Below are 57215 nucleotides of genomic sequence, written 5' to 3'. Positions count from 1 at the left end.
CGAGTACAGGAAGCTTGGCAGATACGCGATCCCCAAACCTGACACGCAGGCATTCAGCAAGGATTGCCCATCATTCACGGTCAACCAGCCTTGTGTACGAACCTGGCGTTTCTCACCAGAAGGGGCAGTCAACTTCCAGACGTTGCCAGCGGACTGGTTAGAGTAATGCAAAAGTTTGTGGTCATTCAGGTCGTCGATCTTTTCCGGTCGACCAAACTGTTCAAAGTATTTGGGAGACGCAATAAGGCGCTTCGTTGTATCAGTCAGTTTGCGCGCACGCAAAGAGCTGTCTTCCATTTCACCAATACGGATGGCTAAGTCAAAACCTTCGCTGATCAATTCGACATAACGATTGTTCAAAACCATATTCACAGTGATCTCAGGGTAATCAGCCAGAAAATCCCCCAGAATAGGTGACATATGGTTCACACCAAAATCCGTCGCAACAGAAATACGCAGAAGACCTGATGGGGCAGATTGCATGGAAGAGACCAGCGCATCCGCTTCGCCCGCATCGTTCAAAACGCGGCGTGCGCGGTCGTAATAAGCCAGCCCAATTTCAGTTGGGCTAACCCGACGCGTTGTACGGTTCAGCAACCGCGCCCCAAGCCGGGTTTCCAGCGATGACACATGTTTAGATACGGCGGATTTTGAAATCCCCATTTTCCGGGCAGCATCGGTAAACCCACCTTGATCTACAACGGTGGCGAATGCTTCCATTTCAGTCAGACGATCCATACAAGGACACCTCAATTAACCTTCCCCCGGAGACGCTTATTCAAATGAATTGGGGCAAGAATGCGAATTCTATGGGTCGATTCGAGGGTTTCTGCCCATATCGTCTATATTTCGGAAACAAAATGACCGCTGATTTGTTCAAAATCGGCCCAAAAGCAGCTACTTACCGACTTGCGCACAAGCTCCACGCCCGCTTGACTGCGTGTTTATCAATCAGAAAATGAAGTCCGAAGGGTCAAAGTCACTAACATTCAACGCCCCATCTTCGGCATACACGAAAATATCCTCATCGAAATACCGAATACGCACTCCGTTTCCGCGTGCTGTGATGGTCAGCCGGTCCATATCATAAAGAAAAGCAAAGTCCGATAGGTCAATCTTATCGATGCCGTTTTCAAAATCCCGGATGATATCTCGGGCACCATCGCTCATAAATACGAATGTATCTGATCCTTCGCCGCCGATCAGGGTATCTGCTTGCGCACCATCAATCAGCCTGTCATCCCCATTGCCACCTTCCAGGCGGTCATTGCCACCACGGCCAAGTATTATGTCATCGCCTTCGGTTCCAATGAGTGTATCATCCTGAAAATCCCCTGTAATTTGACGCCCAAAGGTCGAAAGATCGATATCCACTTGTGTGATACCTGCTTGCGTTCCGTTCGTAAGATAGATGTGTAGAGTGTCACCCATAATACTGGACTGTATTGCGCTGACATTTTCCAGCGTCTGCCCAAAGCTGTTTGACACAGATGTCAAGAAATGCAGATGCCCGTCGGCATCCAACTCAAACAAAGTTAGACCATCATCCGTACCAGCAGCGACAACAAAAGCACGGTTGCCTACCTGAACAACCTCCATTGCTGTAAGGTCGTCGAAATACGTGTTTCCATTATCCCAGATATGATCACGTATCTGCAAATGCCCCCCTAGGCCAACCTCAAGAACCGAGATAGAGCTGGAACCCTGCGATCCCATAACCGCGAAAATATGTCCGCCCACTTTGACAGTGGCCAGCTGGGTCGGAGTATGTACGCCAAGTTCACCACCTGGCCCCACACTGCTGCGTTCCTGAAGCGAGCCATCCGGGTTGATGCGGTAGCTTGTCACACCCGCATCATCCGCAGAAATTGCCAAAAGATAAGTGAAACCACCGATCTCGGTAGAAGCAAGCGCTGTGACGTCGCCAAGATGGCCCGTGCTGGTGTCTGAAGTTTGTGTGGCTTCACTCAGCCCGAGAGAGCTATCGATCTCAAGTGTACGTAGACCAGATTGACCCCATTGGCTGGCAAAAAGGAAATCCCGTCCGCTGACATTCACCACATGGGAATACTGCATCACCCCATCTGGACCGTCACCAGTGACACCGACATTGGTTCCACCCGGTGCAAATGACTGAAAAAGCGATGTGCTCAGATCACCATTGCTTCTAACCATATGCGTCGCTGCTGTATCGCGTGTGGTAGTGCCATGCAGAATGACCTGCTGGCCATCAATATTGGCGTAACTTAAATCCGGGGTGGCCAGGCTGCCGCTTGGCAATGCCCCGGAAACCGATGCGATCAGGTAAGGGTCATTGCCATCATCCAGTTGCAAAATTGAAATCGACTTATCCCGAATGGAAGCCGCGTAAAGATAGAGAGAACCGCCAATTTCGACGAGTTCCATATCGACAATACCTGCCAGACCTGACAAGCCCTCAGTCAGGCTGCGCACCCCAGTTATTTGCATTAAATGCACCCCTGCATTTTGTATTTTACCCTGCTGGTCAGCATCACTCAGCAAGGTTAAAAAGGGCTGAGTAAATTATGGCAAAAACATGGCGCTTGCGCTTAATGCAATATAAATTTGAGGTATAGGCAGGGTTAGGCGTGCAATACGGGTTTAAGGGAAACATGCGATGAATTGGTTGAAAAACCTTGCCGGAAAGAGTCTTCCCGGCGGGACATATTCCGGCATTGCTGAGTGGCCTGAAGACGCATTATTGCAACCAGATGGCCCGCTGGCTGTTGTTGGTGATATACATGGATGCTCTGATCTGCTTGAAGCAGTCCTTTTCAGATTGTCCAAAGAACCGCCTGGCCACTGCATTTTTGTCGGCGACTATATTGATCGCGGCCCGGATAGCGCAGGCGTTCTAAACCGTTTGTACGCGCTTGATCAGGAATTTGAGAATGTGGTCTGCCTGAAAGGAAACCACGAAAAGATGCTGCTGGATTTTCTGGATCGCCCGGCAGAGCGTGGTGCCCGTTGGCTACGCAATGGTGGTTTGCAGACCTTGGCCAGCTTTGGAATGGACGGGCTTAGCGATACGATGCCCAAAGAAGATGTTATCGAAACAGCATCGGAATTCCGCGCGACCCTGCCTGCCGGGTTGGAGGCGTGGCTCAGGAAACTGCCGCTCTCATGGCGCAGTGGAAATATATGGGTCGTGCATGCCGCGGCAGACCCGCAAGTTGCCATGACAGCGCAAACCGAAAGCGTTCTTCTTTGGGGGCATAAGGCGTTTTTCGAACAAACCCGTCAGGACAAGCAATGGGTCGTTCATGGCCATACCATTGTCGATAAGGCCTGTATCGAAAACGGTCGTATTTCGGTTGATACAGGAGCATATGCAACAGGTAGGCTCAGCGCTGCGCTAATATATACGGATGCGCCACTGAGGTTTGTGCATACGTAGGGCATCAGACCTGAACGAGTGTTCCGAAGATTTTCTCGGCGTGGTCAGTCAGGTAAATTTGAAGCCAAGGTGTGAATTTTGACGGATGTTTTGTGATCTCGGTCGTCAGATCATAAACGCTGATCCATTTGACCTCCATCACTTCATCAGGATTTGGCGCAAGGGGCAGGTCCGGGCTGGCTTCGGCTAAGAAGATATCCACCAGCTCATGTTCTATGAGCCCGCCACCCACATCGGCGCGATATTCAACCTGATCACGAAAGAATGGGGAAAGACCTGTAATCCCCAACTCCTCGTTCAGTCGTCTGATGGCGCATGCCTCTGGGGTTTCATCCCACAGAGGATGCGTGCAGCAGGTGTTCGCCCAAAGGCCCGGCGTGTGGTATTTGCCCAAAGCGCGACGTTGGATCAGAACCTTGTCGTTATACATCACAAAGACAGACACTGCCTTGTGGCGCAGACCTTTTTGGTGCGCTTCCAATTTGTCCACTGGCACCAATTTACCAGCGACCCAAGCGGGGATCATGTTATGATCATCCGTCATGTCGAAATTGCAGGGATTAGCCGCATCAAATGCGCGACATTCTTTATGCCGATCTTCAAATGCGCCATGGGGCGTGCCTTTACCAGTTTCTTGTTCATATAGGCCTCGAATGTCAGGCGTTGCACATCCACGTCATGGCAAAGAGATACAAACCGTTCACGGCGTTCGTCGGATTTATAATATGCTGCTTGCATCGCCCCCAGCATTTTGAACACTGTGCCATGCTCTTTCATGAAGACCTTACGCGCCAGTTTCAAGTCCTTCGCGTTGCCTGACGCAAGGCAAGCCATTGTTGCATTCGCAGCTTCACGCCCACAGGCCATTGCATAGTAGATGCCCTCACCAGAGGCCGGTGCCACAACGCCGGCCGCGTCCCCCGCCAACAACACGTCATGACCGTTATCCCAACGGTCGAGCGGCTTGAGCGGAATCGGCGCGCCTTCTTTTCGGATTGTTTTGCATTCGGTTAGGCCCGCAGTTTCGCGCAGCAAGCGAGTGGCGTCTTTCAAATCGGTTCCGGTGATTTCGGTTCCCATGCCAACACTGATTGAGGAGCCATGGGGAAAAACCCACCCGTAAAAGTCAGGCGAGATAACACCATCATAAATCACATCGCAGCGCATTGGATCGTAGTTTGGCAAATTCTGGGGGGTCTCGATGATTTCGTGGTAGGCGATGACGTAGGGGATCATATCACCGCCCGGCACCTCTGCCCGGCCAACATTAGACCGCGCTCCATCTGCACCAATGATCAGCTTGGTCTTTATCCGCCGTTCTTGCTTGGTTGCCTTATCACGGTAGATCACAACAGGTTGGCCACCTGTCCGGTCAATCTGCAGGAATGTGCCGATGAAAGACTGCGTGCCCGATCTGACGGCTCTTAACCGCAGAAATTCGTCAAAATGCTCGCGGTCGACCATGCCGATAAAGCCATTCTCAATTGGCATGTTGACCGATCTGCCCGTAGGGGAAATCATTCGCGCTGTATTGATCCGTGCGACCAGTTGACTGTCCGGAATATCGAAATCCTGTATCGCCCGCGGGGGTATTGCACCACCGCAAGGCTTAATACGACCGGCACGATCCAACATGGCCACTTTATACCCTTTGCAGGCCAGATCATCAGCCGCAGTTGCCCCAGCGGGACCGCCACCCACGACAACAACATCATAGAGCATGGCTATTCTCCCGGTATGAGGTTTGTAGTGCGGGCGATATCGCGCCCTTCGATAATCTGAAAGGCAAGATAAGCTGCGATCAGGAACAGTGCGCCTTCGGCCAGAAACACAGACCCGAATGCATCGGCATCCGTCATGGTGCGACGCAGCACGTCCACTGCCCCCGCCCCCAGCAATCCGCCAAAGCCTGCAGCAACAGCCTGTGCCGCACCCCATAAACCCATCCGGGTGCCAGTTCGACGGTCCCGGCCCTGTCCGGCCAGCTGCATCATTGATCCGATGGCAGCAACAGCAAATGCTCCATTGGCAAACCCAAGGAATACAGTGGCAGGCATAACGAGCGTCGCAGCACCCGTCTGGCCAATGGCATATAGCCCGATCAGGGCGACCGCAGACAAAAGACATCCACCTGTAACCCAGTGCTTGAGGGATCCCAGTTTAAGCCCCGTCGCGCAGATGCCGACCGTGACCATGCCGACAAAGACCCCACCGTTCTGCGCGCCTGACAGGGCGGTAGACGCGCCAGGGGTGAAGCCAAAAACGAGCCCTGCGTAAGGCTCAAGAATAAGCTCCTGCATGAAATAGGCTGTCATGGACAGAAAAACGAAGATGGTGAAATTGCGGGCCTTGCGTTCGGACCAGACTTCTTTGAGGCCGGTCAGGAAAGGTGTATCATCCGGCTGATCATATTGGACGGTCACGCGCGCTTCGATCCCCCACACGGCAAGGGCGGTGAGCAAGACGGCACCGAGGGTGACAATAGCTACAATCTTCAAAAGCAAAGTAGCAGAATATGGGTCAAGGAAACTGCCAACGGTGCCCGCGGTGATGGCGATGCCCGCGATCATCATAAGCCACGTGATCGTCGCAGCCGCTGCCCGGCGGTTGGGGGCGGTCGCAGTGGCAAGCAATGCCAAAAGAGATGTGCCGGAGGCCCCTACACCCAGCCCGATCAGGGCATAGGCGAGTATCGACAGGATAAGGCCAAGCATAAAGTCGGTTTCCATGACGACAACACTTGCTGCTGCCCCGAAACCACCCATGGCCAGCGCCACCATACCCCCAATGATCCAGCGGGTACGGCTGCCACCCGCATCAGACATAAACCCCCAGTTGGGTCGGGTGATTTGGATGCCGTAATGCAATGCGACAAGCAGACCCGGCAGAACTGCAGGTAAGGCAAGCTCGACCACCATCAGGCGATTTAGGGTCGAGGTCGTCAATACAACAACCGCGCCAAGCGCCATTTGCACCAGACCAAGGCGGATGATGGAAAGCCAGCTCAGCGACATCAGATGATCCCCCTTAACGCAAAGGCCGCGATCATCATGCCGCTGACATAGAGCGCAACACCTGTTCCGTTATACCACGGGGCTTTTGCCTTCGGATCTTTGAATAGAACTGTCATCGCCAAAAGTTGAAGGGTTAGAACGCAAACAACAGACGCCGAATGCAGAGGTTTATCCCATAGAAACAGCAGCGCGATAACCGCAACCTGAGGCAGGGCCATGACCCAACAGGCCACTTGTGCGGCGCGGCGTGGGCCAAGCGTGACGGGCAGAGAGTTGACGCCGGTTTGGCGGTCGCCCTCCAACGCCTTGAAATCGTTTAGCGTCATGATCCCATGCGCGCCAATCGCATAGAGCGCCGCGATAATGATGATAGGCCATCCCGGCGCACCCGCACTTAATACTGCGGCGCCGGTGAACCACGGCAATCCCTCGTAACAGAGGCCGACAAGGCCCGGCCCCCACCATCCGGATTTCTTTAGGCGGATGGGTTCGGCTGAATAGGCCCATGCGCTAACCACGCCAACACAGGTTGCTGCAAAGCCCCAAGGCCCAAGCATATAGCCCACAGCCAGCGACAGGACAGACATGGCAAGCGCGATCCACAAGCCCCAACGACCGGGGATGCGTCCGGATGGAATAGGGCGATCAGGTTCATTAATGGCATCGACATGCCGGTCACACCAGTCATTGGCGGCCTGACTCATACCACACACAATGGGGCCAGCCAGCACGACGCCCAGAACGACCAGCCCCCATTGCCCTGCAGGCGAAACACCCGACGAGACAACGCCGCACAGATAAGCCCACATTGGTGGAAACCAAGTAATTGGTTTCAGAAGCCGGAGGGTTGCAATTGGATCCGGGTATAAACGTGACTGTAAATTTATAGTTACATTCATATGTAAACTAAACTATACAATCTGAGTCTCATCAAGGAGTTTTTGACAACCCTTGAAATTCAAACATCACAAAACTTTGCCCGGAAGCATGGTTTCAGGATCAAAGAGAGGCGGTAATGCCACCATCCACATAAAGGATGTGCCCGTTCACAAAACTTGATGCTGGCGCACTTAGGAAAACGCAAGCGCCAACCAGTTCTTCAACATTACCCCAACGCCCCGCAGGCGTGCGCTTTTCCAACCATGCGCTGAAGTCCGGGTCTGCAACCAGCGCAGCATTCAAGGGCGTGTCGAAATATCCGGGCGCTATTGCATTGCATTGTAACCCGTATTTCGCCCAATCCGTCGCCATACCCTTGGTCAAATTACCGACCGCCCCTTTCGTTGCCGTATAAGGGGCAATACCCGGTCGCGCCAAGGCGGTCTGGACAGAGGCGATGTTGATGATTTTTCCGGCTTTGCGTTTGATCATATGCAGCGCGACGGCCTGACCCACATGGAACACGCTGGCAATGTTGGTTTGCAATAACCGCTCAAACGCCTCTGGGGGGAAATTCTCCAACTCGGTTCGATGTTGCATCCCTGCGTTATTCACAAGAATATCAATGGGTCCGGTGTCTTGCTCAAACCTGTCCACCGCCGTCTGCACAGCGTCATGGTCTGTTGCATCAAAAGGCAACTTATCAACCTGCGCACCTGTTTCATGCAAGGACTGTGCGGCTATTTCCAATTTAGAAACATCCCGCCCATTCAGGATGACAGAAGCGCCAGCATCAGTCAGCCCTTTTGCCAGCGCAAACCCGATCCCTTGGGAGGATCCAGTGATCAAGGCGCGTTTGCCGGTCAAATCGAACAACTCTTTTCCCGCTGCCATCCGTCCGTCTTCCTTTTGATCATCCCGACACGTACAAGAGGATATGTATACAGTGACACTTACAAACGCCATCGCTTCGTAAATACATTCAAAGGTCGAACATGAAATCCATTGTTATTCACGCGGCCAAAGATTTGCGCATTGAAGATCGGGTTGTCGAAGACCCCGGCCCCGGTGAAGTTCAAATTAAGCTCGCAGTCGGGGGAATATGCGGATCAGACCTGCATTATTATAATGAAGGCGGGTTCGGAGCAGTTCGCCTGAAAGAGCCGATGGTGCTGGGGCATGAGGTCTCTGGTCATATCACGAAACTTGGGGATGGCGTTCAGGGCTTGAAGGTTGGCCAATTGGTTGCAGTCTCGCCATCCCGCCCATGTCAGACATGCCGCTATTGCGCGCAAGGTAAGCAAAACAACTGCCTGAATATGCGGTTTTATGGCTCGGCCATGCCGTTTCCGCATGTGCAGGGGGCTTTTCGGGAAATACTTGTTGCGGATGCAAACCAATGCGCACCTGCTGACGGGTTAAGCGCAAATGAGGCTGCTGTAGCCGAACCACTGGCAGTTTGTTTGCATGCAACGCGGCAGGCCGGTGAATTGTTGGGCAAATCGGTTTTGGTAACCGGGTGCGGCCCGATCGGGATTCTGTCCATCCTGTCCGCCCGTTTTGCCGGAGCAGATACGGTCGTGGCGACAGATCTGTCAGAATTTACATTATCCAAAGCAAAAACAGCCGGGGCAGATCAGGTCATCAATATGAACAAGACGCCTGATGGCCTTTCCCGGTTTATGGTAGAGAAAGGTACATTTGATGTGCTGTATGAATGCTCGGGCGCAGTATCCGCACTGACCGCTGGCATACATGCCCTTAGACCGGGTGGGGTAATCATACAACTTGGTTTGAGTGGCGATATGACGTTACCTCTGATGGCGATTACGACCAAAGAGCTACAACTGCGTGGGTCATTCCGCTTTCATGAAGAGTTTTTCACCGGTGTGTCGCTGATGCAAAAGGGACTTATCGACGTGAAACCCCTGATCACCCAGACGATGCCATTGGCTGAGGCCAAGCAGGCCTTCGTAATTGCAAATGATCGGACACAAGCCGTAAAAACGCAGATCGTTTTTTCCTGAAGATACACCCTTCAGGCTGTTTCTTGCCGGTTGGCACAAACACTTCCATTTGATTGGTCATCATACCCTGCATTCGATATCCAATACAGAAAAGCAACCGGAAGCCGTTACGATGGCCAGATACAATTCATTTTCGCTGTCATGTGCCTGCAATAAAGGCATAATACCTTTGGCAGACATTCGGTTTTACCCCTGAACCTGCAATCCAAGTATTGCCGCGCGTACCGGATCGCAAACTCCCCGAGGATTTCCATATGACTCAGATTGCCCAGACTGCTCCGCTTGCCCCGAATGAGGCTGCATCGCTGTTTGAAACTGTGAGAGCGTGCACCCGTGATCTGGTCAAACCTCTTGGGCCTGAGGATATGGTTTTGCAATCCATGGAAGACGCAAGCCCGGCAAAATGGCATCTGGCACATACAACATGGTTCTTCGAGGAATTCATTCTAAAGCCTCGCGACGCAGGTTACGTATCCCCCGATGACCGCTTTGCATTTCTCTTCAACTCTTACTATGTGCAAGCTGGCCCGCGTCACGCACGCGACAAACGCGGCCTGGTGTCCCGTCCGACGGTAGATGATGTCATGGCCTATCGCAGCTATGTGGAGGATGCTTTGGCAAGCCTGTTGAATGCAGGCCGCGATGATACACCCGAGATCGCCGGTCTGGTCGAACTGGGATGTCACCATGAAATGCAGCATCAGGAATTGCTTGTAACAGACCTTTTGCACGGGCTGTCTTATAACCCTTTGCTACCCGCTTATCGCGACCCGCAGCCTATGCCTGTGACACGGGAAGTCCTGCTTCAGTTTACAACATATGATGGTGGGCTGACCGAGATCGGCCATGACGGCGAAGGCTTTGCTTATGATTGCGAAGGGCCGCGCCACAAGACCTACATTGCCCCTTTTCAGATGGCGAACCGGCCTGTCACTAATCGTGACTGGATCGCGTTCATGGAGGACGATGGCTATCAGAAAACACCTCTGTGGTTGATGGACGGATGGGCAACCTGTCAGCGGGAAGGTTGGACTGCACCCCTTTACTGGTGGCAACAAGATGGCGCTTGGTGGACTTTCACGCTACGCGGACCACAGCCTGTCAATCTGGACGCACCGGTGGTGCATGTCAGCTATTATGAAGCTGATGCATTCGCCCGATGGACTGGCGCACGCCTTCCGACCGAGGCCGAGTGGGAACTATCAGCCCGTGATCATCCGATCAGTGGTAATTTTTTAGATAATAAAGCGCTGCGCCCCCTTCCTGGTGGTGATTTCTGGGGCGACGTCTGGGAATGGACGCAAAGCCCGTTCACTCCCTATCCCGGTTTCCGACCCCCTGAAGGGGCTATTGGCGAATACAATGGGAAATTCATGGTCAATCAGTTTGTGCTGCGCGGCGGGTCTTGTGCCACACCGCTGGCGCAGATGCGCCCGACCTACCGGACATTTTTCTACCCTCATCAGCGCTGGCAGATGCTTGGCCTGCGTCTTGCAAAGGACGTGTGATATGGACAAACAAGTTATCGAGAACAGAGCATTGCTGACTTCCGCCATTACCGGCCTGATGAGTGAGCCGAAATATCTGGAAAGCAAATGGTTTTATGACAGAAACGGATCGGCTCTGTTCGAACAGATCACAGAATTGCCGGAATACTATCCAACCCGAACCGAGCTGGAAATTCTCGAAGGCAATGCCAATGATCTGGCGAAATATGTTCCTGCCAATGCGGCCCTCGTTGAGCTTGGAAGCGGTGCCAGCACAAAGACCCGGATTCTGTTGGATCGATTTAATACGCTGACTGCATACCTGCCGGTTGATATTTCCGAGCAATTCCTGAAAGCAACGGCAAAAAAGCTGTCCTCAGACTATCCCCTTTTGAGTGTCGAACCTGTTGTCGCCGATTTCATGGGCCCCGTACATTTGCCGGCAGCCCACTCAGCTTTGCCAAAAGTTGCTTTTTTCCCAGGGTCTACGATTGGGAACCTATCCAAAGAGGACGCAATCGCATTGCTAAGCCGGGTACGTCAGTGGCAAGGTGTCTCGGCGTTCATTCTTGGCGTTGATCTTGTAAAAGATCCCCAAACCCTGATCCGCGCTTATGACGATGCAGCAGGCGTGACTGCGGCATTCAACCTCAATCTGCTAGCCCGCCTGAATCGTGAGGCGGACGCGGTCTTTAATCTTGACGCGTTTGCCCATGAAGCCCGCTGGAATGAAACGGATGAGCGGATCGAAATGCATCTGGTCAGCCGTAAGGCGCAAACCGTCCGTGTCGGGCCTGAGAGTATTTCCTTTAAAGCCGGAGAAAGTATTCACACCGAAAACAGTCATAAGTATAACGAGAAAAGCCTGAATTACATCGCACAGAAGGCCGGATGGTCCGTCAATACAATCATGAAAGACAATAAAAATCTGTTTGCCGTTGCTGTTTTGACCCCACAATAGACGCGCCTTCGCAAAATCTGCGAGCTATGTCAGAGTATATCTTCCTCTGCACCAGATGCAGAGATTCCAAGCGCTTCGAGCCCGTTTTCCAGATGATCCGCAAAATGCGGGGTGCCGATCACGTAGTCGGCAGTCGGGGTTGAGGCCTCTGCCCGCGCAGTTTCCAAGGCTTCTTTAAACTCATCCGCCGAAAAACTGTCGCGTCCAACCCACATCACGGCAACGAGGCTGGCCTGTTCATCCTCGTTCAAATTCTCAATAAATGCACGCAATTCTGGTTCTGCTCTTTCGACCTCATGGCCAAACAGTATGACCTGAGCAATTTTTGATGTGGCAATTTCAAGCATAACAGCCTCCGGCGCGTTAAATCATACGGGAACTTTGCTGCATATGCCATACAGACGACATGACATGGATCAAAGGGAGCAATTGCATTTCTGATCCGTTAAAAGTCATCCAATAGCGCTGACGCTTCGTATAGACATATGAACACGTATATGGAGTGGTAATATGGGCAATATGCGTCTTATTTTTTCGTGCATGATAATGGCAGCAATCACGACCACGTCAGCGGTGGCGGAACCGAATATGGCCGCGATCAAATCCAAATCGGAATTCATTAATGCGATATCCGGTAAACATCTGACAATGTTCGCAATAAAACTGAAAGTCACACCTGACGGTGATATTGCAGGCAATGCTTATGGCCGCAAAGTCAGCGGAAATTGGCAATGGAATGATGGCTATTTCTGCCGCAGCCTTTATTGGGGTAAGCGGGATCTTGGCCCAAATTGTCAGGAAGTTAAGTTAGGTGACGGCAAGATCAGGTTCACGTCAGACAAAGGCGCAGGACAGTTTGCTGACCTAAGCCTTAAGTAAGACCTAAAAATCTACCGCAATCCCTTTTTTCTCCCAATCTCCATAGCGGATGGGTTCTGGCCCGTCTCTTCCGCCCAGCTCAGGTGGCATGTCCAGTTCTTGCTGGGCATCCCTACGGTCTTGCGCCTCTTTCAAGGCGCGTTTGGCCGCCGGTGTTAGCTCTGGGCTTTCAGAACGCTCAGTCATCGGACGCCTATCCTTGTTCATTGCTACAACGTGATATACGGCCTGCATCAAAGGAGACAAGGTATGGCCGAAAATCAATCTCATAATAAACCCGGCCTGGCTGCACGGCGCGCAGCGGTTCACTTGCTGAATACTGTTCTGGAAGACAAGCGGCAGATGTCTGATTTGCTAGGACAAAACGGCCCGTTAGGGTCTTTGCAAGGCGCAGATCGCGCCCGTGCGCAAAGGTTAGCGGTTGAAACTCTGCGCAACTTGTCGCGTGCGGATCACATTCTGGATCAGTTCCTGGATCGTCGCCCGCCCGCATCTGCACATAATATCCTACGTCTAGCAACGATTGAGCTTTGCCTGGACAAAGCCGCACCCCATGGTGTGGTCGATACGACCGTGACACTGATGCGCAAGAACAAGAAAACCGGCAAGCTTGCAGCGCTTGCAAATGCAGTTTTGCGCAAAGTCGCCGCCAAGGGGCCGGCGCTTTGGGATAGTTTGCCCCCGCAACCCTGCCCAAATGGCTGCGTAGACGCATTGTGCATATCTATGACGAAACCATTGTGAAGGCGATTGAAGTTGCTCATTCAAAGGGGGTGCCGCTCGATCTGACGCTACAGTCAGGCGAAGATCTTGAAAGTTGGGCAAAGAAACTTGACGCGAAACTGCTGCCAACAAGGTCTTTGCGCCTTGAACGATCCGTTCAGCTTACTGACCTGACAGGTTATTCTGACGGAAAATGGTGGGTGCAGGATGCGGCCGCAGCACTTCCTGCGCGGTTGCTCGCTCCGCAAAAGGGCGAGGCCATCCTTGATTTATGCGCAGCGCCAGGGGGCAAAACAATGCAACTGGCCTCTGCCGGGGCTGACGTCACCGCATTGGATCTGTCCAAGGATCGGATGACCCGACTGCAAGATAACTTGGCCCGTGTCGGACTTGCTGCTGATTGCGTGACAGCCGACGCCCTAAACTGGACGCCAAAGAAACCGTTTGATGCTATTCTTCTGGATGCGCCATGCTCTGCCACAGGTACAATACGTCGGCATCCCGATTTGCCCTTCGTCAAAACCGGCAAAGGTCTTGATGAGCTGTTTCAGCTACAATCTGATTTGATCGACCGTGCCGTTGCAATGCTGAGGCCCGGTGGGCGTTTTGTTTATTGCACCTGTTCTTTACTGACCGAAGAAGGGGAACGGCAAGCCAAACTGGCAATGGAACGCCATAGTTTGACAGAACTTGAACCCAACCCACAAGACTTAGGCATTGACCCTGGATGGCTTGCAAATTCGGGGGGTATTCGTCTGCGGCCTGACTATTGGGGTGAGTGTGGCGGAATGGACGGCTTTTACATGATTATGCTGAAAAAACCGCAATAGGCGGTGACAGCCACATGCCTTGGCAGTAATTTTGTCCTCATAAAAACAGACAACAAGTCGGTGAAACATGAGCAGTGAGGCAGTATTCGCCCCGTCATTTGCGGGCGGTCTAGGTGAGGCGTTTGTCGAGAAATTCAAGGCACAGTTCAGAGCTGTTCCAATTCAATCGCGTGTCTTTATCTCTCAACCTGAACTTCCCAGTTTTGGCTCTGCCGCACGGGGGCGGCAGCTTGCGGCAGGCAACTTCCGCTTTGGGGGCCATCTGATTGAAACGCCCAACGCATCAATCTGGTCGATCACGCCGCCCGATGATAATTTTGCATCAGAGCTGCATCAATTCAAATGGCTCGATGATTTGGTTGCCTTGGGTACGTGCGAAGCCCGCTATCTGGCACAGGACTGGATATCTCAGTGGGTTGACCTGTACGGGCACGGTAAAGGGTTTGCCTGGTCGCCGGATTTAACAGGATGCCGGTTGATCCACTGGATCAACCACGCGTTATTTATCATGCAAGGGCAACAAGCTTTAAACAGCGATGCTTATTTTAGATCGCTGAGCGAACAGGCGCTGTATTTGGGTCAAAAATGGCCGACGGCTTCACGCGGATTGCCACGGTTTGAGGCATTGACAGGTATGCTTTACGCAGGCCTCAGCCTTGAAGGCATGGGGCGTTTTGTAAGACCGGCAATGAATGCCTTATCACGCGAATGCGCAGATCAAATCAGTGCGAGCGGCGGATTGCCTTCGCGCAACCCAGAAGAGCTGTTGGAGGTCTTCACGCTTTTAAGCTGGGCTGCGACAGCGCTACGCGACACAGGTCGAACGCCGCTGCCAGAGCATTTGGCTGCGATTGACCGTATAGCGCCAACTTTGAAGATGCTGCGTCACGTGGATGGGGGGCTGACGCGATTTCATGGCGGCGGGCGCGGTATTGAAGAACAGTTGGAACACGTATTCGCATCAGGCGAAATTACCCCAAATGCACAGCTAACTATGGGATTTACGCGGCTAGAAGGTGGTCAGACATCTATCATTACCGACACAGCCGCACCATCGACACGTAAGTCATCCGCTTCAGCGCATGCCAGTACTCTGGCGTTTGAGATGACTTCGGGCAAACATCCTTTGATCGTAAATTGCGGTTCAGGCCGACCTTTCGGCCCGGATTGGACCCGCTCAGGACGTATGACACAGGCGCATTCAACTTTGGCTGTCGAAGGTATTCCGTCGGCCAGATTGAGCACAGAAACCGGTCAGGACCTTCTGACAGCCGCAGCAAGAACTGTTACGTCTCAGACGACCACAGACGACGATAACGTGCATATGATTGCGAGCCATAATGGATATACGCCAGATTTTGGGCTGACGCATGTTCGGCGTCTGGCGCTAGCTGTTGATGGTCATAGATTAACCGGCGAAGATACATTTGCGGCATTGTCGAACAAGGATCACATCCGGTTCGAGAAATATATGGACAGCAATGCCCTGACCGGTGTGCGATATGCAATCAGGTTTCATCTGCATCCTGACGTGGATGCGTCGCTTGATCTTGGGGGGAACGCGATCTCTCTGGCGGCAGGTGGCAGCGTTTGGATATTCAAGGCGACTGCCCCGGCTAAAATAACGCTGGAACCCAGTATATATCTGGAAAAAAGCCGTCCGAAACCGCGTATGACACAGCAGATCGTTTTGTCTGTGCATATGATGACATATGCAAGCCAAGTAAGCTGGTCTTTGGCACGGATTTAGGGCAAATGCTTGTCCTGCGTCAAACTACTTGCGCCGAGAAGCAAACGATCTTGCCCGAAAGGACCACACCTATGACCGACGTTGTGCCAATAACCAGAGCGCTGCTCTCTGTTTCTGACAAAACAGGATTGCTGGATCTGGCCAAAGCATTAACCGTCCGCGGGGTTACACTTCTGTCAACCGGCGGCACTGCCAAGGCAATGCGCGAGGCAGGGCTTGAGGTCGTTGATGTGTCAGATGTCACAGGCTTTCCTGAAATGATGGATGGGCGTGTTAAAACACTACATCCGAAGGTTCACGGCGGCCTTTTAGCGCTTCGTGATAATGCAGATCACAAGGCAGCAATGGATGAGCACGGAATTGGACCGATTGATCTGCTTGTGGTCAACCTTTACCCATTTGAAGAAACAGTCGCAAAAGGTGCCGATTACGAGACCTGTATCGAGAATATTGATATCGGCGGTCCGGCAATGATCCGCGCTGCAGCAAAGAACCATCGTTTTGTGAATGTCATAACAGATACCCAGGATTATGACGCGCTGATCTCTGAGTTGGATGCGAATGATGGTTCAACCTCTTACGCCTTCCGGCAAAAACTGGCTTTGACTGCTTATTCGCGGACCGCAGCTTATGATGCCGCCGTATCGGGGTGGCTTGCTGACGCTTTGAATGAAACGCCCCGTCGCCGGGTTTTTGCAGGCGCTTTGGCGCAGACCCTTCGCTACGGCGAAAACCCCCATCAGCAGGCGGCGTTCTACACCGATGGGTCAGCCAGATCCGGTGTTGCTACTGCAAAGCAGTGGCAGGGAAAAGAGCTTAGCTACAACAATATCAACGATACTGATGCAGCGTTTGAGCTGGTGGCGGAGTTTGATCCGAAAGATGGACCTGCTTGCGCTATTATCAAACATGCCAACCCCTGCGGCGTTGCGCGCGGCGAAACCTTGATCGATGCATACAAGGCCGCGCTTCAATGCGACCAGACTTCGGCCTTTGGCGGGATCATTGCATTGAACACGCCTTTGGATGGCCCGACAGCAGAACAGATCAGCGAGATTTTTACCGAGGTGATTATTGCGCCGGGGGCGGATGATGCCGCCAAAGCTGTGCTTGCCAAAAAGAAAAACCTTCGGCTTTTGACCACGGACAACTTGCCTGACACGCGCAGCACAGCTTTGGCGTATCGGCAAGTTTCGGGCGGTTTGCTGGTGCAGGATAAGGACAACGGATTTATTACTGCCGACGACCTGAAGGTTGCAACAAAACGTGCGCCAACAGATCAGGAAATAGCTGATCTCATGTTCGCTTGGACCGTCGCCAAACACGTCAAATCCAACGCCATCGTCTATGTGAAGAACGGGGCAACTGTCGGCATTGGAGCTGGCCAGATGAGCCGCGTGGATTCGACCAGAATTGCAGCACGCAAAGCACAGGATATGGCAGATGTGCTTGGTCTGGATGAGGCGCCGACGAAAGGCTCCGCTGTGGCCTCGGACGCGTTTTTCCCTTTGCAGATGGTCTGATCACCGCTGCAGAGGCCGGGGCAACTGCCCTGATACAACCGGGCGGATCAATGCGGGATGATGAGGTGATCCAGGCAGCAGATAAGCTGGGGTTGGCTATGGTCTTTACTGGCATGCGTCACTTCAGGCATTGAGGCGGATATGCGCTGGCTTTTGATCTCTGCCCTGTTTGTATTTGCGATTGATCAGGTATCAAAGCTGATCATCGTGCATTGGATGGACCTTAAAACGATCCTGTCCAAAGAGATTCTGCCACCATTTCTGAATTTCGAGATGGGATGGAATACCGGTATCAATTTTGGGCTTTTGAGTGACCACCCGGACTTCATGCGATTTATCCTGATTGGTTTGGCCGTCGCAGCCTCAGTGTTTATCGTGTGGTGGGCACCGCGTAACTTAAGCAAAACGCTCACACTGGCCGGGGCCGGGGCTATCGTTGGTGGCGCTCTGGCGAATGCGCTGGATCGGGTAATTTATGGCGCAGTAGCGGATTTCCTGAATATGTCCTGTTGTGGCATTAACAACCCCTATACATTCAATATTGCGGATATCGGCATTTTTGCAGGCGCTTTTGCAATCATACTGATCCATGATGAGAAGACCACGTGACGCCCACAGAACTATGCGCTAAACCATGACGCGACGCATCGGGGAGACAGCTATGCAAAGCAAAGTTTTGTTGATTGTAGGGGGTCTGGCCGCTGCAGTAGCGCTTTCGGCATGTTCCAAGAAAGATCCAACGCTTCTCAACATCAAGTCCAATACTGACGGGCCGGATGAATTTGCTATCCTGCCCAACAAACCCCTGACCTTGCCTGAAACCTACACTGAGCTGCCGGAACCAACACTGGGCGGACGCAACCGAACCGATGTGACACCGATAGAAGACGCAACCATTGCGCTGGGCGGAAATCCTGCGGGCGGCATAACCGACCCGGGACTTATTTCCTATGCCACACGCTACGGTGTTGCGCCATCCATCCGATCCCAGCTGGCAACGGAAGATCTTGAATTTCGCCGTCAGAATGATGGGCGCGTGTTGGAGCGCCTGTTTAACGTGAATGTTTATTTCAAAGCCTATTCCAGCCAGTCTCTTGATCAATACCGAGAGTTGGAGCGCTTACGCCGTCGCGGTATCAGAACAGTTTCCGCACCACCCAAGCCATCTGAATAACACTATCAGGTCACATACCCGTGGGCATTATTGACAGGACCCATATCGGAACCATCTGTAACAAACAGAATTCGCCGAAAGGATATTCATGCGCCGTCTGATTTTTGCTCTTGGCTTGACGCTTATTGCGGCACAGCCTGGACATACAGCTGAAAATGTAACGACCTTCACACTTGAGAACGGTCTTGAAGCCGTTGTGTTGGAGGATCATCGCGCCCCCGTTGTGGTTCATATGCTCTGGTACAAAGCAGGGTCTGCTGATGAAGAACCTGGCATGTCAGGTATTGCGCATTTTCTGGAACACTTGCTGTTCAAGGCGACGGATACTCTGGAATCAGGTGAGTTCTCGGATATCGTCAGCGCCAATGGCGGAAGCGACAACGCATTTACGTCATGGGACTACACTGGGTATTTTCAACGTGTTGCGGCAGATCGCCTGGAACTGATGATGAAAATGGAAGCAGACCGGATGCGCAACATTCGTCTGACCGAAGAAGACATCGTGACAGAACGGGATGTAATTCTGGAAGAACGCAACCAGCGTACCGATAGTGAGCCGGGGGCCTTATTCAGCGAACAACGCAGTGCCGCCCAGTATTTGCACCACCCTTACGGCACACCGATCATCGGTTGGCGCCATGAAATGGAACAGCTCAGCATAGAAGACGCGCTGGATTTCTACAAGAAATACTACGCACCCAACGCCGCGGTTTTGGTTGTGGCCGGTGATGTTGACCCCACCGAAGTGGAAGCACTGGCCAAGAAACATTACGGGCCGCTTGAACCTACACCCGATCTTCCAGAACGCGTGCGCCTGTCAGAGCCGCCACAATTGGCCGAACGGCGGATAATGTATGAAGATGCACGCGTATCTCAGCCTTATGTGATCCGAACCTATATGGCCCCGGAACGGGATGCGGGTGATCAGAAAACGGCAGCAGCCCTGACGATGTTGGCAGAAATCCTTGGCGGCAGCGCGGCGACTTCGGTGTTTGGAAAAGCCCTTCAGCAAGATACCCAGAAAGCGGTCTATACCTCGGCTTTTTACAGTGGCCTATCCTATGATGATACAAATTTCGGCGTCGTTATTGTTCCGGGCCCACGCCTGAGCTTGCAGGAGGCAGAGGATGAAATGGACGCTGTGATTGCGAAATTCATGGAAGATGGCGTCGATCCAGTACAGTTGGAACGTGTGAAAACGCAAGTCCGTGCCTCTGAAATCTATGGCAACGACGATGTCGGTGCGCGCGCGCGTGAATATGGCGCGTCCCTTACCTCAGGTCTGACCGTTCAGGATGTGCAGGAATGGCCAGAACTTCTGGAGGAAGTAACTGAACAAGACATTCTGGACGCAGCCAAGATGGTGTTTGACCGCAAGAAGGCTGTCACAGGCTGGTACCAGAAACCTTCTACGCAGGAGGTCACGCAATGATCCGTTTCATATTAGCCGCCATTACCGCAGTTTTTCTGTTAACCCCTGCCCACGCTGTCGAGATCAAGGAAGTGACCTCACCCGGCGGGATCAAGGCGTGGTTGGTCGAAGAACCCTCTATCCCGTTTACCGCGCTTGAAATCAGCTTCAAAGGTGGTGCGTCTTTGGATAGGGAGGGAAAGCGCGGGGCTATCAACCTGATGACTGCCCTGCTTGAAGAGGGCGCAGGCGATATGAACGCAACCGCCTTTGCCGCCGCTCGCGAGGAACTGGCCGCAAGCTATAGCTTTGATACAGGCGATGACAGCATTTCGATCTCGGCCCAGTTTCTGACCGAAAACAGAGATAAAGCGGTCGACCTATTGCGGCTCGCCCTTATGGAGCCGCTTTTTGATCAAGACGCGATAGAGCGGGTTCGATCACAACTTCTGTCGATTATCGGATCTGACATGAAGGATCCGAACAAGATTGCTGTTAAAACCTTTGATAAGCTTGCGTTTGGGGATCATCCCTATGGATCCAATCTCAATGGTACTCTGGACAGTGTCAAAGGGCTGACCCGCGAAGATATTCAGGCCGCTTACAAAGATACACTGGCAAGGGACCGGATTTATGTCGGTGCCGTTGGTGACATAAATGAGCAGGAACTGGGCCAGTTGCTGGACCACCTGTTGGGTGATTTATCGGCAGAGGGCGCACCCTTGCCGGACAGGGCAGATTATCTTTTGTCGGGTGGTGAAACGGTCGTACCTTACGATACCCCGCAATCTGTTGCGATCTTCGGCCATGAGGGTATGACACGCGACGATCCGGATTTCTTTGCGGCCTACGTTTTAAACGAGGTGCTGGGGGCAAGCGGTCTTGGCTCACGTCTGATGGAAGAAGTCCGCGAAAAACGCGGCCTGACTTATGGTGTGTATTCCTACCTTTTGCCTCTGGACAATGCCGAGTTGGTGATGGGGCAAGTTGCGTCATCCAATGATCGGATAGCACAGGCTATCGAGGTCATCCGGGCAGAGTGGTCTAAAATGGCAACCGAAGGTGTTACCGAAGATGAGCTTCGTGATGCCAAAACCTATCTGACCGGGGCTTACCCGCTACGATTTGACGGCAATTCAACGATTGCTGGAATTCTTGTCGGGATGCAAATGGATGATCTTCCTACATCCTACATAGAAACACGTAACGCTAAGGTTGAGGCTGTAACGCAGGACGATATCAAGCGCGTTGCGGCCCGTTTGTTGCAGCCTGACAATCTTCATTTTGTAGTGGTTGGACAACCCGAAGGACTTCAAACGTCAAACTGAAACCTTGATGGTCGAGATCGCGAATGTTCAGCTACAATTGGTAGCATGAATACTCATGACCCCAATATAAGCTCTGTTCCGTCGGAAATTCGGCAACTTGACGATCTAACGGTCAATCGTATCGCTGCCGGGGAAGTTATCGAACGGCCAGCTTCTGCTGTGAAAGAACTGGTCGAGAACGCGCTTGATGCAGGCGCTACCCGGATTGACCTGTGCATCGCTGATGGGGGCAAAACCCTGATCCGCGTGACGGATGACGGACATGGCATTCCCGCAGATGCTTTGGCCTTGGCGCTGGCAAGGCATGCAACTTCCAAAATTGACGGCTCTGATCTGTTGAATATTAATAGTTTTGGATTTCGCGGGGAAGCCTTGCCATCTATGGGTGCGGTTGGGCGGATGACGATCACCTCGCGCGCCGATGGGTCAACTGCGTCCGCGATTTCTGTTGCCGGTGGGCAGATCGGGCCAGTCAAACCCGCTGCATTGAATACCGGAACGGTCGTCGAACTGAGCGATCTGTTCTATGCGACCCCCGCACGGCTCAAGTTCCTGCGATCTGATCGGGCCGAGACGCAGGCAATCAATCATGTCATTAAACGCCTTGCCATGGCAGAACCCTATGTCGGGTTCACGATCCAAGATGTTTCCGGTGGGGGCGAAGGGCGTATTACCTTTCGTGCTGATCCTCAGACGGGTGACATGTTTGACGCATTAGGCAGGCGTCTGCGTCAAATTTTGGGGACTGAGTTTATAGAAAACGCTTTACCAATTGATGCAGAGCGGGATGATTTGACGCTGACCGGATATACTGCTCTGCCCACCTATTCCCGAGGGTCGGCTGTTGCGCAATACCTGTTCGTAAATGGCCGCCCGGTCCGGGATAAATTATTGATCGGGGCCTTGCGCGGAGCCTATTCAGACTTCCTGTCGCGGGATCGTCACCCGGCTTGCGCGCTGTTTCTGGAATGTGACCCGCACCGGGTTGATGTGAATGTTCACCCGGCAAAAGCTGAAGTCCGCTTCCGCGACCCCGGCATTGCGCGAGGTTTGATCGTCTCGGCGTTGAAGCACGCTTTGGCCGAAGCCGGACACCGCGCATCCAGCACTGTTGCTCAAGCGACGCTTGGAGCTTTCCAACCAGAGCCCGCCACACCCAGAAACTATCAGATGGACCGGCCATCTCAGAAAGCGCTGCAAAGCGCCTATTCTGCGCAAGCCCCTGGGTTTTCCGAAACCGCAGCTGTGTTTGCCCGTGTCGAAGAGCCGCCGTCAGCGCAGGGTACGAGCGATATGCCCTTAGGGGCCGCACGGGCGCATCTGCATGAAAACTACATTATTGCCCAGACGGCAGATGGCATGGTGATTGTCGATCAACATGCCGCCCATGAACGGCTGGTTTATGAAAAGCTCAAACATCAAATGGCTGAGAACGGTGTTGCTGCACAAGCGCTGCTGATACCAGAAATCATCGAGCTTTCAGAGGGGGATATTTCCCGGCTACTGGAACAGGCAGAGGCTTTGTCCAAGCTTGGTTTGACGCTGGAACCCTTTGGCCCCGGTGCTATTGCCGCGCGTGAGACACCAGCCATTCTGGGCGAGGTGAATGCGGAAGCCATGGTGCGCGATATACTGGACGAATTAGACGATCTGGGCAGCACGCAAACAGTTCTGGACAGGATAGAAGCCATCCTTAGCCGTATGGCGTGTCACGGTTCAATCCGTTCGGGGCGCTGGATGCGGGCAGAAGAAATGAACGCGCTTTTGCGCGAAATGGAGACGACACCCCATTCTGGGCAATGCAATCACGGCAGACCAACATATGTTGAGTTGAAGCTGGCTGATATTGAACGACTGTTTGGGCGGACCTGATACTTTCTTACCAGCTCAAAATGTCATCCGGCACTGTCATTGCCAAGGCATCAAGATTACGGCGCAAGGAAGAAACCTTGCCGGTGCCAAGCAAGACTGATGTTGTCGCTGGATGTTTGATAGCAAAGTGCAATGCGGCTGTTGCCAAGGGAATATCAGATGCATCCGCGCGATCTTGCAGTTTGGTGACTTGGTTCAGAATATCCTGCGATGCAGGCGCGTAGTCGTAAGTCGCACCTTCGACCGGACCAACTGCCAAAATACCTGAGTTAAAAACGCCACCCAGCACCAGACTGGTGCCAGCGTCGGTACACCTCCCGACCAGCTCTTGCTCGGCCGAGCGGTCAAGCAGTGTCAGGCGGCCAGCCAACAGGATAGTATCCAGTTTGGTATGATCCATAATATCAAGACAGATTTCGTTTTCATTTACTCCAAGGCCAAAAGCCCTGATGCGCCCATCGGCTTTCATTTGCTCCAGCTTGGCAAGGCCGGTGCTGAGAAATGCCTGCATATGTTTGGCATTTTCTGACGTACCATGGGTATAAGCGCCAATATCATGGACATAAAGAATATCGATATTATCGGTCCCAAGAAGTTCACAACTATGCTGGAAACTCTCTTCAATACCGGGTCCCGAATAGTCGTAACGCACGTCATTTGGCAAAGGTTTGATGAAACCGTCCGCAACGTCTTGCGCAGCGCCGGGGCTAAGCACGCGACCGACTTTCGTTGAGATCACATAGCTATCGCGTGATTTGCCTTTCAAGAAATTCCCAAGCCGCTTTTCAGACAGCCCGCACCCGTAATGCGGTGCTGTGTCAAAATAGCGGATACCGGCATCCCATGCGCAGGTTAGGACATCCATGGCATCCGCATCCGTAATTTCGCGGTAAAGATTTCCAAGACTTGCGCAGCCAAAAGAGATTTCCGTCACAGACAGGTCGGTTTGGCCAATACGGTTGAGTTTCATGATACTACACCTCGTTCAGCGGCCAGGGTTGTAAGGATAGGTTTCGGTGCCAGATCACCGTATCGCTTTGCCCAGCCCATATAGGCGATGGCGCGCCGTTCAACCTTGTATGTATGGTTTTGCGCGATATCAGCCATAAGGTGGTTGAGATATGGGTTGGCAAACCGCTCAAGCGTCGTTGCAATATAAGCCTCGACCTCAGCGCTTAGCCCCGCTGCTTTAAAGCCTGGCACAATCTCATTTTCATACAACACTTCAAGAGCGGTTCTCGTACCTTTATTTGCCATGGCCTGAGCCACAGTCGCCTCCGGCGCGCGGCCCTGCTGCATCCACAGACTGGCCAGATAGGTATGGCCAAGGTTCAACACAAACAGTTTCAGCGCTTCAGCCTGTTCAAGATTGTCAACCACTTGAATGGCCGGATGCGTACAAGGCAGTTCCAGACCTGCCTGATTTTCTATGGCCCACAGTGCGTAAGGTTCAGCGATCGCGCCGGCAGGTTCAATCGGTTCTGATACGATACGATCAACTAATGAGTTGACCCAAAGCACCTTGGTTTGCAGATAGTGAATAAAATCCTGCCCTTTCGCCAATTCCAGCACCCGGTCCCGCAAGCAGACCCCGTTATCCTGAATCAGCTCCATCGGCATGATCTGAATTGGGTTGGCATTCGCCTTGAAGCGCGCGTGCAACAAATGGGTCAGCTTTGCAGGGTAGGACATGGCCTGATCAAAGGTGCCTTGGGTATCTGCGACACAGGGGGCAAAACCACTGTCGCCAGTATTGGACAGCACAAACTGTGCCTCTGATACAAAAACGCGTTTGACATCATCCCAGTCGGTTGCTGTGGACAACGCCTTGGTTATGCTTGTCACGCGGATCTCATAATCGACCTGATTGCCATCTTGCAGACCCTGTATTCGAACCGGATAGCCTGCTTCTTGCGCAAGCGCTGCTACCCTATGCGCCCGCGCTGCATCGCCTGAGCTTTGGACAACTGTGATCGACCCAACTGCTTCAGATCGCGCTAAGGCTTCCGAGACGAACAAATCCGCATGTGCCTGTAGAAAGCGGCTGGTTCCGAATTGCAGGATTGGATTGGTTGGCATCGCATGTTCCATCTTGATGCTGGTAAGACCTCATAGTAACGCCAATGTCTTTAATAATACAATACGGATACTAATCCGAAACTGTATTTTCCACTGGCAGATTTTCGGCATCTCGTTTCACCCGAAACACAGCCAGATACAATGCTGGCACAAACATCAATGTAATGATCGTCCCGGCAATGATACCGCCCATCATGGCATAGGCCATTGGTCCCCAGAAAATCTGACGCGAGATTGGGATCAGCGCAAGGCTTGCCGCGGCCGCTGTCAGCAAGATGGGCCGCGCGCGGCTATCGCTGGCCTCAAACACGGCATCCCATGCTGTGCGACCTTTCTCGCGCAATACCTCGATTTCATGCACCAGAATTATCGAATTTCGGATCAGAATACCGACCAAAGCCAGAACCCCTAAGATAGCTACGAACCCCAAAGGCGCGCCTGATGGCACCAACGCTGCAACCACCCCGATCAAGCCCAAAGGTGCCACGCAAAGAACCACAAATCCGAGACGGAAGCCCTGCATTTGCACCATGATCAGCGCGAGCATGATCAGCATCATCAACGGTACCACAGCGGCAATCGGTCCCTGACTGTCTGCACTGGCCTCAACTGCGCCGCCTACCTCTGCCTTATAGCCGAAGGGCAACGCATCATTGAACGTGGCGATCTTGTCTTCCAGATCTGTTACCACTGTCGCTGGCTGATCTTTGGTTGCGACCGCAGCTTTGACCGTGATCGTTGGCGCGCGATTGCGCTGGTGGATCAACGGCTGTTCCGTGTCGTAATCAAAAGTTGCAACGGCTCTCAATGGAATATTTGCGCCGCTATTCGCGCCCAATTGAAGATTCGCCAAAGCCTCCACAGATCGACGAGCCGAAGCATTTCCGCGCGCCAAAATGTCGATCAGATAGGCATCGTCACGTAGCTGTGTGATCCCGATCCCATCATAAATTGCATTCAGCGCCGAAGCGATGTCAGCCGAGGTAATCCCCAATTGCCGCGCCTTGTCCTGCAATATGTTGACACGCACCACTCGTGCAGGCTCGTTCCAATCCATCACGATGTCTTTGAGCCGTTCGTCCGACGCCACCAAAGCCGCCAGATCACGGGCCTGATCACGCAGAACACCAATATCTGGCCCGCTCAGCCGATACTGAACCGGGCGGCCTACTGGCGGACCGATCTCCAGCAGTTTCACGAAAATATCCACTCCGGGAAATTGCGTCTTGGAGACGGTTTCCATCTGAGAACGCAAAGCATCCCGTGCCTCAACAGAGGGTGTCTGGATGACAATCTGCCCGGTATTCGCGCCCGGCGTCGGTACATCAAAAGCCAATAGAAAACGTGGCGCGCCGCGGCCTACATAGGACGACCAGAATAATACGTTTTCATTGCCGTCCAAGTAGGTTTCCAGACGGTCCATCTGTTCCTGTGTTGCAGTGATCGACGCATTCTGCGGCAGCGTTACATCAAGGATCAGCTCAGGCCGGTCAGAATTGGGGAAAAACTGTTGCTCAACAAAACGCATTCCATAGACAGACAAGCCGAACACAGCGACCGTTAACCCAATGGTCAGCCAACGAAACCGCATTGCGACGCTCAAAACCCTATGAAACATCCGCCGTACACGGCCGGGGCCATCTTCGTGGTGCTTCATATTCTCAGACAAAAACGTCACGCCCAGAAGTGGCGCGAAAAGAACTGCTACAATCCACGACACCAGAAGTGACACAGCAATGACAACGAACAGTGAGAAGGTGAATTCCCCCGCAGCCGAAGTATTCAATCCGATTGGAATGAAACCGGCCACTGTCACCAGCGTGCCCGTAAGCATTGGAAAGGCGATCGAGGTCCAGGCATAAGATGCTGACTTGGGTAGGCTTTCGCCCCGCTCAAGCCGCGAAATCATTGTCTCAATCGCGATCATTGCATCATCAACCAGAAGCCCAAGCGCAATAATGAGCGCGCCGAGTGAGATACGTTGCAAGGTAATCCCGGCGTATTCCATAATCACAAAGGTAATTGCCAAAACCAGTGGGATCGTCAGTGTCACGACAAATCCTGCGCGCAGCCCAAGGCTGATGAAGCTGACCGCCAGCACAATCGCAATGGCCTCGACCAGCGCCTGAATGAAATGGTTGACTGCCTCATCAACCACATGGGGCTGGTCAGCAACCTGATGTATCTCGATCCCGATGGGCAGGTCTGCTTGCGCCTGAACGATAACACGTTCCAGCTCGGCCCCGTAATCAATGATATTTGCGCCCTTGCGCATACCAACCGACAGGCCTACGGCCTCTTGCCCATTGTAGCGGAACAGCTCACTCGGTGGATCCTGATACCCACGCCTTATGTCAGCAACATCTGTCAGTCGGAAGAAACGATCCCCCACCCGAAGGTTGACATCTTCAAGGCTGCCTACGTCAGAAAACTGACCGCCTACACGGACCAGCACGCGTTCGGGACCAGCATCAATCACACCAGAAGGGATGATGGCATTCTGTGGGGCAAGTGTGTCCTGCACGGCCCGCTGGCTTAGACCCAAAGCTGCCAATCGCTCCGTAGCAAACTCCAGATAAATTACTTCGTCCCGTGTGCCGAAAATCTCGACCTTGCCTGCATCTTCCAGCGCTTGAACGTCCCGGCGGACCTGTTCCACGTAATCGCGCACCTCACGCGGGGAATAGCCATCAGCGGTGAATGCGTAGATATTGCCGAATACATCCCCGAAATTATCATTGAATTGGAAGCCCTGAAATTCTTCTGGGAAATCGCTGCGTATGTCGCCCATCATATTGCGCACGCTCTGCCAGATGCGCGGCAGTTGTGCCGCTTTGGTCGAGGGCAACAGCTCTACATAAACAATGGTCTGACCGGGTCGTGTGACCGAGCGCGTGTAGTCAAGTTCATCCAGATCTTCGAGCTTTTTCTCAATCCGGTCTGTCACTTGTGTCATGGTTTCCTGCGTTGTGGCCCCAGGCAGCGCCGCAGCGATAATCATGGTCTTGATCGAGAAATCAGGATCTTCCTCGCGCCCGATATTCATGTAGGACAACGCGCCGGCCAAGAGCGAGATGATCATTAGAAACCAAACGAAAGACCGGTGCTGCAACGCCCAGTCGGACAGGTTAAAACTGCTCATGGGGTCACGCGCGGGCCAATAATTTGCCCGTCCTCAAGTGAATTGATGCCTTTGACAATCACCTCGTCCCCTGCCGATAAGCCGTTCGTTACACGCACCCGCGGTCCGAAACTGTCACCCAGCGTGATGTCTGTGCGCGCGACTGCATTGGTCGCCCGATCCACCACCCAGACTTGTGGCGTACCGTCAGGATCCAGTACAGCTGCGCGGGGAATGCTAACACTGCTTTCCGCGTTGTTCGTGGCCATAACCCGCACCAGCGTGCCAAGACGAAATCCGTCCGGTGGGTTAATCAAAGTCAAGTGTAACCTACGGGTCCGCGTTGCCCGCTCTGCCACCGGATCGATCCGGGTCAGCTTGGCTTGACCAGCAATATCGACATTGCTTGCCAGAACCGCGTCGAATGTCGCGCCAAGATCCAGCCCGGCCACATCCTGTTCACTCAGATCGATAATGATCTCCCGCTCTTTAGTAGCTGCCAGTCGCACAATTGGCTGTCCGGCAGAGAGCGTCGCACCTGCTTCGGCAAAAACCTGCGTGATCACCCCATCCTGTGGGGCCGTCAATACTGCAAATCCCAGCATGTCATTCGCCCGTGCCAATGTGGATTGCGCCTGTTCCAACCGCGCTTGCGCCGCGGTCAGGGCGCGCTCCGCGTCTTCCTGACGGGTGGTTGCGTCTACCCCACGGTTCGCCAAAGCCCGCGCCCGCGCGGCGGCATCCAGCGCCGAGCGCAACTGAGCCGTCGCGACCGACACACCTGCCTCAGCGGCCCGCAAGTCTGCGTCCAAATCCTCCGGGTCCAGTCGCGCCAGTATGTCGCCTCGCGCCACCAAATTACCCGTATCAATCGGGCGTTCCGCAATCGTGCCGATCAGGGGAAAGCCAAGATCCGTTTCTATCCGTGCTGCGACAAGGCCTACATAGCTGGTTGCCTCATCAGTCTGAAGGTTCACAAGTTCTGATACCACAGGCCGGGGCGGGAAGGTTTCCGGATCAATCGCATCTTCGGCCCAAGCGGGCAGTGCCAGAAGCAGAAATAGAAACAGCAAAACCGACCTCATTGCCCGTCCTCCATTTGCGCCACAACACGGCCCGGATATAAAAGCTGCGAGCCGCGTGTGACCACAAGCGTGCCATCCTCAAGCCCATCTGCCAGGATAATCCGACCGGTTTCGAACCGATCAATCGTGATCTGTTTTAGCGATACTTGCATTGTGTCGGGGTCCACCACCCAAACAGCTGACCCTTCACCTGTTGCCGTCAGCGCGGCATAGGGCAGAACCACATGGGGCGCTGCGATCCGACTGACTTGCCCGCGTACAGCATCACCATAGGTTATGTTATCTGGTGGATCGCTTACGCTGACCGTCACCGCAATCGTCCCTTTCGCGGCATCAACTAACGGAGAAACCTCGCGCACGCGGCCCACAAAATTCTGCTCGGGTGCATCAATCAAGGACAGCGAAATCTCTGGGGCCGTTTCATCGCCGGTTAGCATCGCTTCTGGGACGTCGAAAACCGCATCGAAATCGCCACCAAGTGCCAGTTCTACAATTGGTTGTGCGGCACCTACCACTTGCCCGTCTTCGACCATGCGATCCGTCACTGTCGCATCTGACGGCGCAAGCAGAACTGTATCTGTCACCGCTTTCTGCGCCCGATCCAAGTTAGCCTGCGCTTGCGCCAGCACACCCTCGGCGATGCGTAACGCATCTTCTGCGGTATCCCGGCTGATCCGGGTTGTTGCCCCGCGTTCCAGTAAGGTTTCCTGCCGTTCAAAATCCTCCTGCGCCTGTCGGTAATCGGTGTCTGCTGTCGAAATCCCTGCTTCAGCGGCACGCATGGCTTGTTCCTGCTGAACCGATTCCATTCGGGCAAGCACCGTGCCTTTGACCACATGATCGCCTTCCTCCACCATAACGCTGGCAATCCGTCCGCCCATGGGAAATGAAGCCGTTAGCATATCGCGCGCCACGATTTCACCTGTCAGCGCATCAATTCGGGTATCTGCAACAGCCTCTGCGGTAACGATCTCGACCACCAAGGGTGTGTCAGACAAGACAGGCGTGGCCAACAAAACCAAAACAAGCATGCAGCGAAAAAAGGCCATGGCATTCCCTCGGGTGTAGGTTTGGCTACTCTTAACAATACAGTATGCTGTGCCACAATGCGATTATTGCTCTGAGCCAATGAAATCAATCAGGCAAGGCTAGCCAGCAGGTTTCACCTTTCCCGCTTTTCTGATCTTTATCTCTGTTGAAATTGTTGGTCAGTCTACTGCTAAGATCAAAGTAATCTTATACGGTCAAAATTTAGCTGCGAAAGGGATCTTATATGTCGCCCAGCGAAAGAAATTTCGATGTCTTAGTCGTCGGAGCAGGGCTTGCCGGTATGGTGGCTGCATATGAGGCTGTTAAACGCGGGCGATCTGTTTTGTTGATGGATCAGGAGGCGGAACAGTCTTTTGGTGGTCAGGCCTTCTGGTCACTTGGTGGTTTGTTCATGGTGGACACCCCGGAACAACGTCGCTTGGGCATTAAGGACAGTCGGGAACTTGCAGCGCAGGATTGGTTTGGATCAGCGCAATTTGATCGCCCCGAAGATGCAAATCCCAGAAAATATGCAGAGGCTTTTCTGGAATTTACCAGCGGAGAAATGCGTCAGTGGCTTTATGATATCGGGATGCGTTGGTTTCCTGTTGTCGGTTGGGCAGAACGTGGCGGGGCCTTGTCCGGTGGTCATGGGAATTCTGTGCCTCGGTTTCATATCACATGGGGTACAGGGACAGGCATCGTTGCCCCGTTTGAGCGGTTACTTCGCAAAGCCCATGAAGATCAGAAGCTGGAATTTGCATTTCGCCATCGGGTAAGTGGTCTGACGATGTCAGATGGTCAAGTTGTCGGTGTCAGCGGGGATGTGCTGGCCCCGGACGACGCGCTGCGTGGTCAAAGCACAAACCGTGATGTCATTGAGCAATTTGAGGTCGGCGCAGAGGCTGTCATTCTGACCACGGGTGGTATTGGCGGCAACCATGACATGGTACGGCAGAACTGGCCTGTGGACCGGTTAGGGCAGGCCCCATCGAAAATGATTTCTGGTGTGCCTGACTACGTCGATGGGCAAATGCAGGTTACAGCCCAAAAAGCAGGAGCTGCGGTCATCAATGCGGACCGGATGTGGCACTATTGCGAAGGCGTGCAAAACTGGGCTCCGATCTGGCCGAACCACGGAATTCGCATCTTGCCCGGCCCCAGCTCTCTTTGGTTTGACGCGCTTGGTAATCGGATGCAGGCGCCCTGCCTGCCCGGGTTTGATACCTTATCAACGCTCAAACGGATTCTAAGCACGGGCCATGATCATAGCTGGTTCATTCTTACGCAAAAGATCATTGAAAAGGAATTCGCTTTATCCGGCTCAGAACAAAACCCCGACCTGACATTGGCAAAATGGATCGAGGTTTTGAAGTCCCGCCTGGGATCAGGGGCGACAGAGGCTGTTGAGGCTTTCAAAACGCATGGGGTCGATTTTATCGTGCGCGATACGCTTGCTGAGCTTGTCAAAGACATGAACGAGCTTGTTCCGGACACTTCACTTGATTTCGCCCATATTCGGCAGCAGATCGAAGGGCGTGACAGCCAGATCAACAACAAGTTTTCAAAAGATGCACAGATCACAGCAATTCGCGGTGCGCGTGCCTATCTGGGGGATAAACTGATCCGGACGGCGAAACCACACAAGATACTTGATCCTCAAAACGGTCCATTGATTGCGGTTCGGCTCAATATCCTGACACGCAAGTCTTTGGGCGGCTTGCACACTGATCTGACAGGGCGGGTGCTTGATACCGCCGATCAGCCCATTCCCGGATTATACGCCGCCGGCGAAGTTGCTGGGTTCGGTGGCGGTGGGTATCACGGGTACAATGCCTTGGAAGGCACATTTCTGGGCGGGTGCTTGTTTTCTGGCAGGATTGCAGGACAAACAGCTTAGACAGACGCGCGGGGCAAACTGGCGCCCCGCAGGCCTGATTTCTATGGTAAGCTATGGTAATCGGATACTCAGATCGTCGTCACCAAAGAAATGCAGATGATCGGCTGCAAATTTCAATCCTACTTTTTGACCCTTAAGATCCGGTGAAATATCATTGCTTCGCGCCATCATGGTCACAATGCCCAGAGCGCCACAATTGACATAAAGAAACGTATCCGATCCAAGATATTCTGAAATCTCGACGTCACCGGAACAGATCCCATCAACGGGATCGGTGAGTTGGATATGTTCCGGCCTGATCCCTAACCGGCTGACGGAACTCATATCTCTGGTCTGCCCATGTTTTGCAGAACCATGCCCCGGTAATACGTAGCTATCGCCCTCTGATTTACAGGGCATAATATTCATCTTCGGGCTGCCAATGAACTGCGCAACAAACAGGTTGTCCGGCGTCTCATACAATTCCCTTGGTGTGCCGATCTGCATGATTTTACCATCCTTCAGCACGACAATCCGATCAGCCAGTGTCATTGCTTCGACCTGATCATGGGTCACGTAGATCATCGTTGTCTTCAAGTTGTCATGCAGTTTGGCAATTTCAAACCGCATCTGAACACGCAATGATGCATCAAGATTGGACAAAGGTTCATCGAAAAGAAAGCCTTTTGGTTCGCGCACAATGGCACGACCAATCGCAACCCTTTGCCGCTGCCCGCCGGACAGTGCTTTGGGTCGGCGATCCAGATATGGGTCAAGTTCAAGAACCTCGGCCGCCTTGGCGACCTTCGCATCGACCTGCGCCTTCGACTCCCCGGCGGTTTTCAACCCGAAGCCAACATTTTCGCGCACAGACATATGCGGATAAAGCGCATAGCTCTGGAAGACCATCGACAGTTCCCGCTCGGACGGAATCTTGTCCGTCACGTCCTTACCATCCAGTAAAATCTTGCCGCGCGAGGTTTCTTCCAATCCTGAAATCATCCTTAGCAGGGTCGATTTTCCGCACCCTGAAGGCCCTACGAAAATCACCATCTCACCATCATTGATTTCCAGATCGATCCCTTTGATCACCTGCAAATCACCGAACCACTTCTCAACTGCTTCCAGTTTGATAGACCCCATCCATCTTACTCCGCTGCCATCGCGGGCCGTGTGGGCGACGCCCAAGCCAGCCACATTGCTGCTGTCCATGAAAAGTCCTGACCGACACATCCCTTGCCCGTTTCAGGGTTGAAACATTCCCAGAAACCGGATTTTTCGACCATCGCGGCGAAATCGCTTCGCACGCGTTCGGCCAAACCTGCATGGCCGTTTTCAGCCAGCCCGATACTGATCATCTGATTCATCTGCGGCCAGACCGGGCCACACCAATACCGCTGTGGCTCGTAGTTTGGGGCCTCCGGATCCCAGCTTGGCATGAGATGTCTGACCTTCGCGCCAATCCGTTCCATATGGGCAATCGTCGCCTTGCGCTGCATTTCTGTTCCGGCATCCGCATAAAAACACAAGGCTGACGCGTTTGAGACCCCGTTCGAGAATGCTCCGGTTCGGACTTCCCGCGCGCAAAACGCTTCGGTCTCGGGGTTCCAGAGATATTCGCCCCCCGCGATGCCCGTCTTGATCCACATCTCGATTTCGGCCACAGCCTCTGTCCGGCCAAGCCGATGCGCCAGCGCCAGCAAGTCACGGTTCGCACGCAAAAGCACAAAATGCACGCAAGGATCAGCCATCTGAAACGGGCCGTTCTGGGTCAGGTTTTTCTGATCCCAACCATGTTCTCGACCGTATTTAATGATTGTCAGGTACTTGTCATACTGCTCTTTCGAGGGCCGTTGTGAGGACGCGACATGCTGCGTATCACGCCGTTCATAGGGCTCCAGGTTGGGTGCGGCTTCCATTAGATCGAACCCTAGTTCCCAATCGGGGCAATTATCGCGACCAGATTCCCACGGGTGTACTATACAGACCACCGGACAACCGTTCGGGCGACGCTCTTCGTAGAACCAACGATGCCAGCGCAGGATCGGGTCGAACATCGCCCCAGCCCGTTCAAGGTCGTCAGGTCCCCCGGATTTCACAAATTCATGGATGATCGTTGCCAAAACTGGCGGCTGAGAGTGACCAGATGTCGGCATCGTGCTCGTCATTGACTCTGTTTGCCAAACGGTCGGCCCCGGAAAGTAATCTGGGTCATTGCGACGGAACAAGATGTGCGGGATCATTCCATTGCCCCATTGACCTTCCAACAACAGCTCCATCTCACGCCAGCCACGGCCCCGATCAAAGGCCATAAATCCAAGCGCCACGAACGCGCTGTCCCAGTTCCACTGATACGGATAAAGCCGTGCTGTCGGGATTGTAAATCCGCCCCGATCATTGCTACGCAGCAGGTCTATTGCTTGTTGATCCAGAGGGTGTGTCATAATCAGCCTTTCACACTGCCGGCGGTCAGACCAGCGACAAGGAAGCGTTCGAACCAAAGGAAAAGCGCCAGTACGGGCACCGTTGCGATCACTGCACCTGCCATCAAATGTTGACGCGGCACTTCGGAACTATCAAGCGAAACCACCCCACGCGACAGCGTGAAGAGGTCCAGATCATCAAGGAACATGAACGCGAACAGGAATTCGTTCCAAGCGATCATGAAAACATAAAGCGCCACCGAGGCCAGCGCAGGTAAGGACAAGGGTAGGGTGATCTTTAAAATCACCCCGACACGCGACAGGCCGTCCATTAGCCCGGCTTCTTCCAGCTCGGACGGCAGGCCGCGGAAATACCCTTGCAGCATATAAAGCGCGACAGGGATCGTTGTTGCCGGATAGACGACCATCAGGCCGGTTAAGGTGTTGCGCAAGCCAAGCTGCGAGAAGACCGCGTAAAGTGGGATCACCAGAACAATGGCTGGGACCATATAAATCAGCAAGATAGACCGGGACAGCAGAGCCTGACCGGGAAACCGCAGCCGTGCAACGGCATAAGCACCGGGTACAGCGAAGAACAGGGTGATGAAGACGGTAGCGACCGAGACGATTGCCGAATTCATCAGGAAGGTACCAAAGTGATACTGTGTGAACAGCTCTATATAAGAACGAAACAGCAGTGATGGCCCCTGCGACAGATTAATCGAGAAATCTAACGGATTTGCCAGCAAAGTTTGCTGGCGCTTCAGGCTGGTCATTACCATGACATAGAAAGGCAGTATCACGACGATTGTAAAAATGACGAAAGCCAACCCTTTCATAACGCGGATCAGCAATACCTCCATCTGATAGCGGCGCGTGTAGATCGGTGCAAAACCGCGAAGACAGCTTTGCAGCGAGATGGCGACCATCCCTGCAAGAACCAGAAGTGCAATGATCTGGTATCCGGCACCGTTTGACAGAGACAACGCGAAGGGCTGAAGGCCTGAGAAAATCAAGACGGCTGCGATAACAATCGCTACTATTGCCGCAAACCCGCTCAGACCTGATTGCAGCCGAGGTAAATATAAAACAGCAAACGCTGCGACTATTCCGGCAAGGCCACCCGGGCCGCCCTGCGGTACGGCTACAAGACCAGAGATCAGGGTCAGCAGTAATCCAACGACGATCATCCAGACCGCACCCCAGATTGCACCGATGGCCAAAGCTGCAAGATGTACTGGAACTGCGCGCATCAACCATCATCCTGTGGTGAGAATTTGAAGAAGATCAGAGCAAAGAACAGCAACACGATAAATATTACGACTGCGACGGCTGCGCCGGCCCCAAGGTTGGAAACGGCAAACGCCTGCTCGTAAACATCCACAGTAAGCGTCCGTGTGCCAGCTGCACCGCCTGTCAAAAGGAAAATGTCGTCGAACTTGTTGAAGGTCCAAATGAAGCGCAACAGGAACAGGACGGCAAGAATTCCCATCAACTGCGGCAGCGAGATAAACCAGAATTGCTGGAGCGGCGTTGCACCGTCTATTTCTGCGGCCTCGTACATTTCGGATGAAATAGATTGCATTCGGGCAAGGATGAACAAAAACGATAGGGGGAAGTAACGCCAAGCTTCAAATGCGATGACAGTTGTCAAGGCCAACGGGAATTCAAACTCGATCCCGAATAATGTGAAATCCACGGCGCGCTGACCAAGGAAGTTGATTGGTCCATCCGTCACGCCAAGCCGCATGAGCATCGCATTCAGCGTACCGCCCGGTCCTGCATCCAACAGCAGAACCCATGCGAAAGCCACTGCAATGACAGGGGCTACATATGGAAACAGAAACAGCCCGCGCAGAATGTTGCGCCCATGGAAAGCTGTGTTGAGTATCTGCGCTGCAAATAATCCCAACACCAAAGCGCCAACGGTGCCGAATATCGTGTAGTAGAGCGAGACCTTCAGAACCGTCCAGAACTCCCCCGATGAGAACACCTTACGGAAGTTGTCCAAGGTAAACTCACCAGATGTGAGGACATTTTGCGAACTGGACTCGAATTCTACCGAGGTGTCGCGTGGGCGCTCTCCGGTATCAATGTAGTCTTGGGACACAACGGTTTCGAATTCGAGCAAGAACCGTGCGCCTGGTTCCATATCACCGAAGTCGCAATTCAGGATTCGCTGCTCTAACGTACAGCGCTGATCATTCAGGGTCACGTCCAGCCCGGCGGGGATCAGGTCGCGCATTGTGACAGCGCTAAGCGCATCCTGTTGCGAAGAGTTTCGGATACGATAGCGCAGGATTACCGTTTCCCCCGCAGCTTTCGGGCGTGGGCGTAGCTGCTCGTTAGCAAGTGGTGTCGCGGCCCGTAGATCGGCCAGTTCCACTGGCTTGAAGCTGATCCAGAAATTCGCCAGAAGCGGCAACAGCACAATGGATAGCACAATCGCAAAGGTCGGCAACAGCATGGTATAGGCCAGCCGCATCTCGCGTTTTGCCAAGGCACCAGTGCCTTTTGGGGGTTTTGGACTATCAGTCATATTATCGCCAGATCAAAGGGCGAGGCGCAGCAACTGCGCCCCGGCCAAGCCCGATTAGAGGGCTTTATGCTTCTCAATGATCTCCGCAGCCGCTTCGTCAGCCGTAATCTCACCGTCGAGATGTTTGCGGATCACCTCGGACATGATCCGCGCATTTATGACTTTGGATGCTGCATTAAGCTGACCATTCTTGGCCCCCCAACGATCACCAACGACAAGGCCAGCTACGATATTGTCAATCACATCCTGTGGATAGATGTCCGCCAGAGGCGCCTTCCGATCGACCCCTACAGGCAAGGTCGCCCATAGCTTTTCGAACTTGTTAGCGTCTTCAGCATCCCCTTTGCGGATCGGAAATTTACCTTCCGGAGCCATACCAAGCAGGTCGCCATAACCTTGAGCCAAGGAAAACTCGACAAATTCCTGTGCGACTTCCGTGTTGGCATCATTGGTAATACCAAAATACCGCGCATCTGCATAAGCCGATCCATCTGCATTGGACGGCCCCGCAAATGTTGTCACAAAACCCGTCTTTTCGGCCAGCTCACGGCTTTCAGGATCATCGTTGATCGTTGGGGGTGCGCTGTCACGAAGACCAGCAAGCTCATCCATGATAAAGGGCGACCAGATGATCATAGCGGCCTTGCCCGCGAAATACAGCTCACGCGATTGCTCCCAGAATAGCTCACCTTCCGGAGACGCTTCGGCGATGGTTTTGTAGAACTCGATTACCTCTGCCAGCTTTTCTGTGTCTTCATTGACAGAGCCATCATCGTTGATTGGGGAATACCCATTCGCCAGTGAAATATGTTCAATCAGCTGCATCATGTAGGTTTCATCGATCTTGGTCGCGGCAACAAAACCATAGGTTTCTGGCGGGTTGTGCAGCTTTTCGATAGCGGCTGCGATGTTTGCAAATGTAGTTGGCGGCTCCAGCCCTGCTGCTTCGAACAGGTCTTTGCGGTAGACGATCATCTGTGTCCAACCATCAACGGGGACAGAAAGATACTCGCCATCAACCTCGGCCATTCCCAGCGGGCCTGACGCGAATGTATCCGCACCGAGCGCTTCAATTACTTCTGATGCAGCCCCTGCATCAAGAATGCCGGCCTCGTTCCAAGGCAGAAGGAACTGGATAGAGTGATAGATGATGTCAGGCAGATCACCCGCAGCAAAAGCCGCGGTAGCCCGTGTTCCCAGGTCGGTTTCTGTTACAGGAATGATTTCGACTTCATGGCCAGTTGCCGCTTTGAAGTCAGCCGCGACCTTTTCTTGTACGGCAACACGTTCAGGCTGTTCTTCCGGCGTCCAGAACTTGATTGTGTCCGCCTGTGCCATAGCGGTCAGCGATGCAGACAGCATCAGCCCTGCAGATAAAGATTTCATGCGCTTGAAATGCAGATCCATTTCATTCTCCCTTTTTGTGCTGAACCAAGACTTCGTAGCCCGACACTGTTCAGCTTGCGCCGGGGCATATTTGTTCAATGGGTCGCTCTACAATCTGAGTTGATCCTCTTTTGATTTGCGTTCAACGCTCCTTTTTGATGGCTGTTATTTTACCCCCATCAACATTGGTTACATACGATTAGACCAAACCGGTCCGTCTGACTTGCGCCGCAACAATTCTGCGCGGCGCAATTCCTGGAAGTCGCTTGGATTTCCGCCATCAATGATGGCCAGCAACATATCCCCCAGAAGGCGCCCCGAATGCGCTTGCGGCTGCATCATTGTCGTGAGCGGCGGATTTGAGTGCTTACCTATGCTGACACCATCATAGCCAATAACGGACACGTGCTTGCCTGGGATCAGGCCGCGATCCCGGATGGCAGTTAGCGCGCCCAGTGCCTGTGTATCCGTCACACAAAGAAAGGCGGATGGCGGTGCGGCACTGTCAAGCATCGCATCAGCGGCGGCTTGTCCGCCCTCATCGCTTAAATCCGTGATTTGGATCAGCGTTTCATCAACCGCAAGCCCATTGGTTTGCAGGCCCTGCTTATATCCATCAAGACGCATATGCGCAAAATTGTAATATGTCGGTGCCCCAACGAAACCGATCCGCTCATGGCCCAAAGCAACGAGGTGATCCACAGCCTCAATGAAGGCCTTGGTATTGTCGACGTCATACCAAGCATAATCGGCATATTCGTCCGAGCGCCCATGGACGATAAAAGGAAACTTTGCCTCTTTCAGCAGGTTGATCCGCTTATCGACCTTATGCGGACGGGACAATACCACACCGCTAACCCGGCCAGATGTCGTAAGCCTGCGGATCATGGTTTTTTCGTCCTCATTGCCATTGTGTTGCGTGACAAGAAGATCCCATCCGCGCTTGGATAAGGATTGACCCAAGCCTTTCAAAAGCTGAGCGACGAATGGTTCCGATATATTCGAATTCGAGTCCGGCATGATATATGCGACCGCCTCGGCAACACCGGTGGCCAGACGACGTGCGATGGGGTTGGGTTTATAACCAAGCTCATCCGCTGCCTTGCGTACTCTGTCACGGGTTTTCGCGCTGATATCCGCGTAATCGTTCAACGCACGCGAAACTGTTCCTTCTGCAAGCCCCAAATGGTTCGCCAGAATTTTCAAGCTCGTGCGCTTCATGAACGATTCCCCCTTGCGGAATATTTATTCCGAAAGCGCTTTCGGCGCAAGGTAAAGTTACTCAGGAACGCTACCGCCACATAAAGCTACCTTCTATTTATGGACAGATTTCAGGAGAATACTCTGTAGTAAAGCCAATCGGGCAGGAACTGACTTGCCCGGAACATCAAGCCAAACATACGCGGAAAGCTCTTCTTGAAGCTGTCATCATTCATATGTTCGAACATTTCGTTGGCGGCCTCATCGGGGTCCATAATGAACGGCATATTGAAATCGTTCTTGTCGGTCAGCCGTGTCTTGATGAAGCCCGGATTGGCCAATTGAATCTTGATACCTGTATTGCGAAGATCCGCATACATGCTTTCGGCCAGATACATCAGCCCTGCTTTGCTGGCACCGTATCCGACCGCCCCCGGCAACCCGCGAAAGCCGGACAGACTGCCGGTCAGAACGATATGTCCTGCATCACGAGACAACATCGCTGGCAAGGCAGCACCAACGACACGCACAGCACCGGTGAAATTGATATCGCACATTGTTTCGGTCTGCTCTGCATTCCAGTTTTGCGATTTCATGGGCCAATAGACCCCGGCCAGATAAATCAGACCGTCAATCTCACCAACTTCCTGAGCGGCACGTGCGACATCTTCACTGTCGCGCACGTCAACCGAGACGTATGAGGCCCTTCCAGGTAATTCATCACACAGCTCTTTCAGCCTGTCTTCATTACGGGCCGACACAACCACCTCGGCACCCACACGGCTGAGCTTCATTGCAAGGGCGCGGCCCAGACCTTCAGACGCGCCAACCAACCAATAGCGTTTTCCTTGCCAATGTCTCACGCAGCTTCCTTCTTACGCATAGTTGCGACAAGCTCCGCAACTTTGACCCCGTATTTGCGGAACTGACTACGATTCATAATGGTTCCGTTCTCGACCAGATACATCCAGTCCACTGTGTCCAGCTCATGCCCACCGGATTCTTCGGGCAGTTTGATACGGTAATTCAATTGTACCCCCGCGCCCCGCTGTACGCCCTGACCGATGCCAATGACATCAGGCGCTTCTGCGCGGATCGAACCATCATTGCCGAGCGTCAGTTTCCAATACCGGCTTTGCGTAGCCCCGCTGTCATAACGAAACTCCTCGGTCATCGTGCCAATATTGCCGTTCCATGATACATCCATATCCGCCACAAAGCGTGAGGTAACGCGGCCTGTGGGGCCATAGATCATGCCTTCGCACAGGATCGGACCTGCCAAGTGCTTTCTAAGGTCAAACTGCGGTCCCTTATCAGCATAATCTTCTGGTGACTGCGCCAGAAACCCGAACTTGCGGGTCCAGACAAAAACAAGCGAAAGCATGAGGATCATTCCAAGCAAGGCATAGGTGAACGGTTCCATTCTCGTCACTCCTCTAGGGTCGTTGCGCTTAGCAAAGCGATGGCGACCAATTTCAAAGCGCATGGGATCAGCGCGTATAAGATTGTCAGGGTGTTCAATGCAGTCTCAGGATTCGAGGTTGCACCAGATACGAAGCCTGTATTTTCCAACAGGGGCAGCAAAATGATAGCAGCAAAGGCTAGGGTAAACTTCGAGACAAGCGACCAGAGGCCAAAGCCTTGTCCGCCATTAGGCGAAATCACGGCCATCCGTTTCGCAAAAAGCGCAGGCAATAATGTCATGTCAGCGCCGATCGTCGCGCCCGAGACGATACATATCAGAGCAAAAAATGCGACATCCCCCGCGCCAAGGGGCAGAACAAAGCCGAAAGACACAATCGCCATGACCATGGCGAACAGCAGCACGGGTTTTCCCCAAACCGGGCCGCAGCCTTTGCCCATCCTGGCGCTGACAGAGCAGCCGCCAGAAAGAACAGAACCAGCAATGGCCCTTCCCATCCAGGCGCGGCAAGGCGGCTTTCAACGTAGAACAGGAACAGGGTGGAGGACACAGCCAGAGGCGTTGCATTAACCAATGCAAGCATCAGAAGGCGGCGGGCCGTCCTGTCGCCAAGAATTGAACGGATCGGTGTCGGCTCATGTTGGATACGGTCAGACCATTCGGGCAGCATTACAAAGACGGCCAATACGGTAATGCCAGCAAAGCCCGCGGCAAATGCTGTAAACGGTGCGCTTACCATGCCGTCCAGAAGGGTGGGCGTGATCGCTGCGATACAAACGCCAAGCAATGCGCCGGTTTCCCGCCATGCCGCCAACCTTGTGTGGCCACCCGTCAGGTTGCTGGCTTTGGTAATGCCTTGGGCATAAAAGTTGATCGTCAGGAAACTGAATGCGGTGAACAGGCCAGTGATCATCAAGCCAAACCACCAAATAGGTGAAATCGGTGGCGCAACCGCAAACAATCCCAACATCGAAAGCGCAAAGATAGCGCCGCCGATACTCACCGCAATCCTGCGAGTTGCGCCAAGACGCTCGCTCAACCAGCCCAGAAACGGGTCTTGAACTACGTCAAACAGGCGCAGTCCGAATAAAACCGCAGCAAGTGTCGCAAGGCTGACACCATAGGTGTCTGCGTAGAATTTTGGCGCGTAGATATAGATTGGCAGGCCAGCGCCTGACAATACTGCTGCGAACACAGCATAAGCCGAAAGCCTGTCGCCATAGCGTGGGAGAGTTGTGGCTGTCACCGCGACACCTCTTGCGAGGGGGGTGTTGGGCGGGCGCGGTAACGCGCGCCCTTCCACCATAGTTTAAACGCTTGCCAGTGGATCAGCCCAAGCACCCGACGTGAACCGAATGGCCGTCTGAGACAAGCCCGTAGGATTGAGCCATTTGTTAGCGGCTTTCTCTTGCCCGTCAGTGTCGCATAAAGCCCACCATCACCGGCGGTATAGTCGATCCAGATGCCGACAAGATCCTTTCGAATATCAAAACGGAATGTGTAGTCCCCTTCAACGGGCTGAAAGGGCGAGACATGGAATATCTTGCGGGCAGTCAACGTGTCGGACGCCTGAATGGGCCTGCGATCCTCATGCATGCAAAGATAGGAATGACGGTCGCCAAAGGTATTCGTGACTTCCGGGATAACGGCGCGCAGCGCATCATCGGCATCATAGATGAGCCAGAAACTGACCGGATTAAACACATGGCCCATAACGCGAGGTTGTGCCAACAGCTCAATCCGATTTACCAAAGACATTATATTATGTGCCGTCAGGACATCCCGCACCCAATCAACACCGCGCCCCTTTTTAGGGGCTCCGCCATGATCGCTGTCATATAATGAAATCAGATTGCGCCGATTGGACGAAAATAGGGTCGGACCGCTATCGTGCTGCTCAGGGTTTAGAAGGACGTAGTCCACACCATATCGGAACGCATTTTCAACCGCGCCCTTACGCCCGTGAAAAGTTTCACCGGCAATATGGTTGATCCGGGTCACGCGGTAACCTTTTCTCGGGTAGTCGTCGTCATCGCCTCGGCGACTTCTACAGCACTGGCATATCCATCTTCGTGGAAACCGTTTTTCATCCACGCCCCGCAGAACCATGTCCGATTTGTACCATTCATTGCCTGAATTGCTGTCTGGGCCTTTAAAGCTTCGACTGTATAAACAGGATGACGGAACGTGTTGGTGTCGTAGATCAATTCCTCCCGGATGGGCCGGGTTGAGTTCAGTGTAACAAACATCAGATCATCCTGTGGGATTGGCTGAAGCGAATTCATCCAATATGTCAGGTCGATCTTGTCGGACGATTTGTTTTTGTCCTCGCAATACATCCAGCTGGACCAGACCTTGCGGCGCTTTGGCATCAAGGATGTATCCGCATGCAGCACGGCTTCATTTGGTTGATACTTAATGGCTAACAAGGCATTGCGTTCTGCCTCGGATGGATCGGACAGCATGGCTAGACTGTCATCAGAATGAGTGGCGAAAACAACTTCATCAAATCGTTCTGCCACGCCACCAAACGGTGTCACCTCGACACGCGCCCCAACGCGTTTCACTGATTTGATCGGTGCGCCCAAACGCACATCGACCCCTTGGGATCTGATCATTTCCTCCAGCCGCGTAACGTATTCTACAGATCCGCCTTTGACAGTGTACCACTGGTGCTGACCAGAATACCCCAACAACGCGTGGTTTTTCATGAACCGGATCATCGCCTGAGCCGGAAAATTCGCCATGCGCGTGACAGGGGTGGACCAAATCGCACCCGTCAGCGGCAGAAGATAGTGGTCACGAAACCACGACCCTGTTCCGAGGTTGTTCAAAAAATCGGCAATGGAAAGGTCTGGATCGCGTGCGGCGTCAACTGCGTGTGTATTAAAGCGCATTATATCGCGCAGCATCCGCAGAAACTGAGGACGGCTGATATTGCGACGTTGTGCAAAGATTGCATCCATCGATGCAAGGCCATATTCCAGCGATCCGCCATTTATAGATGCCCCGAAGCTCATATTGCTTTTTGTGACGGGAACATCGAGACCCTCAAACAACTTGGTAACGTGCGGGTAGTTTGCCCGGTTGTATACGATAAATCCTGTATCAACCGGTTGATCCCCGTTTTTCCCCGCAATGATTGTGCGGGCATGACCGCCGAGACGTTTTTCGGATTCAAACAGAACAACTCTGTTTGATTTGGATAAAAGATGCGCAGCACCCATCCCAGAAATTCCAGCTCCGATGACAGCAATACGCTTCGGAGCATTAGAAGGGGTCTCAAACGGCATGAAGGTCTCCAGCAAATTAGTCTTTATTGTTCAATACGCTGATCGTTACATAACGGATTAAATTGAAACAGGTGATCCACTTGGTAGTTTACCCCGTAAATAAGATATGTTGAGTTGCACATCAGTTGCCGAGATTGCGAATATTAATCCGAACAGGTCATTTTACACTGGCCGTTCGGAAAAACTTACCGGAACTCGGAATAAAAATCGGGGCGCAGCTCGTATGAAAGAAGATACGCATTGGGTGGATCTGGTTACACGGATACGCTTGTCACAAGACAAAGCGGCATTCGCGGAACTGTTTCGACACTTTGCACCAAGAGTTAAGTCGTTCTTGATAAAATCAGGCACAAATGTCGAAATGGCGGAGGAATGCGCACAAGACGTAATGGCAACACTTTGGCGGAAGGCGCATATGTTTGATCCCAGCCGTGCAAGTGTGGCGACGTGGATATTCACAATTGCGCGTAACCGCCGAATTGACATGTTGCGCAAGCAGCGGCGGCCAGAACCTGATGAGCTGACATGGGGCCCCGAGCCAGAGCCCGATGCTGCCGAGGTGGTGGAGCTACAACAAGAAAGTAAACGGGTATTAGATGCTCTGCATAAATTGCCTGATAAGCAAAAGGATTTGATACAGAAGGCCTATTTCGGTGACTTGTCTCATAGCGAGATTGCGTTAGAGACCGGCCTGCCTCTGGGGACAATCAAATCAAGGATACGATTGGCGCTGGAACGGTTGCGCCATGAAATGAAGTGAGAGCGGGAATGAAACATATTAAACATCATCTCAACGACCAGTTATTGATGGCATATGCAGCCGGGAATATGCCGGAAGCCTTCAGCGTTGTTATCGCATCGCACATTACCATGTGCGATGATTGTCGGGCACGTCTGGGTGCGTTTGAATCTGTTGGTGGTGCAGTCCTTGAAGATCAGTTCGATAGTGAAATGGACGTTGATTTCGAAGCGACCTGCAAACTGATTGATGACATGAACCAGATGCCCATTGTCGTTGAACCTGCGAAGAAAGATGAAGGTATTTTTCCGCATATTCTTCAAGATTATATCGGCGGAGACCTAAGCGCCGTCAACTGGCGGCCCGTGGGTATGGGGGTGCGGCAGGCGATACTTGAGACATCTGATGATGCAACAGTCCGCCTTCTTTATATTCCGGCAGGTGCGGCAGTACCCGATCATGGCCATCGCGGGACCGAGCTGACGCTTGTGTTACAAGGTGCGTTTCGTGATGATGAGCACCGTTTTGGTCCGGGTGATATCGAAATTGCAACCGAGGATATGGAACACACACCGGTTGCAGAAGAAGGTGAGGCTTGCATTTGTTTGGCCGCAACTGACGCCCCATTGAAATTCCGTGGACTGATACCGCGCATCGCACAGCCATTCCTACGGATTTAACGCCAAAGCTATCCATACTTGGAGCATGTGGTCCTGCGCTTGTCGTGGGTCCAACCCACTGGTGGGGTGTGCAAGGTTGCAGTATCCTCACCTGCTTCCATACTCGTGTGCATTCTAATTTGTGCAACTAACACTGGTTTGAGATCATGATGCCAATGAAATCAACGACGCTGGTTTAGGCTACTGAGACTAGGGCAGGGCGGGTTGATACCCCAATCGGAAACCACGCAGCTTGTCCAAAAAGGGGGGTGGGTCCAGCGTTCTCTAGTTGTTTAGTCCCGGCATGTGGTGGGTCGGATCGACATTGAAGCGTTCCGGTTCGGTTGTCCAGATTTTGCAGATGTATTCGAATGGTGTGAGGCCTTGCAGCGTCTTCAATCGGCGTGCGTAATTGTAGGCTGCAATGAAGTCGGTGACGTGCGTTTCAAGCTGTGAATGTGTGTCATAGTGATATCGCTTGACCGTCGCCTCTTTGATTGTCCGGTTCATGCGTTCAACCTGGCCGTTCGTCCACGGATGGTTCACCTTTGTCAGGCGGTGGTCGATCTCGTGCTCGCGACAAACGCGATCAAAGATGTGCTCGAATGCGGATGTGTCCTGTTTGCGATTGGTGAACTGGATGCCGTTATCCGTCAGGATCGTGTGGATCCTGTATGGCACGGCGGCAATTAGATTGCGCAGGAATTGGGCGGCAATCATCTTGCCCGCCTTCTCATGCAGCTCGACATAGGCAAACTTGGAGGTTCGGTCGATGGCCACGAACAAACGGATCTTCCCCTCTCCAGTGCGTACTTCTGCGATGTCAATGTGGAAATAGCCAATCGGGTAACGTTTGAACTTCTTCTTCGGCTTGTCGCCCTCTTCTTCGGCTTGTCGCCCTCGACATCTGGAAGACGGCTGATCCCATGCCGCTGCAAGCACCGATGCAATGATGATCGGGTGAGATGCGGAATGCTGGGCTGCAGCGCATAGAGACAATCATCCAGAGGCAGCAGCGTGTGCCGCCGGAACGCGACGATGACGGCTTCCTCTTCGATGCTGAGAACCGTGGAATGGGCTTCCTTCGGCCCCATAGCAGCGTCTTGAACGCTGTCACGCTTGCGCCACTTTGCGACGGTCTTGACGTTGATGCCCAGTTCCCGACTCAGCGCCGCGTTCGAAGCTTGCGATCGCTGTATGAGAGCTCGGACGGCGTGCGTGGTCTTGGCGCTCCCGTGAAGAATTTGTCCCATAGTTCACCCTTCTGATGGTCACAAATCAGTAGACCACCACATGCCGGGACTAAACACCTAGACCATCGGACCACCAAGTTACAAATTACTACCACTTTGATGTCTCGTTTAACTGGTAAGATAGAAGCCTCAGCAGGAGCGCCACAAACGGACAGGGATCGACAACTCGATTATAAGCCACGCTGTTCGCTAAAGTGCCTCAATCTGGACAGATTATATGGCGAGGTTATACGAAGACGCAGTGTTCTACTGACACCGAAAAGCTGGGACCGCTAAGTGATGAAGAACAATACGAAAAAATACAAGATATTGGGATTTATTGCTCTTGGGATCGTCGGGTTTTTCGTCGCTGAATCATTGTATATGAAATCAGCTTACCGTTTGGAAAGGATCAAATTTTCAACTAGTGAAGCGAATTGCCTTGAACTTGCGAAAACGGCTGAGAGTCTTATGCGCCAACAGCAACGAGACATCGCCACGCATTTGATCCCTGAATATAAAACACTGATCGCGCCCAGTATCGTCAACAGGGTTTTGGAAACCATACCTGCTTCATCGGAGGAAGATCGAGTGCTGGCTGAGAGGCAGTTTGGCATCGATATATTTTTTGAATGCTATCAATCGGATACGATCACGGCAGAAGATCAGCCACTTACAGATGCGATGCTGGATGGCAGTCATGATTATGAAATTTCCGTCGAAGCTTCGACTATTTCAGCATTTGCTACGGAGCTGGTTATCAACACAGATATTCCTTTGCCAGTTGATGTAATGGCCAGTCTTTCAATTAAGGGCCAGAACCCAACGGATTCCTATATCGGCGTGTCACAGCGTGTGACACTGACGTCTCCAAATCAAACCCTAGTTCTTGACGGCACCAGCGAGAATTTACCCGCTGGTGAATATTTGGTCGAAGTTACCTTCTACCCAAGATGGGGAGCCGAAAACGGTCCAAGTATTGCGAAAGAGATCAACCAAGAGATCGTCGGGGTGGCAGAATTGGAGTTGCGTGGCTCTGGTCAAAGTAAGGACCAAGCTGATCAGCGGAATGTTGAACAGCGGTGGGTGATGGAAAATGTGGTGATCGGTACACCTTGGAATGAAAACCGATTTGTAGAACGCTTGGGTGAATATTCAAAAACTGACGCCGATTTGAATCTGCACGACGCCTACTATTTTTCACGATCAGATATGACAATAATTGTTAGACGCTCGGACAGTACAGTAGCGATTTGGCGCTTAGGTCAGGCATTGCGGTGATACACCGTTACACACAACCAACGTGGATGTGAGTCTCAAAATAGGAGTCTCATCTTTAAGATTGACGGCGATCAATTATAGATCATTGAAATTGTTTTATGTGATGATGTCACTGACGTGGTAATTACATCAATGTAATCCATATTCAGAATTTGGGATATCCAGCGCTCGAACATGCACAAAATGCTGGCGCGTTATCCTAAGATCGAATGATACCTTGCCGGCGGAGAATTACATAGTGGCTACACATTTTACACCTTTCGCATCGCTTTTCGGCGGAACATTGATCGGGCTGGCGGCGGTGCTCATGATGCTATTTCTCGGTCGTATCATGGGGGCGACAGGCATTCTGACTGGGTTTTTTGCGCCTGTATCTCTCAAAGATTGGGGTTGGCGCGCGGCGACACTTGCGGGGATGGCCAGCGGTCCAGCGCTGTATCTAATGATTGCCGGCCAAATGCCCGCAATCGAGGTCCCGATCTCGACATCTATGCTGCTGGTCGGTGGGTTCATCGTAGGTATGGGCGTCACCTATGGAAGCGGCTGCACGTCGGGGCATGGTGTGTGTGGTATGGCCCGGCTGTCGCCAAGATTCTATCGTGGCGACCCTGACGTTCATTATCAGCACGGGGGTCACTGTCTTTGTCATTCGTCACATGGTTGGAGGGTAATTCGATGCGTATCCTAGTTGCTTATCTGATTGGCCTTTTGTTTGGTGTCGGAATTTCGATCTCTGGGATGGCAAACCCGGCCAAAGTGTTGAACTTCTTTGATGTCGCCGGAACATGGGACCCTAGCCTGGCTTTTGTTATGGGTGGCGCATTGATCGTGACCTTTATTGGCTATCGGTTCGTCCTGTCTAAATCAGCGCCTCTGCTTGCCCCTAACTTTCATATCCCGGCGAACCGCAAACTGGATAAGCGTTTGATTGGTGGTTCAATCGTGTTCGGAATCGGCTGGGGTATCGCAGGTTTTTGCCCTGGCGGTGCTTTGCCCGCGCTGGGCACCGGACGGATCGAGGTCATCCAGTTTGTTGCAGCCTTGATCGCGGGCGTGTTCGCAGCCAATGCCCTGATGAAATTTACATTAAAACACGGAGAACAAGTATCCACATGACGCATGAAGAGGAGGAAACCATGGCAAACTACCCTGTAAATATGGATGTCCATCCAGATGTGAAAGCGTTCTTTGATGAGGCCACGAATACGATCAGCTATGTGATTAAAGATCCGGCCTCTGATGCTTGCGCAGTGATCGACAGTGTCATGGATATTGACTACGCCGCCGGGCGGATCACCTATGATCATGCGGATGAAATGATCGCCTATATTGAAAGCCACAGCCTGAAACTTGAATGGCTGATCGAGACCCATGTGCATGCAGATCACCTGTCAGCTGCGCCCTACATTCAGGAAAAGCTGGGCGGTAAGGTCGGGGTTGGCCGCAAGATTACGGTTGTTCAGGATGTCTTTGGCAAAATCTTCAACGAAGGAACTGAATTTCAGCGTGATGGCAGCCAGTTTGATGCTTTGTTCGATGATGGGGATACCTATCAGATTGGCACGATGCCCGCTTTCGCCATACATACGCCGGGCCATACGCCGGCGTGTATGGTACATGTGATCGGTGATGCGGCGTTTGTGGGCGATACCCTGTTCATGCCCGATGGTGGCTCGGCCCGTGCAGATTTCCCGGGTGGCGACGCCGGCGAGCTTTACGATTCAATCCAGAAGGTGCTGAGCCTGCCGGATGATATGCGGTTGTTCATCTGCCATGACTATGGGCCTGGCGGGCGCGAGATCATGTGGGAAACCACAGTGGCCGAGGAAAAGACCAACAACATCCATGTGGGCGGCGGCAAAACGCGCGAGGATTTCATCCGCTTCCGGACCGAACGCGACGCACAGCTTGCTGTACCCAAACTGATCATCCCATCCCTGCAAGTGAATATGCGCGCAGGCGAAGTCCCGAAAGACGAGGATGGTAATCCGATGCTCAAAGTCCCTGTGAATGGGCTTTAAGGGCAAATCACAGAGCCTAATCCACCTATTGTCATTATGATTGGAAGTCCGGATATAACCTGAATGGAACGGCCCCCGGATAAGCTACGCAGGATGATCAACAAGGGCTTGCATTGGACCAAACACCATATCCCGCCGGGGCTACGCAGCGTTGTCGGCATATTATTGATCATAGGCGGTATTCTGGGGTTTTTGCCGATATTGGGATTCTGGATGATCCCGCTTGGGGTTGCCGTGATCCTGCTTGATCTGAAGCCGCTGATCCGTCGCCTAAGGCAGTCACAGGATCAGCGGTCTGATAAGAAGTAGCCTCTCAATGCGCCAGCAAAACAGGATGGTCGGTCTGACGGATCAGTGTCTGGGTTGTTCCGCCTAAAAGCAATTGCCGTGTGCGGGATCGCGCATAAGCGCCCATGACAATAAGATCGGACCCTGTCTCAACAGTCTTAGTTACAATCGCTTCGCCCACTTCAACACCACCGCTGGGATATTGTTGAACCATGACCTTGCACCCATGTCGGCTGAGCCATGTTGCCAGACCTGCGCCGTGGTCACTCTGTTGTCCACCTTCATGCGTCTTCGGATCAAAGACGGCCACCGTGACTTCATCCGCCTGCCGTAAGATCGGCAGTGCCCGATGCACAGCACGGGTCGCAGGTTGGCTTCGATCCCAGCAGATAAACGGACGTTTTGCTGTCAAAACCGATTGTATGGAAGCAGCATTCAACGTGACACCAGCGGGCGCATCGAACAACAACCCGCCCAGCACTCTGTTGAAATGGGGCGTCTGATCCGAGAACCCGCGCGGCAGGAAGACATAGTCACACAATGATGCGCGCGCGGCCATTTCATCGTCCAAAAGGGACGCTTCGCAATAGGCGGTGGTCACGTCACCTTGAATGCCAGCCGATTGTAATAACATTTCTATCTGGTTTGCGCGGTCAGCGATGTTTTGACCTTGCTTCTCGTAGGTATCTTCCCAGTCTTTCGGGAATATGATCGGGCCATAAGGCGGTGCGCCATACGCATAAATTGGCAGAGGTTGCGTGACCCCTGTCACAAGCACGGACACATGGATGCCGGGTTGCGGCAAGTCTGCGATCAGAGATTTGATGTCAGCATCGGGTGTTGTGACATCAACGATAATCAGGGCAGTTTCTTTATCCATGGGATTTCCTCTGGTTAAGTCTTGGGTGATATCACCGTTGGCGATTGCAGTCGTTCAATTTATATCGGCGCTGGCGGTTGCGCAATTCTTGCAAAGCGGCGCGTAAGGTACTGCCTCAAGTCGCGCGTGCGAAATCGGCTCACCGCATTCCAGACAGATCCCGTAAGTGCCATTTTCAATCCGACCCAACGCATCTTTTAACAAACGCACTTCTTTCAGGCTGGCATTGCCTAGACTTTCCAACATATCGTCTTGTTCGACCTCGGTTGCATGATCTTCAAAGCCTTTGGTCTTTGGGCTGTCCAACGCATCTTCAATCTCGGCCATGCGAACCCCAAGGTCCTGCAAGCGTTGTTGAATAAGGGTTTTGTAGACGGCATGTTGCGACATGGTGTTTCCTGATCTTATCATTCTGCCACCAGACTATTCTTGAAGAGCCACGTAGGAATTGATTGAGGTCAAATGCCAAGCTGCAACTGATCTTTATCAAAACGCATTTGTCCCAATTTTGAATAATGAGGGTAAATTACAGCGATCCGGGTAGGGCAATGAATTACAAAGATTATTACAAGGTTCTCGGTGTAGACCGCACAGCAAGCGCGGAAGAGATCAAACGCGCCTATCGGAAGCTTGCCCGGAAGTATCATCCGGATGTCAATCCTGACGCCGAAGCACAGTTCAAGGACGTGGGTGAAGCGCATGACGTGCTGTCAGACCCGGAAAAGCGCGCAGCTTACGATCAGTTGGGACAAGACTGGCAGCAAGGTCAGAGCTTTCGCCCGCCACCCGATTGGGATCAGAGCTTCAGTTTCTCCGACAGTGCCCCAGGTATGGATCATGGGGATTTCAGCGATTTCTTTGAGACCCTGTTTCGGCGTGGTGGTAGCGCACAAGGTTTTCGGCAAAGCACTGATATGCACGGTCAGGACCAACATGCGCGCATTACCCTAGACCTTCAGGATGTATTCACCGGGGCTAATCGAACGCTGACCTTACGTATGCCAGAGATCGATACCCAGGGCCGTATGGTGACGCGGGATCGCAATATCTCGGTCAAAATTCCCAAAGGTATCAGCGAGGGTCAACACATCCGCCTGAAAGGCAAGGGTATGCCCGGTTTCGGACAAGCCCCCGCAGGGGACTTGTTTCTAGAGGTCGCTTTCGCGCCGCACCCAGTTTTCCGAATTGACGGGCGTAACCTGTATATGGATCTACCCGTGACCCCGTGGGAGGCCGCTTTGGGCGGTTCCGTCACAATTCCAACGCCGGGCGGTAAGGTTAATATCAAAGTGCCACAAAACGCACGCACTGGCCAAAAGCTGCGTCTGAAAGGACGGGGCCTGCCAGGGGCGCGCTCTGGCGATCTTTATGCTGTGCTCAAGATCGTCAACCCGCCAGTGAAAACCGAAGCTGCGAAAGAATTATACCAGAAAATGGCGCAGGAGCTGAGTTTCGATCCGCGCACCAATATCGGAGGTTGATTTGATGAAAAAGGCTGTCATCCGCGATCATCACAGTGACATTCTCGAAAGCCTGACCCTGCCAGAGCTGTGTCGCTTCTGTGGTGTTGAAACCCATTGGGTCGTTGAGCTGGTCGAATATGGGGTGCTGGAGCCACATGGTTCAAACCCTGACAGGTGGCAATTCATTGGCACTAATATCGTGCGGGCACGCAAAGCGCGTCGTCTCACCCGTGATCTGGGTCTCAATATCGCGGGGGCTGCCATGGTGCTGGAATTGCTGGAAGAGCGCGACCGCCTGCGTCACAGGCTGGCACGATATGAACCGCTATAAAGCCTATTTGCGAAACCGCTTCTTGGACTTTCGATAAAAGCGCCGGTTGGATTCGATAAATTGCTCAATCATCGGCGTCAGAATGCCGGATTGCTGTCCTTTGAGGTAGAAATATCCCGATATAGCCGCAAAGGCGCCGCCCAAAGCGTCTATCATAAGGTCGCCCATCGTATCATCGAGACCTGATTTCTGCATATTCAGACCAAAGCTTTGATCCATGCTGTATTCGAAGATTTCCCAGACTGCGCCCACCGTAATGGCAAGGCAAAAGGCCATAAAGGCAATCGCGCTTGGCGGGGCTGCAAAACGGTCGCCCTCGAACAGCATGAAAATGAACAGGAACCCAATCAACCCAAACCCAACCGCCGAGAAGCCATGCAACGCAAGATCCCACCACCAGACGCGTTCGTAGAAACCAAAGGCCTCGCCCATGAAAATTGATCCGAATATGAACAGCGTCGTGGCCACCAGAAACGGCATTGGCAAAGTGATCTGAAACCGTGAGGCTAGCGCCGCTGGTGCAATGGAAAGCGCAAGCGTTGCGAGCGAGACAAAAGACAGCGACCAGCGCCCCAGAACAAACGACAGCAATGTTGAGGCCGCGAGCATCCCCCATATCACCAGCATGACACGACTTTGGGCCTTGAGTATCTCCATAACCTTTCCTTACGCGCTTTTGCATCCTATCTAAAGAGGATGAAGCATCAGCGTGATTTCCATGCCCTACGTCTGGCAAGCTATAATATTCGCAAGGCCAAGGGGCTTGATCGGCGTCGTGACCCTGCGCGGATATTGCATGTCATCAATACACTGGACGCTGATTTGGTGGCCCTGCAAGAGGCTGATCGCCGTCTGGGTGACAGACCCACAGCAATTCCGCGCAACATGATCGCATCCGAGACGGATTTCGAGGTGCTTCCTCTGGCGCGAAACACCGTCAGCCTTGGGTGGCATGGCAATGCGGTGCTTTTACGTAAAGGGATCAATGTCAAAGGCGTCTCTCATATTGACTTGCCTGGGTTTGAGCCCCGAGGTGCTGTGCGGATTGAGCTGGATTTGCCCCATGAGCTTACCTTGATTGCCACCCATCTTGGGCTTGCGCGGCGGCATCGGCTGCGCCAACTCAGAACCCTTCGCGATAGTGTGGCCGATGCAGATCACGCAGTTATTCTAGGGGATTTCAACGAATGGTCGCCGCATCGCGGACTGGAACCGCTAACGCAGGATTTCACTGTACATGCCCCGGGTCATTCGTTCCACGCTGCACGGCCCGTCGCGGCGCTGGACCGGATTGCGCTATCCCATAATCTTACGCTCAAATCTGCGGGTGTTGAGAAAGGCCCGCTCGCGCGGCGTGCCTCGGATCATCTGCCAATCTGGGCCGATATTACGCTCCCGTCACTTTGAAAACATCACTGGAAACTTTGCATTTCGCAGCAATTCCCGCGTGGCGGCTCCAATGGTGAAATCGTAAATGCGCGAATGACCAAACGCACCGGTTGCAATCATATCAGCGCCTTTTTCAAAGGCTTCTTGGTTCAGAATTTCTGCTACGTTTTTACCGTCCAATGAACGGTGCAAAACGCTGGCTTTCAGGCGGTGACGATCATACATTTCGGCCATCTCATTTGCACTGTGATCCACTAACTCATCGCTTTCCTTCGCACCGATGCGCAGGATCGAGACATCGGCCCTGTCATCGGCAACATTCAATACGTCATGTGCTGCGCGCGTCGCTTCACGTGTGCCGGACCAGCCCAACAGGATTGATGCGCCAATCTCCGGGCCATCATAGTCTTTTGGGACCACCACAACCGGGCGCCCGCTGTCCCGGATTACCCGGTCTTGCACATGGGCCTGATCGGCGCGGTCCCAATCACGGTCTTCCTGCGCCATGATCACCAGATCAGCTGCCCTTGCGCTTTCCAGCATACGATCCGCAGCAGTTGTGGATCTCGCTTTTAACAAGACGCCATTCGCTTACGAAATCTTCGTTATCGGTATGCTTTCGAAAGAGCTTCTCGACCGCCTCTGCCTGCGCCATCTGACTTTTGTTGAATTCAGAGAACGCAGGGCCGGGAACGTGCATTGCGATGCCCGGATAGACCAGAAGTGCCTCGATTGTGTGCAGCCCAATCAGATGCGCTCCGTGTTTGCGCGCTAGCGGAATGGCGAGTTTCAACAAGGTCTCGGCATTATGATCTGTCGTCAGGCATACAAGGATCGTTTTCAGGCCCATTGGGTATCCTCCAAATGCGAAATGTGCGGGCTAAATTACATAGGCCCGCAAGCCTTCTTATTTCTTCGCAATCTTGATTTTCTGTACCGCTGCTTTGGTGTCTGCTGGTTTTGCAATCCGCAGTGTCAAAATGCCATCATCAAACTTCGCCTCCACGGCACCTTCGTCGGGACTAAACCCCAAAGGCACTTGGCGACGGAAGCTACCATAACGGCGTTCGACCAGATGATAGTCCTTTTTACTCTCTTCATGATCACTACTCTTCTGACCCTTTACGATCAGCGTATCGCCAGAAATCGAGATATCCAGATCTTCTTCCTTAACACCAGGGATTTCCGCTGTGATTTCAATGGCCTCATCGGTCTCGGCAATATCAAGCAAAGGCATCAGCTGGCCAGAGCTGCTTGCAACCATTTCGGCCATTGGCATTGGTGGATGATTGCGGAAACGATCCATGAACTCATTCATTTCGCGTTGCAGATTACGGAAGAAGGGGAAGTTGACGCCTCATCCGAGAAGAAGCTTGGCAGATTAGGGCGGGTCATATCGGTCTCCTTTTTTCCCAAAGATTTACGGCGCGGGATTGCGTCACACTAGGACGTAACAAATGGGCAAGGGCTCTTGATTGATCCTTATCAATTCGGTCGCATTTGTCTGAGTTAGAGATAAAGCAAGTACCTGATATGGAGATTTGCCATGCACCGCTTGCATCTGATGTTATGTTTGTTTTTCCTCGGCTCTGCTGCCTATGCAGACACTGTCTCAAACACAAATGGCGACGACAGTTTTGTTGCCGGGTCCGCTGTCACAGAAACATTGACGTCTGAGCGCGACGTTTTCATGGCAGGCCGCGCAATCACTGCCAAAGGGACCGCCGAAGGCGATGCCCATGTCGCAGGGTTTGACGTTGATATCGAAACCGTTACCGGCGCAGATCTTTACGCTGCCGGGGCGACTGTTTCGGTACGTAGCGATGTGGGCGAGGATTTGTCGCTGATGGGTATGACCGTTCGCACCTCACAAAGCTCTGCCACAAAAGGCAATGCCCGAATGCTGGGTGAGACGATCACCATTGACGGCCCTGTGGGTGGAGCCTTGTCTGCAGCCGGACGCGAGGTTGTGCTGAATGCAACTATCGGCGGCGATGTCTGGATTACCGCCAAGACAATTCGGTTTGGTCCGAATGCGAAGATTAATGGCAAGCTGCATTATTCTTCCGAGGACGAAATGGTCGTACCTGAACGCGTCATTCCGCTTGAACGTGTCACATTCGAAAAATTCACCCAATCGCAGGCATTCCGCGACATGCGCGAGACATGGGATATGGAAGAATACCCTATCTTGCCTGG

Annotated in this window: 54 protein-coding genes and 4 pseudogenes (2 of these 58 only partly in view); 26 read left to right on the top strand and 32 right to left on the bottom strand. The window is 52.9% G+C overall.

Annotated features, from left to right (window positions below; translation table 11 throughout):
* Positions 1–738, bottom strand: a pseudogene (locus ACZ1HF_RS15445) (LysR family transcriptional regulator); it reaches 167 nt to the left of the window's first position.
* 213 nt (positions 739–951) lie between these two features.
* Positions 952–2469 carry a M10 family metallopeptidase C-terminal domain-containing protein gene (locus tag ACZ1HF_RS15440; RefSeq protein ID WP_472658352.1) on the bottom strand — a complete coding sequence of 506 codons (1518 nt, stop codon included), beginning with the start codon at positions 2467–2469 and terminating at the stop codon, positions 952–954.
* Positions 2470–2638: 169 nt separating this feature from the next.
* Between ACZ1HF_RS15440 and ACZ1HF_RS15435 the strand changes: the two genes are divergently transcribed.
* Positions 2639–3418: a metallophosphoesterase family protein gene (locus tag ACZ1HF_RS15435; RefSeq protein ID WP_472658351.1), complete on the top strand. Its 780-nt coding sequence runs from the start codon at positions 2639–2641 to the stop codon at positions 3416–3418.
* Between the two features lie 4 nt (positions 3419–3422).
* Here the strand turns inward: ACZ1HF_RS15435 and idi are convergent, their stop codons facing one another.
* The 5 genes from idi to ACZ1HF_RS15410 form a co-directional block, all read right to left on the bottom strand.
* Entirely contained in the window at positions 3423–3962 is a 540-nt protein-coding gene (idi, locus tag ACZ1HF_RS15430; protein ID WP_472658350.1) for an isopentenyl-diphosphate Delta-isomerase, read from the bottom strand.
* Entirely contained in the window at positions 3959–5140 is a 1182-nt protein-coding gene (locus ACZ1HF_RS15425) for a geranylgeranyl diphosphate reductase (RefSeq protein ID WP_472658349.1), read from the bottom strand. The genes idi and ACZ1HF_RS15425 overlap by 4 nt, the downstream gene beginning before the upstream one ends.
* Before the next feature lie 2 nt (positions 5141–5142).
* Complete coding sequence (locus ACZ1HF_RS15420) at positions 5143–6432, bottom strand: BCD family MFS transporter (RefSeq protein WP_472658348.1); 1290 nt, start codon at positions 6430–6432, stop codon at positions 5143–5145.
* On the bottom strand, positions 6432–7331 hold the full coding sequence (gene chlG, locus ACZ1HF_RS15415; RefSeq protein WP_472658347.1) for a chlorophyll synthase ChlG: 900 nt from the start codon (positions 7329–7331) through the stop codon (positions 6432–6434). The genes ACZ1HF_RS15420 and chlG overlap by 1 nt, the downstream gene beginning before the upstream one ends.
* A 100-nt stretch (positions 7332–7431) precedes the next feature.
* Positions 7432–8205, bottom strand: coding sequence for an SDR family oxidoreductase (locus ACZ1HF_RS15410; protein ID WP_472658346.1), 774 nt, complete (start codon positions 8203–8205; stop codon positions 7432–7434).
* 101 nt (positions 8206–8306) lie between these two features.
* Between ACZ1HF_RS15410 and ACZ1HF_RS15405 the strand changes: the two genes are divergently transcribed.
* The 3 genes from ACZ1HF_RS15405 to egtD all read left to right on the top strand — a co-directional run bounded on the left by ACZ1HF_RS15405 (position 8307) and on the right by egtD (position 11786).
* Positions 8307–9338, top strand: coding sequence for an L-idonate 5-dehydrogenase (locus ACZ1HF_RS15405; RefSeq protein ID WP_472658345.1), 1032 nt, complete (start codon positions 8307–8309; stop codon positions 9336–9338).
* Between the two features lie 254 nt (positions 9339–9592).
* Entirely contained in the window at positions 9593–10846 is a 1254-nt protein-coding gene (egtB, locus tag ACZ1HF_RS15400) for an ergothioneine biosynthesis protein EgtB (RefSeq protein ID WP_472658344.1), read from the top strand.
* Between the two features lies 1 nt (position 10847).
* Positions 10848–11786 carry an L-histidine N(alpha)-methyltransferase gene (egtD, locus tag ACZ1HF_RS15395; RefSeq protein ID WP_472658343.1) on the top strand — a complete coding sequence of 313 codons (939 nt, stop codon included), beginning with the start codon at positions 10848–10850 and terminating at the stop codon, positions 11784–11786.
* A gap of 29 nt (positions 11787–11815) precedes the next feature.
* Here the strand turns inward: egtD and ACZ1HF_RS15390 are convergent, their stop codons facing one another.
* A complete protein-coding gene (locus ACZ1HF_RS15390; RefSeq protein ID WP_472658342.1) occupies positions 11816–12133 on the bottom strand; it encodes a DUF3775 domain-containing protein in 318 nt (105 codons plus the stop codon).
* Between the two features lie 241 nt (positions 12134–12374).
* On the opposite strand from ACZ1HF_RS15390, the gene ACZ1HF_RS15385 reads away from it, so the two are divergent.
* Positions 12375–12665: a dihydrodipicolinate reductase gene (locus ACZ1HF_RS15385; protein WP_472658341.1), complete on the top strand. Its 291-nt coding sequence runs from the start codon at positions 12375–12377 to the stop codon at positions 12663–12665.
* 3 nt (positions 12666–12668) lie between these two features.
* On the opposite strand, the gene ACZ1HF_RS15380 is transcribed toward ACZ1HF_RS15385, so the two are convergent.
* Positions 12669–12851, bottom strand: coding sequence for a DUF1674 domain-containing protein (locus ACZ1HF_RS15380; protein ID WP_472658340.1), 183 nt, complete (start codon positions 12849–12851; stop codon positions 12669–12671).
* A gap of 63 nt (positions 12852–12914) precedes the next feature.
* Between ACZ1HF_RS15380 and ACZ1HF_RS15375 the strand changes: the two genes are divergently transcribed.
* From ACZ1HF_RS15375 to mutL, 9 genes and pseudogenes are all read left to right on the top strand, one after another.
* Entirely contained in the window at positions 12915–13409 is a 495-nt protein-coding gene (locus ACZ1HF_RS15375; RefSeq protein ID WP_472658339.1) for a transcription antitermination factor NusB, read from the top strand.
* Positions 13382–14218, top strand: a complete 837-nt coding sequence (locus ACZ1HF_RS15370) for an RsmB/NOP family class I SAM-dependent RNA methyltransferase (RefSeq protein ID WP_472658338.1) — start codon at positions 13382–13384, stop codon at positions 14216–14218. The genes ACZ1HF_RS15375 and ACZ1HF_RS15370 overlap by 28 nt, the downstream gene beginning before the upstream one ends.
* 67 nt (positions 14219–14285) lie before the next feature.
* Positions 14286–15968 (top strand): heparinase II/III family protein, encoded by a 1683-nt coding sequence (locus ACZ1HF_RS15365; RefSeq protein ID WP_472658337.1) that lies wholly within the window; start codon positions 14286–14288, stop codon positions 15966–15968.
* Between the two features lie 71 nt (positions 15969–16039).
* Positions 16040–17625: pseudogene (gene purH / locus ACZ1HF_RS15360) on the top strand (bifunctional phosphoribosylaminoimidazolecarboxamide formyltransferase/IMP cyclohydrolase).
* 7 nt (positions 17626–17632) lie between these two features.
* Positions 17633–18100: a signal peptidase II gene (lspA, locus tag ACZ1HF_RS15355; RefSeq protein ID WP_472658336.1), complete on the top strand. Its 468-nt coding sequence runs from the start codon at positions 17633–17635 to the stop codon at positions 18098–18100.
* Positions 18101–18152: 52 nt separating this feature from the next.
* Positions 18153–18665 (top strand): DUF3035 domain-containing protein, encoded by a 513-nt coding sequence (locus ACZ1HF_RS15350; RefSeq protein WP_472658335.1) that lies wholly within the window; start codon positions 18153–18155, stop codon positions 18663–18665.
* A gap of 88 nt (positions 18666–18753) precedes the next feature.
* Positions 18754–20097, top strand: coding sequence for a M16 family metallopeptidase (locus ACZ1HF_RS15345; RefSeq protein WP_472658334.1), 1344 nt, complete (start codon positions 18754–18756; stop codon positions 20095–20097).
* Positions 20094–21404 carry a M16 family metallopeptidase gene (locus ACZ1HF_RS15340; RefSeq protein WP_472658333.1) on the top strand — a complete coding sequence of 437 codons (1311 nt, stop codon included), beginning with the start codon at positions 20094–20096 and terminating at the stop codon, positions 21402–21404. The genes ACZ1HF_RS15345 and ACZ1HF_RS15340 overlap by 4 nt, the downstream gene beginning before the upstream one ends.
* Before the next feature lie 45 nt (positions 21405–21449).
* The gene (gene mutL, locus ACZ1HF_RS15335) at positions 21450–23276 is read left to right on the top strand and encodes a DNA mismatch repair endonuclease MutL (RefSeq protein ID WP_472658332.1); all 1827 of its coding nucleotides are present in this window, start codon (positions 21450–21452) and stop codon (positions 23274–23276) included.
* Positions 23277–23283: 7 nt separating this feature from the next.
* Here the strand turns inward: mutL and ACZ1HF_RS15330 are convergent, their stop codons facing one another.
* The 5 genes from ACZ1HF_RS15330 to ACZ1HF_RS15310 form a co-directional block, all read right to left on the bottom strand.
* Positions 23284–24246, bottom strand: coding sequence for an aldo/keto reductase (locus ACZ1HF_RS15330; protein ID WP_472658331.1), 963 nt, complete (start codon positions 24244–24246; stop codon positions 23284–23286).
* The gene (locus ACZ1HF_RS15325; RefSeq protein ID WP_472658330.1) at positions 24243–25355 is read right to left on the bottom strand and encodes a mannitol dehydrogenase family protein; all 1113 of its coding nucleotides are present in this window, start codon (positions 25353–25355) and stop codon (positions 24243–24245) included. Before ACZ1HF_RS15325 ends, ACZ1HF_RS15330 begins: the two co-directional genes overlap by 4 nt.
* Before the next feature lie 70 nt (positions 25356–25425).
* Positions 25426–28497 (bottom strand): efflux RND transporter permease subunit, encoded by a 3072-nt coding sequence (locus ACZ1HF_RS15320; RefSeq protein WP_472658329.1) that lies wholly within the window; start codon positions 28495–28497, stop codon positions 25426–25428.
* Positions 28494–29561: an efflux RND transporter periplasmic adaptor subunit gene (locus ACZ1HF_RS15315; protein ID WP_472658328.1), complete on the bottom strand. Its 1068-nt coding sequence runs from the start codon at positions 29559–29561 to the stop codon at positions 28494–28496. The genes ACZ1HF_RS15320 and ACZ1HF_RS15315 overlap by 4 nt, the downstream gene beginning before the upstream one ends.
* Positions 29558–30610 carry an efflux RND transporter periplasmic adaptor subunit gene (locus tag ACZ1HF_RS15310; protein WP_472658327.1) on the bottom strand — a complete coding sequence of 351 codons (1053 nt, stop codon included), beginning with the start codon at positions 30608–30610 and terminating at the stop codon, positions 29558–29560. Before ACZ1HF_RS15310 ends, ACZ1HF_RS15315 begins: the two co-directional genes overlap by 4 nt.
* A gap of 224 nt (positions 30611–30834) precedes the next feature.
* On the opposite strand from ACZ1HF_RS15310, the gene ACZ1HF_RS15305 reads away from it, so the two are divergent.
* Positions 30835–32490 (top strand): FAD-binding dehydrogenase, encoded by a 1656-nt coding sequence (locus ACZ1HF_RS15305; RefSeq protein WP_472658326.1) that lies wholly within the window; start codon positions 30835–30837, stop codon positions 32488–32490.
* Positions 32491–32541: 51 nt separating this feature from the next.
* Here the strand turns inward: ACZ1HF_RS15305 and ACZ1HF_RS15300 are convergent, their stop codons facing one another.
* From ACZ1HF_RS15300 to ACZ1HF_RS15250, 11 genes and pseudogenes are all read right to left on the bottom strand, one after another.
* A complete protein-coding gene (locus tag ACZ1HF_RS15300) occupies positions 32542–33612 on the bottom strand; it encodes an ABC transporter ATP-binding protein (protein ID WP_472659062.1) in 1071 nt (356 codons plus the stop codon).
* Positions 33613–33617: 5 nt separating this feature from the next.
* On the bottom strand, positions 33618–34913 hold the full coding sequence (locus ACZ1HF_RS15295) for an MGH1-like glycoside hydrolase domain-containing protein (RefSeq protein WP_472658325.1): 1296 nt from the start codon (positions 34911–34913) through the stop codon (positions 33618–33620).
* A 2-nt stretch (positions 34914–34915) separates the two neighbouring features.
* Positions 34916–36145, bottom strand: coding sequence for a carbohydrate ABC transporter permease (locus ACZ1HF_RS15290; RefSeq protein ID WP_472658324.1), 1230 nt, complete (start codon positions 36143–36145; stop codon positions 34916–34918).
* A complete protein-coding gene (locus tag ACZ1HF_RS15285) occupies positions 36145–37431 on the bottom strand; it encodes a carbohydrate ABC transporter permease (RefSeq protein WP_472658323.1) in 1287 nt (428 codons plus the stop codon). Before ACZ1HF_RS15285 ends, ACZ1HF_RS15290 begins: the two co-directional genes overlap by 1 nt.
* A gap of 54 nt (positions 37432–37485) precedes the next feature.
* A complete protein-coding gene (locus tag ACZ1HF_RS15280) occupies positions 37486–38838 on the bottom strand; it encodes an ABC transporter substrate-binding protein (RefSeq protein ID WP_472658322.1) in 1353 nt (450 codons plus the stop codon).
* A 168-nt stretch (positions 38839–39006) separates the two neighbouring features.
* Entirely contained in the window at positions 39007–40038 is a 1032-nt protein-coding gene (locus ACZ1HF_RS15275; RefSeq protein ID WP_472658321.1) for a LacI family DNA-binding transcriptional regulator, read from the bottom strand.
* Between the two features lie 110 nt (positions 40039–40148).
* Positions 40149–40880, bottom strand: coding sequence for an SDR family NAD(P)-dependent oxidoreductase (locus ACZ1HF_RS15270; protein ID WP_472658320.1), 732 nt, complete (start codon positions 40878–40880; stop codon positions 40149–40151).
* The gene (locus tag ACZ1HF_RS15265) at positions 40877–41440 is read right to left on the bottom strand and encodes a DUF3833 domain-containing protein (RefSeq protein ID WP_472658319.1); all 564 of its coding nucleotides are present in this window, start codon (positions 41438–41440) and stop codon (positions 40877–40879) included. Before ACZ1HF_RS15265 ends, ACZ1HF_RS15270 begins: the two co-directional genes overlap by 4 nt.
* Positions 41441–41445: 5 nt before the next feature.
* Positions 41446–42746: pseudogene (locus ACZ1HF_RS15260) on the bottom strand (MFS transporter).
* Complete coding sequence (locus tag ACZ1HF_RS15255; RefSeq protein ID WP_472658318.1) at positions 42683–43441, bottom strand: DUF1365 domain-containing protein; 759 nt, start codon at positions 43439–43441, stop codon at positions 42683–42685. Before ACZ1HF_RS15255 ends, ACZ1HF_RS15260 begins: the two are co-directional and overlap by 64 nt.
* On the bottom strand, positions 43438–44733 hold the full coding sequence (locus ACZ1HF_RS15250; protein WP_472658317.1) for an NAD(P)/FAD-dependent oxidoreductase: 1296 nt from the start codon (positions 44731–44733) through the stop codon (positions 43438–43440). Before ACZ1HF_RS15250 ends, ACZ1HF_RS15255 begins: the two co-directional genes overlap by 4 nt.
* A 223-nt stretch (positions 44734–44956) precedes the next feature.
* Between ACZ1HF_RS15250 and ACZ1HF_RS15245 the strand changes: the two genes are divergently transcribed.
* A complete protein-coding gene (locus ACZ1HF_RS15245) occupies positions 44957–45493 on the top strand; it encodes a sigma-70 family RNA polymerase sigma factor (protein ID WP_472658316.1) in 537 nt (178 codons plus the stop codon).
* A gap of 8 nt (positions 45494–45501) precedes the next feature.
* Positions 45502–46152: a ChrR family anti-sigma-E factor gene (locus ACZ1HF_RS15240; RefSeq protein ID WP_472658315.1), complete on the top strand. Its 651-nt coding sequence runs from the start codon at positions 45502–45504 to the stop codon at positions 46150–46152.
* Between the two features lie 264 nt (positions 46153–46416).
* On the opposite strand, the pseudogene ACZ1HF_RS15235 reads toward ACZ1HF_RS15240, so the two are convergent.
* Positions 46417–47384 (bottom strand): annotated as a pseudogene (locus ACZ1HF_RS15235) (IS481 family transposase).
* 276 nt (positions 47385–47660) lie between these two features.
* Here ACZ1HF_RS15235 and ACZ1HF_RS15230 point away from each other — a divergent pair.
* From ACZ1HF_RS15230 to ACZ1HF_RS15210, 5 genes are all read left to right on the top strand, one after another.
* Entirely contained in the window at positions 47661–48644 is a 984-nt protein-coding gene (locus ACZ1HF_RS15230) for a hypothetical protein (protein ID WP_472658314.1), read from the top strand.
* Between the two features lie 238 nt (positions 48645–48882).
* Positions 48883–49332, top strand: a complete 450-nt coding sequence (locus tag ACZ1HF_RS15225; protein WP_472658313.1) for a YeeE/YedE family protein — start codon at positions 48883–48885, stop codon at positions 49330–49332.
* A complete protein-coding gene (locus tag ACZ1HF_RS15220) occupies positions 49320–49760 on the top strand; it encodes a DUF6691 family protein (protein WP_472658312.1) in 441 nt (146 codons plus the stop codon). Before ACZ1HF_RS15225 ends, ACZ1HF_RS15220 begins: the two co-directional genes overlap by 13 nt.
* Before the next feature lie 20 nt (positions 49761–49780).
* Positions 49781–50665 (top strand): MBL fold metallo-hydrolase, encoded by an 885-nt coding sequence (locus ACZ1HF_RS15215; RefSeq protein WP_472658311.1) that lies wholly within the window; start codon positions 49781–49783, stop codon positions 50663–50665.
* 63 nt (positions 50666–50728) lie between these two features.
* A complete protein-coding gene (locus ACZ1HF_RS15210; protein ID WP_472658310.1) occupies positions 50729–50974 on the top strand; it encodes a hypothetical protein in 246 nt (81 codons plus the stop codon).
* Between the two features lie 4 nt (positions 50975–50978).
* Here ACZ1HF_RS15210 and ACZ1HF_RS15205 read toward each other — a convergent pair whose 3' ends face one another.
* Together ACZ1HF_RS15205 and ACZ1HF_RS15200 are read right to left on the bottom strand one after the other, a co-directional pair.
* Entirely contained in the window at positions 50979–51833 is an 855-nt protein-coding gene (locus ACZ1HF_RS15205) for a universal stress protein (RefSeq protein ID WP_472658309.1), read from the bottom strand.
* A 54-nt stretch (positions 51834–51887) separates the two neighbouring features.
* Positions 51888–52223, bottom strand: coding sequence for a TraR/DksA family transcriptional regulator (locus ACZ1HF_RS15200; protein WP_472658308.1), 336 nt, complete (start codon positions 52221–52223; stop codon positions 51888–51890).
* A 158-nt stretch (positions 52224–52381) separates the two neighbouring features.
* Here ACZ1HF_RS15200 and ACZ1HF_RS15195 point away from each other — a divergent pair, with 158 nt between their 5' ends.
* Positions 52382–53314, top strand: coding sequence for a DnaJ C-terminal domain-containing protein (locus tag ACZ1HF_RS15195; RefSeq protein ID WP_472658307.1), 933 nt, complete (start codon positions 52382–52384; stop codon positions 53312–53314).
* A gap of 4 nt (positions 53315–53318) precedes the next feature.
* The gene (locus ACZ1HF_RS15190; protein WP_472658306.1) at positions 53319–53627 is read left to right on the top strand and encodes a chaperone modulator CbpM; all 309 of its coding nucleotides are present in this window, start codon (positions 53319–53321) and stop codon (positions 53625–53627) included.
* Positions 53628–53630: 3 nt separating this feature from the next.
* Here ACZ1HF_RS15190 and ACZ1HF_RS15185 read toward each other — a convergent pair whose 3' ends face one another.
* Positions 53631–54284 (bottom strand): DUF2238 domain-containing protein, encoded by a 654-nt coding sequence (locus tag ACZ1HF_RS15185; RefSeq protein ID WP_472658305.1) that lies wholly within the window; start codon positions 54282–54284, stop codon positions 53631–53633.
* A gap of 39 nt (positions 54285–54323) precedes the next feature.
* Between ACZ1HF_RS15185 and ACZ1HF_RS15180 the strand changes: the two genes are divergently transcribed.
* Positions 54324–55034 carry an endonuclease/exonuclease/phosphatase family protein gene (locus ACZ1HF_RS15180; RefSeq protein WP_472658304.1) on the top strand — a complete coding sequence of 237 codons (711 nt, stop codon included), beginning with the start codon at positions 54324–54326 and terminating at the stop codon, positions 55032–55034.
* Here the strand turns inward: ACZ1HF_RS15180 and ACZ1HF_RS15175 are convergent.
* The 3 genes from ACZ1HF_RS15175 to ACZ1HF_RS15165 are packed head-to-tail and all read right to left on the bottom strand — an operon-like array spanning position 55026 to position 56322.
* Positions 55026–55559 carry a universal stress protein gene (locus ACZ1HF_RS15175; RefSeq protein ID WP_472658303.1) on the bottom strand — a complete coding sequence of 178 codons (534 nt, stop codon included), beginning with the start codon at positions 55557–55559 and terminating at the stop codon, positions 55026–55028. The two genes, ACZ1HF_RS15180 and ACZ1HF_RS15175, sit on opposite strands and share 9 nt — an antisense overlap.
* Complete coding sequence (locus tag ACZ1HF_RS15170) at positions 55534–55866, bottom strand: universal stress protein (protein ID WP_472658302.1); 333 nt, start codon at positions 55864–55866, stop codon at positions 55534–55536. Before ACZ1HF_RS15170 ends, ACZ1HF_RS15175 begins: the two co-directional genes overlap by 26 nt.
* Positions 55867–55923: 57 nt before the next feature.
* Positions 55924–56322: an Hsp20/alpha crystallin family protein gene (locus tag ACZ1HF_RS15165; protein ID WP_472658301.1), complete on the bottom strand. Its 399-nt coding sequence runs from the start codon at positions 56320–56322 to the stop codon at positions 55924–55926.
* Positions 56323–56562: 240 nt separating this feature from the next.
* Here ACZ1HF_RS15165 and ACZ1HF_RS15160 point away from each other — a divergent pair, with 240 nt between their 5' ends.
* Positions 56563–57215: the 5' portion of a DUF8173 domain-containing protein gene (locus ACZ1HF_RS15160; RefSeq protein WP_472658300.1), read on the top strand. The gene runs 526 nt beyond the window's last position; the window shows 653 of its 1179 coding nt (coding positions 1–653); it begins with the start codon at positions 56563–56565; its stop codon lies beyond the right edge, outside the window.

It is taken from the genome of Litoreibacter sp. GN1-5, assembly GCF_055693805.1.
Note: the sequence above shows the minus strand (reverse complement) of the source record. Positions and strands in the feature narration are given on the sequence as shown.

Bases quoted from the DNA above. Each gene is read 5' to 3' on its own strand.
- ACZ1HF_RS15440 (WP_472658352.1), bottom strand. From the start codon at position 2,469: ATGCAAATAACTGGGGTGCGCAGCCTGACTGAGGGCTTGTCAGGTCTG.
- ACZ1HF_RS15435 (WP_472658351.1), top strand. From the start codon at position 2,639: ATGAATTGGTTGAAAAACCTTGCCGGAAAGAGTCTTCCCGGCGGGACA.
- idi (WP_472658350.1), bottom strand. From the start codon at position 3,962: ATGACGGATGATCATAACATGATCCCCGCTTGGGTCGCTGGTAAATTG.
- ACZ1HF_RS15425 (WP_472658349.1), bottom strand. From the start codon at position 5,140: ATGCTCTATGATGTTGTTGTCGTGGGTGGCGGTCCCGCTGGGGCAACT.
- ACZ1HF_RS15420 (WP_472658348.1), bottom strand. From the start codon at position 6,432: ATGTCGCTGAGCTGGCTTTCCATCATCCGCCTTGGTCTGGTGCAAATG.
- chlG (WP_472658347.1), bottom strand. From the start codon at position 7,331: ATGAATGTAACTATAAATTTACAGTCACGTTTATACCCGGATCCAATT.
- ACZ1HF_RS15410 (WP_472658346.1), bottom strand. From the start codon at position 8,205: ATGGCAGCGGGAAAAGAGTTGTTCGATTTGACCGGCAAACGCGCCTTG.
- ACZ1HF_RS15405 (WP_472658345.1), top strand. From the start codon at position 8,307: ATGAAATCCATTGTTATTCACGCGGCCAAAGATTTGCGCATTGAAGAT.
- egtB (WP_472658344.1), top strand. From the start codon at position 9,593: ATGACTCAGATTGCCCAGACTGCTCCGCTTGCCCCGAATGAGGCTGCA.
- egtD (WP_472658343.1), top strand. From the start codon at position 10,848: ATGGACAAACAAGTTATCGAGAACAGAGCATTGCTGACTTCCGCCATT.
- ACZ1HF_RS15390 (WP_472658342.1), bottom strand. From the start codon at position 12,133: ATGCTTGAAATTGCCACATCAAAAATTGCTCAGGTCATACTGTTTGGC.
- ACZ1HF_RS15385 (WP_472658341.1), top strand. From the start codon at position 12,375: ATGGCCGCGATCAAATCCAAATCGGAATTCATTAATGCGATATCCGGT.
- ACZ1HF_RS15380 (WP_472658340.1), bottom strand. From the start codon at position 12,851: ATGACTGAGCGTTCTGAAAGCCCAGAGCTAACACCGGCGGCCAAACGC.
- ACZ1HF_RS15375 (WP_472658339.1), top strand. From the start codon at position 12,915: ATGGCCGAAAATCAATCTCATAATAAACCCGGCCTGGCTGCACGGCGC.
- ACZ1HF_RS15365 (WP_472658337.1), top strand. From the start codon at position 14,286: ATGAGCAGTGAGGCAGTATTCGCCCCGTCATTTGCGGGCGGTCTAGGT.
- lspA (WP_472658336.1), top strand. From the start codon at position 17,633: ATGCGCTGGCTTTTGATCTCTGCCCTGTTTGTATTTGCGATTGATCAG.
- ACZ1HF_RS15350 (WP_472658335.1), top strand. From the start codon at position 18,153: ATGCAAAGCAAAGTTTTGTTGATTGTAGGGGGTCTGGCCGCTGCAGTA.
- ACZ1HF_RS15345 (WP_472658334.1), top strand. From the start codon at position 18,754: ATGCGCCGTCTGATTTTTGCTCTTGGCTTGACGCTTATTGCGGCACAG.
- ACZ1HF_RS15340 (WP_472658333.1), top strand. From the start codon at position 20,094: ATGATCCGTTTCATATTAGCCGCCATTACCGCAGTTTTTCTGTTAACC.
- mutL (WP_472658332.1), top strand. From the start codon at position 21,450: ATGAATACTCATGACCCCAATATAAGCTCTGTTCCGTCGGAAATTCGG.
- ACZ1HF_RS15330 (WP_472658331.1), bottom strand. From the start codon at position 24,246: ATGAAACTCAACCGTATTGGCCAAACCGACCTGTCTGTGACGGAAATC.
- ACZ1HF_RS15325 (WP_472658330.1), bottom strand. From the start codon at position 25,355: ATGCCAACCAATCCAATCCTGCAATTCGGAACCAGCCGCTTTCTACAG.
- ACZ1HF_RS15320 (WP_472658329.1), bottom strand. From the start codon at position 28,497: ATGAGCAGTTTTAACCTGTCCGACTGGGCGTTGCAGCACCGGTCTTTC.
- ACZ1HF_RS15315 (WP_472658328.1), bottom strand. From the start codon at position 29,561: ATGAGGTCGGTTTTGCTGTTTCTATTTCTGCTTCTGGCACTGCCCGCT.
- ACZ1HF_RS15310 (WP_472658327.1), bottom strand. From the start codon at position 30,610: ATGGCCTTTTTTCGCTGCATGCTTGTTTTGGTTTTGTTGGCCACGCCT.
- ACZ1HF_RS15305 (WP_472658326.1), top strand. From the start codon at position 30,835: ATGTCGCCCAGCGAAAGAAATTTCGATGTCTTAGTCGTCGGAGCAGGG.
- ACZ1HF_RS15300 (WP_472659062.1), bottom strand. From the start codon at position 33,612: ATGGGGTCTATCAAACTGGAAGCAGTTGAGAAGTGGTTCGGTGATTTG.
- ACZ1HF_RS15295 (WP_472658325.1), bottom strand. From the start codon at position 34,913: ATGACACACCCTCTGGATCAACAAGCAATAGACCTGCTGCGTAGCAAT.
- ACZ1HF_RS15290 (WP_472658324.1), bottom strand. From the start codon at position 36,145: ATGCGCGCAGTTCCAGTACATCTTGCAGCTTTGGCCATCGGTGCAATC.
- ACZ1HF_RS15285 (WP_472658323.1), bottom strand. From the start codon at position 37,431: ATGACTGATAGTCCAAAACCCCCAAAAGGCACTGGTGCCTTGGCAAAA.
- ACZ1HF_RS15280 (WP_472658322.1), bottom strand. From the start codon at position 38,838: ATGGATCTGCATTTCAAGCGCATGAAATCTTTATCTGCAGGGCTGATG.
- ACZ1HF_RS15275 (WP_472658321.1), bottom strand. From the start codon at position 40,038: ATGAAGCGCACGAGCTTGAAAATTCTGGCGAACCATTTGGGGCTTGCA.
- ACZ1HF_RS15265 (WP_472658319.1), bottom strand. From the start codon at position 41,440: ATGGAACCGTTCACCTATGCCTTGCTTGGAATGATCCTCATGCTTTCG.
- ACZ1HF_RS15250 (WP_472658317.1), bottom strand. From the start codon at position 44,733: ATGCCGTTTGAGACCCCTTCTAATGCTCCGAAGCGTATTGCTGTCATC.
- ACZ1HF_RS15245 (WP_472658316.1), top strand. From the start codon at position 44,957: ATGAAAGAAGATACGCATTGGGTGGATCTGGTTACACGGATACGCTTG.
- ACZ1HF_RS15240 (WP_472658315.1), top strand. From the start codon at position 45,502: ATGAAACATATTAAACATCATCTCAACGACCAGTTATTGATGGCATAT.
- ACZ1HF_RS15220 (WP_472658312.1), top strand. From the start codon at position 49,320: ATGCGTATCCTAGTTGCTTATCTGATTGGCCTTTTGTTTGGTGTCGGA.
- ACZ1HF_RS15215 (WP_472658311.1), top strand. From the start codon at position 49,781: ATGGCAAACTACCCTGTAAATATGGATGTCCATCCAGATGTGAAAGCG.
- ACZ1HF_RS15210 (WP_472658310.1), top strand. From the start codon at position 50,729: ATGGAACGGCCCCCGGATAAGCTACGCAGGATGATCAACAAGGGCTTG.
- ACZ1HF_RS15205 (WP_472658309.1), bottom strand. From the start codon at position 51,833: ATGGATAAAGAAACTGCCCTGATTATCGTTGATGTCACAACACCCGAT.
- ACZ1HF_RS15200 (WP_472658308.1), bottom strand. From the start codon at position 52,223: ATGTCGCAACATGCCGTCTACAAAACCCTTATTCAACAACGCTTGCAG.
- ACZ1HF_RS15195 (WP_472658307.1), top strand. From the start codon at position 52,382: ATGAATTACAAAGATTATTACAAGGTTCTCGGTGTAGACCGCACAGCA.
- ACZ1HF_RS15190 (WP_472658306.1), top strand. From the start codon at position 53,319: ATGAAAAAGGCTGTCATCCGCGATCATCACAGTGACATTCTCGAAAGC.
- ACZ1HF_RS15185 (WP_472658305.1), bottom strand. From the start codon at position 54,284: ATGGAGATACTCAAGGCCCAAAGTCGTGTCATGCTGGTGATATGGGGG.
- ACZ1HF_RS15180 (WP_472658304.1), top strand. From the start codon at position 54,324: ATGAAGCATCAGCGTGATTTCCATGCCCTACGTCTGGCAAGCTATAAT.
- ACZ1HF_RS15175 (WP_472658303.1), bottom strand. From the start codon at position 55,559: ATGCTGGAAAGCGCAAGGGCAGCTGATCTGGTGATCATGGCGCAGGAA.
- ACZ1HF_RS15170 (WP_472658302.1), bottom strand. From the start codon at position 55,866: ATGGGCCTGAAAACGATCCTTGTATGCCTGACGACAGATCATAATGCC.
- ACZ1HF_RS15165 (WP_472658301.1), bottom strand. From the start codon at position 56,322: ATGGATCGTTTCCGCAATCATCCACCAATGCCAATGGCCGAAATGGTT.